This is a genomic window from Jeotgalibacillus terrae, assembly GCF_016908195.1.
GTDB lineage: Bacteria > Bacillota > Bacilli > Bacillales > Jeotgalibacillaceae > Jeotgalibacillus > Jeotgalibacillus terrae.
The window spans coordinates 112478-163166 of sequence record NZ_JAFBDK010000009.1 but is presented as its reverse complement, the minus strand read 5'-3'; the positions used below and the strand labels follow the sequence as shown (position 1 = coordinate 163166).

55 protein-coding genes, 1 pseudogene and 1 riboswitch (1 of these 57 only partly in view) are annotated in these 50689 nt (G+C 43.8%); of the genes and pseudogenes, 40 read left to right on the top strand and 16 right to left on the bottom strand.

Going from position 1 to position 50689, the window contains the following annotated elements:
• Positions 1–203 precede the first annotated feature (203 nt).
• Both JOD21_RS11285 and JOD21_RS11280 read right to left on the bottom strand, forming a co-directional pair.
• On the bottom strand, positions 204–1160 hold the full coding sequence (locus tag JOD21_RS11285; protein ID WP_204729714.1) for a D-2-hydroxyacid dehydrogenase: 957 nt from the start codon (positions 1158–1160) through the stop codon (positions 204–206).
• A 12-nt stretch (positions 1161–1172) separates the two neighbouring features.
• Positions 1173–1679 (bottom strand): metallophosphoesterase family protein, encoded by a 507-nt coding sequence (locus tag JOD21_RS11280; RefSeq protein WP_338032900.1) that lies wholly within the window; start codon positions 1677–1679, stop codon positions 1173–1175.
• Positions 1680–1752: 73 nt separating this feature from the next.
• On the opposite strand from JOD21_RS11280, the gene JOD21_RS11275 reads away from it, so the two are divergent.
• Positions 1753–2472: a GNAT family N-acetyltransferase gene (locus JOD21_RS11275; protein ID WP_204729712.1), complete on the top strand. Its 720-nt coding sequence runs from the start codon at positions 1753–1755 to the stop codon at positions 2470–2472.
• A gap of 67 nt (positions 2473–2539) precedes the next feature.
• Positions 2540–3103 carry a YtxH domain-containing protein gene (locus tag JOD21_RS11270; RefSeq protein ID WP_204729711.1) on the top strand — a complete coding sequence of 188 codons (564 nt, stop codon included), beginning with the start codon at positions 2540–2542 and terminating at the stop codon, positions 3101–3103.
• Positions 3104–3218: 115 nt separating this feature from the next.
• Here JOD21_RS11270 and chrA read toward each other — a convergent pair whose 3' ends face one another.
• The 3 genes from chrA to JOD21_RS11255 form a co-directional block, all read right to left on the bottom strand.
• A complete protein-coding gene (gene chrA, locus JOD21_RS11265; protein ID WP_204729710.1) occupies positions 3219–4388 on the bottom strand; it encodes a chromate efflux transporter in 1170 nt (389 codons plus the stop codon).
• Between the two features lie 13 nt (positions 4389–4401).
• On the bottom strand, positions 4402–4710 hold the full coding sequence (locus JOD21_RS11260; RefSeq protein ID WP_204729709.1) for a PadR family transcriptional regulator: 309 nt from the start codon (positions 4708–4710) through the stop codon (positions 4402–4404).
• A gap of 169 nt (positions 4711–4879) precedes the next feature.
• Positions 4880–5188, bottom strand: coding sequence for a DUF3243 domain-containing protein (locus tag JOD21_RS11255; protein WP_041121418.1), 309 nt, complete (start codon positions 5186–5188; stop codon positions 4880–4882).
• A gap of 173 nt (positions 5189–5361) precedes the next feature.
• Between JOD21_RS11255 and JOD21_RS11250 the strand changes: the two genes are divergently transcribed.
• Positions 5362–6384, top strand: coding sequence for a MoeB/ThiF family adenylyltransferase (locus JOD21_RS11250; protein ID WP_204729708.1), 1023 nt, complete (start codon positions 5362–5364; stop codon positions 6382–6384).
• 277 nt (positions 6385–6661) lie between these two features.
• On the top strand, positions 6662–7789 hold the full coding sequence (locus JOD21_RS11245) for an MFS transporter (RefSeq protein WP_204729707.1): 1128 nt from the start codon (positions 6662–6664) through the stop codon (positions 7787–7789).
• Here the strand turns inward: JOD21_RS11245 and moaC are convergent.
• Positions 7786–8286, bottom strand: a complete 501-nt coding sequence (gene moaC, locus JOD21_RS11240; protein WP_204729706.1) for a cyclic pyranopterin monophosphate synthase MoaC — start codon at positions 8284–8286, stop codon at positions 7786–7788. The genes JOD21_RS11245 and moaC overlap by 4 nt on opposite strands.
• Positions 8287–8346: 60 nt before the next feature.
• Between moaC and JOD21_RS11235 the strand changes: the two genes are divergently transcribed.
• The 11 genes and pseudogenes from JOD21_RS11235 (at position 8347) to fdhD (ending at position 19276) form a co-directional block, all read left to right on the top strand.
• The gene (locus JOD21_RS11235; protein ID WP_204729705.1) at positions 8347–9603 is read left to right on the top strand and encodes a molybdopterin molybdotransferase MoeA; all 1257 of its coding nucleotides are present in this window, start codon (positions 8347–8349) and stop codon (positions 9601–9603) included.
• The gene (mobB, locus tag JOD21_RS11230; RefSeq protein WP_204729704.1) at positions 9597–10100 is read left to right on the top strand and encodes a molybdopterin-guanine dinucleotide biosynthesis protein B; all 504 of its coding nucleotides are present in this window, start codon (positions 9597–9599) and stop codon (positions 10098–10100) included. Before JOD21_RS11235 ends, mobB begins: the two co-directional genes overlap by 7 nt.
• 3 nt (positions 10101–10103) lie before the next feature.
• On the top strand, positions 10104–10553 hold the full coding sequence (locus tag JOD21_RS11225; protein ID WP_204729703.1) for a molybdenum cofactor biosynthesis protein MoaE: 450 nt from the start codon (positions 10104–10106) through the stop codon (positions 10551–10553).
• Entirely contained in the window at positions 10550–10780 is a 231-nt protein-coding gene (locus JOD21_RS11220) for a MoaD/ThiS family protein (RefSeq protein ID WP_204729702.1), read from the top strand. The genes JOD21_RS11225 and JOD21_RS11220 overlap by 4 nt, the downstream gene beginning before the upstream one ends.
• Entirely contained in the window at positions 10777–11388 is a 612-nt protein-coding gene (gene mobA, locus JOD21_RS11215; RefSeq protein ID WP_204729701.1) for an NTP transferase domain-containing protein, read from the top strand. The genes JOD21_RS11220 and mobA overlap by 4 nt, the downstream gene beginning before the upstream one ends.
• The gene (gene moaA, locus JOD21_RS11210) at positions 11375–12382 is read left to right on the top strand and encodes a GTP 3',8-cyclase MoaA (RefSeq protein ID WP_204729700.1); all 1008 of its coding nucleotides are present in this window, start codon (positions 11375–11377) and stop codon (positions 12380–12382) included. The genes mobA and moaA overlap by 14 nt, the downstream gene beginning before the upstream one ends.
• A gap of 15 nt (positions 12383–12397) precedes the next feature.
• Positions 12398–12904, top strand: a complete 507-nt coding sequence (locus tag JOD21_RS11205) for a MogA/MoaB family molybdenum cofactor biosynthesis protein (protein WP_204729699.1) — start codon at positions 12398–12400, stop codon at positions 12902–12904.
• A 288-nt stretch (positions 12905–13192) separates the two neighbouring features.
• Complete coding sequence (fdhF, locus tag JOD21_RS11200) at positions 13193–16180, top strand: formate dehydrogenase subunit alpha (protein WP_380268985.1); 2988 nt, start codon at positions 13193–13195, stop codon at positions 16178–16180.
• Positions 16173–16715 (top strand): annotated as a pseudogene (locus JOD21_RS11195) (helical membrane plugin domain-containing protein); the annotation flags it as partial. The gene fdhF and the pseudogene JOD21_RS11195, both read left to right, overlap by 8 nt.
• 415 nt (positions 16716–17130) lie before the next feature.
• Positions 17131–18405: an L-lactate MFS transporter gene (locus tag JOD21_RS11190; protein ID WP_204729697.1), complete on the top strand. Its 1275-nt coding sequence runs from the start codon at positions 17131–17133 to the stop codon at positions 18403–18405.
• Between the two features lie 58 nt (positions 18406–18463).
• Positions 18464–19276 carry a formate dehydrogenase accessory sulfurtransferase FdhD gene (gene fdhD, locus JOD21_RS11185; protein ID WP_204729696.1) on the top strand — a complete coding sequence of 271 codons (813 nt, stop codon included), beginning with the start codon at positions 18464–18466 and terminating at the stop codon, positions 19274–19276.
• Between the two features lie 42 nt (positions 19277–19318).
• Here fdhD and JOD21_RS11180 read toward each other — a convergent pair whose 3' ends face one another.
• Together JOD21_RS11180 and JOD21_RS11175 are read right to left on the bottom strand one after the other, a co-directional pair.
• Positions 19319–19708: a sporulation protein gene (locus JOD21_RS11180; protein WP_204729695.1), complete on the bottom strand. Its 390-nt coding sequence runs from the start codon at positions 19706–19708 to the stop codon at positions 19319–19321.
• A gap of 47 nt (positions 19709–19755) precedes the next feature.
• Positions 19756–20973, bottom strand: coding sequence for an MFS transporter (locus JOD21_RS11175; RefSeq protein ID WP_204729694.1), 1218 nt, complete (start codon positions 20971–20973; stop codon positions 19756–19758).
• A 147-nt stretch (positions 20974–21120) separates the two neighbouring features.
• On the opposite strand from JOD21_RS11175, the gene JOD21_RS11170 reads away from it, so the two are divergent.
• The 4 genes from JOD21_RS11170 (at position 21121) to JOD21_RS11155 (ending at position 23958) form a co-directional block, all read left to right on the top strand.
• Complete coding sequence (locus JOD21_RS11170; RefSeq protein WP_204729693.1) at positions 21121–21933, top strand: STAS domain-containing protein; 813 nt, start codon at positions 21121–21123, stop codon at positions 21931–21933.
• A 414-nt stretch (positions 21934–22347) separates the two neighbouring features.
• Positions 22348–22611 carry a metal-sensitive transcriptional regulator gene (locus JOD21_RS11165; RefSeq protein WP_041121393.1) on the top strand — a complete coding sequence of 88 codons (264 nt, stop codon included), beginning with the start codon at positions 22348–22350 and terminating at the stop codon, positions 22609–22611.
• A gap of 57 nt (positions 22612–22668) precedes the next feature.
• Positions 22669–23145, top strand: a complete 477-nt coding sequence (locus JOD21_RS11160; protein WP_041121392.1) for a DsrE/DsrF/DrsH-like family protein — start codon at positions 22669–22671, stop codon at positions 23143–23145.
• A gap of 33 nt (positions 23146–23178) precedes the next feature.
• Positions 23179–23958, top strand: a complete 780-nt coding sequence (locus tag JOD21_RS11155) for a sulfite exporter TauE/SafE family protein (RefSeq protein ID WP_204729692.1) — start codon at positions 23179–23181, stop codon at positions 23956–23958.
• On the opposite strand, the gene JOD21_RS11150 is transcribed toward JOD21_RS11155, so the two are convergent.
• Positions 23930–24340, bottom strand: a complete 411-nt coding sequence (locus JOD21_RS11150) for a hypothetical protein (RefSeq protein ID WP_204729691.1) — start codon at positions 24338–24340, stop codon at positions 23930–23932. The two genes, JOD21_RS11155 and JOD21_RS11150, sit on opposite strands and share 29 nt — an antisense overlap.
• Before the next feature lie 155 nt (positions 24341–24495).
• On the opposite strand from JOD21_RS11150, the gene abc-f reads away from it, so the two are divergent.
• From abc-f to asnB, 6 genes are read left to right on the top strand one after another with little or no spacing between them, the layout of a single operon-like run.
• Positions 24496–26061 (top strand): ribosomal protection-like ABC-F family protein, encoded by a 1566-nt coding sequence (abc-f, locus tag JOD21_RS11145; RefSeq protein ID WP_204729690.1) that lies wholly within the window; start codon positions 24496–24498, stop codon positions 26059–26061.
• A 54-nt stretch (positions 26062–26115) separates the two neighbouring features.
• Entirely contained in the window at positions 26116–26511 is a 396-nt protein-coding gene (locus tag JOD21_RS11140) for a hypothetical protein (RefSeq protein WP_204729689.1), read from the top strand.
• Between the two features lie 58 nt (positions 26512–26569).
• Complete coding sequence (locus JOD21_RS11135) at positions 26570–26953, top strand: DUF302 domain-containing protein (RefSeq protein WP_204729688.1); 384 nt, start codon at positions 26570–26572, stop codon at positions 26951–26953.
• A gap of 59 nt (positions 26954–27012) precedes the next feature.
• On the top strand, positions 27013–27852 hold the full coding sequence (locus tag JOD21_RS11130) for a GNAT family N-acetyltransferase (protein ID WP_204729687.1): 840 nt from the start codon (positions 27013–27015) through the stop codon (positions 27850–27852).
• Positions 27839–28282, top strand: coding sequence for a GNAT family N-acetyltransferase (locus tag JOD21_RS11125; protein ID WP_204729686.1), 444 nt, complete (start codon positions 27839–27841; stop codon positions 28280–28282). The genes JOD21_RS11130 and JOD21_RS11125 overlap by 14 nt, the downstream gene beginning before the upstream one ends.
• Positions 28283–28330: 48 nt before the next feature.
• Entirely contained in the window at positions 28331–30166 is a 1836-nt protein-coding gene (asnB, locus tag JOD21_RS11120) for an asparagine synthase (glutamine-hydrolyzing) (protein WP_204729685.1), read from the top strand.
• 278 nt (positions 30167–30444) lie between these two features.
• Here asnB and JOD21_RS11115 read toward each other — a convergent pair whose 3' ends face one another.
• Positions 30445–30936, bottom strand: coding sequence for a GNAT family N-acetyltransferase (locus JOD21_RS11115; protein ID WP_204729684.1), 492 nt, complete (start codon positions 30934–30936; stop codon positions 30445–30447).
• A 124-nt stretch (positions 30937–31060) separates the two neighbouring features.
• On the opposite strand from JOD21_RS11115, the gene JOD21_RS11110 reads away from it, so the two are divergent.
• The 3 genes from JOD21_RS11110 (at position 31061) to JOD21_RS11100 (ending at position 33792) form a co-directional block, all read left to right on the top strand.
• Positions 31061–31426, top strand: a complete 366-nt coding sequence (locus tag JOD21_RS11110) for a VOC family protein (RefSeq protein ID WP_204729683.1) — start codon at positions 31061–31063, stop codon at positions 31424–31426.
• A gap of 116 nt (positions 31427–31542) precedes the next feature.
• Positions 31543–33057: a UDP-N-acetylmuramoyl-L-alanyl-D-glutamate--2,6-diaminopimelate ligase gene (locus JOD21_RS11105; protein ID WP_204729682.1), complete on the top strand. Its 1515-nt coding sequence runs from the start codon at positions 31543–31545 to the stop codon at positions 33055–33057.
• A 105-nt stretch (positions 33058–33162) separates the two neighbouring features.
• Positions 33163–33792 carry an HAD family hydrolase gene (locus JOD21_RS11100; protein WP_338032899.1) on the top strand — a complete coding sequence of 210 codons (630 nt, stop codon included), beginning with the start codon at positions 33163–33165 and terminating at the stop codon, positions 33790–33792.
• A gap of 265 nt (positions 33793–34057) precedes the next feature.
• Here the strand turns inward: JOD21_RS11100 and JOD21_RS11095 are convergent, their stop codons facing one another.
• From JOD21_RS11095 to JOD21_RS11085, 3 genes are read right to left on the bottom strand one after another with little or no spacing between them, the layout of a single operon-like run.
• On the bottom strand, positions 34058–34597 hold the full coding sequence (locus JOD21_RS11095; protein WP_204729681.1) for a M15 family metallopeptidase: 540 nt from the start codon (positions 34595–34597) through the stop codon (positions 34058–34060).
• Entirely contained in the window at positions 34594–35427 is an 834-nt protein-coding gene (gene nei / locus JOD21_RS11090; RefSeq protein ID WP_204729680.1) for an endonuclease VIII, read from the bottom strand. The genes JOD21_RS11095 and nei overlap by 4 nt, the downstream gene beginning before the upstream one ends.
• Before the next feature lie 28 nt (positions 35428–35455).
• Positions 35456–35935 carry an RIP metalloprotease gene (locus tag JOD21_RS11085; protein ID WP_204729679.1) on the bottom strand — a complete coding sequence of 160 codons (480 nt, stop codon included), beginning with the start codon at positions 35933–35935 and terminating at the stop codon, positions 35456–35458.
• A gap of 150 nt (positions 35936–36085) precedes the next feature.
• On the opposite strand from JOD21_RS11085, the gene JOD21_RS11080 reads away from it, so the two are divergent.
• From JOD21_RS11080 to JOD21_RS11055, 6 genes are all read left to right on the top strand, one after another.
• Positions 36086–37012: an AEC family transporter gene (locus tag JOD21_RS11080; protein WP_204729678.1), complete on the top strand. Its 927-nt coding sequence runs from the start codon at positions 36086–36088 to the stop codon at positions 37010–37012.
• 60 nt (positions 37013–37072) lie between these two features.
• Positions 37073–38098, top strand: a complete 1026-nt coding sequence (locus JOD21_RS11075) for a lactonase family protein (RefSeq protein ID WP_204729677.1) — start codon at positions 37073–37075, stop codon at positions 38096–38098.
• 399 nt (positions 38099–38497) lie between these two features.
• Positions 38498–38878 carry a hypothetical protein gene (locus tag JOD21_RS11070; protein ID WP_204729676.1) on the top strand — a complete coding sequence of 127 codons (381 nt, stop codon included), beginning with the start codon at positions 38498–38500 and terminating at the stop codon, positions 38876–38878.
• 171 nt (positions 38879–39049) lie between these two features.
• A complete protein-coding gene (locus JOD21_RS11065; protein ID WP_204729675.1) occupies positions 39050–39985 on the top strand; it encodes a manganese-dependent inorganic pyrophosphatase in 936 nt (311 codons plus the stop codon).
• 105 nt (positions 39986–40090) lie between these two features.
• Positions 40091–40756 (top strand): uracil-DNA glycosylase, encoded by a 666-nt coding sequence (locus JOD21_RS11060; RefSeq protein WP_204729674.1) that lies wholly within the window; start codon positions 40091–40093, stop codon positions 40754–40756.
• A 219-nt stretch (positions 40757–40975) separates the two neighbouring features.
• Positions 40976–41977, top strand: coding sequence for a sodium:calcium antiporter (locus JOD21_RS11055; protein WP_204729673.1), 1002 nt, complete (start codon positions 40976–40978; stop codon positions 41975–41977).
• 38 nt (positions 41978–42015) lie between these two features.
• Here the strand turns inward: JOD21_RS11055 and JOD21_RS11050 are convergent, their stop codons facing one another.
• From JOD21_RS11050 to JOD21_RS11040, 3 genes are all read right to left on the bottom strand, one after another.
• The gene (locus tag JOD21_RS11050) at positions 42016–42693 is read right to left on the bottom strand and encodes an amino acid ABC transporter permease (RefSeq protein WP_204729672.1); all 678 of its coding nucleotides are present in this window, start codon (positions 42691–42693) and stop codon (positions 42016–42018) included.
• A 25-nt stretch (positions 42694–42718) separates the two neighbouring features.
• A complete protein-coding gene (locus JOD21_RS11045) occupies positions 42719–43558 on the bottom strand; it encodes a transporter substrate-binding domain-containing protein (protein WP_380268983.1) in 840 nt (279 codons plus the stop codon).
• A gap of 310 nt (positions 43559–43868) precedes the next feature.
• The gene (locus JOD21_RS11040; protein WP_204729670.1) at positions 43869–44849 is read right to left on the bottom strand and encodes a Gfo/Idh/MocA family protein; all 981 of its coding nucleotides are present in this window, start codon (positions 44847–44849) and stop codon (positions 43869–43871) included.
• 194 nt (positions 44850–45043) lie between these two features.
• On the opposite strand from JOD21_RS11040, the gene JOD21_RS11035 reads away from it, so the two are divergent.
• From JOD21_RS11035 to JOD21_RS11010, 6 genes are all read left to right on the top strand, one after another.
• Positions 45044–45688 (top strand): FusB/FusC family EF-G-binding protein, encoded by a 645-nt coding sequence (locus JOD21_RS11035; RefSeq protein ID WP_204729669.1) that lies wholly within the window; start codon positions 45044–45046, stop codon positions 45686–45688.
• 18 nt (positions 45689–45706) lie between these two features.
• A complete protein-coding gene (locus JOD21_RS11030; RefSeq protein ID WP_204729668.1) occupies positions 45707–46696 on the top strand; it encodes a DUF4003 family protein in 990 nt (329 codons plus the stop codon).
• 30 nt (positions 46697–46726) lie between these two features.
• Positions 46727–47431, top strand: coding sequence for a type 1 glutamine amidotransferase (locus JOD21_RS11025; protein ID WP_204729667.1), 705 nt, complete (start codon positions 46727–46729; stop codon positions 47429–47431).
• Between the two features lie 505 nt (positions 47432–47936).
• Positions 47937–48035: riboswitch (SAM riboswitch) on the top strand.
• Between the two features lie 73 nt (positions 48036–48108).
• On the top strand, positions 48109–49227 hold the full coding sequence (locus JOD21_RS11020; protein WP_204729666.1) for a methionine biosynthesis PLP-dependent protein: 1119 nt from the start codon (positions 48109–48111) through the stop codon (positions 49225–49227).
• On the top strand, positions 49224–50393 hold the full coding sequence (metC, locus tag JOD21_RS11015; protein WP_204729665.1) for a cystathionine beta-lyase: 1170 nt from the start codon (positions 49224–49226) through the stop codon (positions 50391–50393). Before JOD21_RS11020 ends, metC begins: the two co-directional genes overlap by 4 nt.
• Before the next feature lie 93 nt (positions 50394–50486).
• On the top strand, positions 50487–50689 hold the beginning of the coding sequence (locus tag JOD21_RS11010) for an SDR family NAD(P)-dependent oxidoreductase (RefSeq protein WP_204729664.1). It continues 595 nt past the right edge of the window; only the first 203 of its 798 coding nucleotides appear in the window; its start codon is at positions 50487–50489; the stop codon falls past the right edge of the window.

Below are 50689 nucleotides of genomic sequence, written 5' to 3'. Positions count from 1 at the left end.
ATGTTAAAGCCCAATGTTGTTTTAGCACAGCTGGTGATTGGAGCGGAAGGGGGACGACTCCAGCAGGAGAAGCGTGACAGGTGAGACCCCGCAGAAGCGCAGCTTCGAAGAGGTCCGATTGCATCGGAGCCAAAAAAAGCTCATGCGGAAAGCGTTCCCCCTGAAGCGGAAATCAACAGCCATCTTTAACAGTGCTATTAAATTTAATAACCCTTTTGATAATCCACTACATTCACACTCAACTTTTCATCGTCTGCAAAAGACTTCAGGTTCGGAATCAAAATATCCTTAATCACACGATCATTGTAATATTCAGTTGACCCGGCTGTATGCGGCGTGATGATGACGTTTTCCATCTCCCAAAGCGGGCTGTCTTCCGGAAGAGGCTCTGTTGCGAATACATCAAGACCGGCGCCTGCGATTTTTCCTTTTTGAAGTGCTGAGGTCATTGCCTGCTCATCAATAATTTCCCCACGGCCGATATTGACAACAAAACTGCCATTTTTCATTGCTTCAAAGGTCTGTTTCTTAAAAAGACCTTCTGTTTCACGCGTAAGTGGTAGCGTAATAACTGTATAATCACAATCCGGCAAAATGTCTTCGAGCTGATCGAGCTTATACATATGGTCAAAGTACTCTTCCTTTTCACCGCTTCTGCGGAACCCTGCAACTTCCATGCCAAATGCTTTCGCAATTTTAGCTGTTTCTTTTCCAATGGCTCCTGCTCCTAAAAGAGCCAGCTTTTTACCGTGTAGTTCTAGCTTCAGCCCTGCATGATGCCACTTCTTTTCCTGCTGCTGTCTTGTGTATGTATGAATCTTACGGGTCCAGCCTAGCAGCATGGCAAAAATCGTTTCAGCAATCGGAAATGCATGTACGCCGTTTGCGCTTGTCAGGTGAATACCGTGCTTCTCAAATTCGTCAAGCGGGTGGCTATCGATTCCTGCACTCCAGGACTGTACCCATTTAAGATTTTCAGCCTGTTCAAGGTATGGGATCATCGCGTTTTTCCAGCCTGCAACAACTGCTGCATCAGACATGTGAGGTCCCCATTGTTCTTCATCTTTCCCTGTCACCAGCGTCCATCCCGGCACTGCCTCTTTTACTTCGCTCATCAAATGTTCTTCAAGGTCATGGGCAATAATGATTTTTTTCTCCATTTTTATGTCCTCCTAAATTTTACTGTCATAATAGATAAATTCCACATTTATCTCCTTTTCAACCGTCAATCTCACAAAAGAAAACTGTTTCTGTCTCCTTTTATCAGTCGGAGAACCTGGATTCAGTAACTGAACACCGTCAATTATTTTGAAGGAGGGGATATGGGAATGACCATATATGATCATATCAATATCATTCTGCACAAACGCATCAAGCGCTCTCTTTTCAGTCGTTTTCCCTTTTCCGTGACCGTGTACAAGCCCGATCCTGAAAGTCCCCACCTGAATAATCTTTTTTGCCGGAAACCGTTTTGTCAGTTCCTGATCATCTGCATTTCCATAAACACCTTCAACTGGAGCGAAACGTTCAAGTTCCTGAAATGTATCGAGTGTGTTAAAGTCCCCTGTATGAATGATCAGGTCCGCTGACTGGCATTCAGTCGTCAGCCGGGGCGGAAGTGTCTTTGCCATCCGTGGCATATGAGTGTCTGATACAACAATGATTTTCAAATCTTTCACACCTTTGTTTTCAACGTGTTAAACTAACATTAATTATCAATCAATTCTGAAGGAACGTAAAGGAGATCAATATATGGAGTTATATCAGGGAGAAGTTGTCAGAAAGTCCGACAACGCTAAAATCCAGTATGTCATCAGGCAGATGACAGAAGATCATTTTGATGAATTTAAATCTTTTCAGCAAATCATACTATCAGGCATTGAAGATGCCTCTTCGCTCCAGCCGTTAACAGATGAAGAAATTTTATACGTATCAGGAGAAGGCGGGATTCTGCTTGGTGTCTACGCAGAGGACAAGCTGATTGCTGTGCGGGCACTTCTTTTCCCGGGAGACGATGAAGAAAACCTTGGTCGTGATCTCGGACTCTCGTATGATGAGCAAATGAGAGTTGTCCATCAGGAAATCTCTCTTGTAGATCCGGATTACCGTGGGAACGGGCTTCAGCAGATTATGGCAAAAGTGATTATGCAGGAGTTGAAATTTACCCACACTTATTTTGAACACCTCTGCTGCACCGTTTCACCATCTAATATTCCAAGTATGAGGGATAAGTTTAAGCAGGAAATGATCGTTGTGGATGTGAAGGTGAAATATGGAAATATGCCCCGGTATATTTTCTACAAACCGCTTAAACAGAAGCTTTTTATTGATAAAGATTCATATATTTTTGTCAGGACTGATAAAGCTAAAAGACAAAAAGACTTTTTGGCTGCAGGCTACGTAGGAGTAGGGATCAGCCGGACAAAACTTGGCACATGGCTTGCCATGGCAAGGTTAAAAGAATCAGTGTAAATGTTTAAATGGAAAATGGAAGGGTAGACTCCTATATATACAAAACATCAACAGGAGGCTATTAACCATGGCGCAAAATTACAATACGAAAAATGACAACAGCAGTAAATTATTGATGGGTGTACTTGTAGGAGCAGCAGTAGGCGCTGCAATTGCACTGCTTGACAGCAACACAAGAGAACAAGTGAAGACAGGAAGCAAAAACGTCGGTTCATCAACAAGCGGATTTGTCCGTAACGTAAAAGATAATCCAGGAGAGTTCAAAAATGACCTTTCAGGACGTTTTCAGTCAGCTGTCTCTACATTGAAGAATGCAATGAGTGAAGCTCAGTCATTATACGAAAAAGTAAATGAAGACGTAGTTCCTCAGGTAGAAGCAATCCGTGAGAGTGCTTCAGACATCGTTGATACAGCGAAAGAAGCTACAGAAGATGCAAAAGACATTGGCGGCCAGGTTGCCGATGCAGGATCTGAAGTAAAAGAAGGCGTTTCGTCTTCAGCTGGATCAACAGGTTCTACAGGATCTTCAAGCTCAAATGATTCAGTCGTTCAACTGAACAAAAAGAGCCAAAACACAGTAGATGCATCACCACAAGGGGATATCCCGGGTGATGTTGGCCGTAATAAATAATTGATAGTAAAAAGGAATCGCCGGTGGCGATTCCTTTTTTGGTGGTATTTGGGGGACGGAGGTGAAAGTAGCTTATCATGACACTTTTACCTCCGTTCCGGGCATTCACATTACCCTATAAAAACAACAAACCTGCAACAGCACCAGTCAATACTACAATCCACGGCGGCAGCTTCCAGAACACAAGCATGCTGAATAAGAATGCTGCCAGGACAAAGTGAATCGGCTCTAAAACAGAACTTGTCCAGATCGGGAAGTAGAAGGCTGAGATTAGAATGCCGACAACTGCTGCGTTGACACCCATGAATGCAGCTTTCATTTTAGGATTTGTTCTAAGTGCGTTCCAAAACGGCAGTGCCCCAAGAATGAGCAGAAATGCCGGCAAAAAGATTGCGGCTGTAGCCAGCAGTCCGCCCTGCCATCCGCCAATCACAGCTCCGATATAGGCAGCAAAGGTGAAGAGCGGCCCTGGAACTGCCTGTGCAGCACCGTACCCTGCAAGGAATTGTTCTTCGGTCAGCCATCCGGTTGGGACAAATTCACGCTCTAACAGTGGAAGTACAACGTGACCGCCGCCAAATACAAGTGAACCTGAACGATAGAAACTGTCGAACATTGCAATCCAGTTAGCTGAAGTTATTTCCCGGGCAATTGGCAAAATTGCAAGTAATACAAAGAACAGTGTCAGAAAAACAGCGCCAAGCTTTTTAGAAACCGGAAATTTGAATTCCGGGTTTTTATCTGTTGTATCACCTTTAAACAAAAAGAACCCTGCAATACCAGCAATAACAATGACAACAACCTGACTGACTGTTGTCTGCCAGAGCAGTGTGACAGACAGCGCAAGAAGCGCCATCGCTTTACGCTGAAGGTCGGGCGTCAGGTTTTTAGCCATACCCAGGATTGCGTGCGCAACAACTGCTACTGCGACAATCTTAAGTCCCTGAAGCCAGCCTGCATCTGATACATCAAAGTTGGATACGATCATGGCAAAAATAATTAACGCGATTACTGATGGCATCGTGAATCCGATAAATGAAACGACACCTCCAAGCAGTCCGCCGCGCATAACACCTATACCAATACCGACTTGTGAACTTGCAGGACCTGGCAGGAATTGACTGAGTGCGACAAGATCAGCATAGGTTTTATCTGTCATCCATTTACGTCTTTCGATATATTCATCTCTGAAATAGCCCAGATGAGCGATTGGTCCGCCAAACGAAGTCAGACCGAGCCTCAGTGATACGAGTAAGATTTCGAGTAATGATCCCTGTTTTTTCATATGAATCTCCCTTCTAGTCTTTGATTTCCTTAAACAGTTCATAGGCTTTACTTCTTGCTTCGGCTAATACCTCTATGCCACGCGTTGTGGCGGTATAGTATTTTCTGATATGACCGTCAACTTTCCGTTCTTCTTTCAACAGAAGACCGTCTGCTTCCATCGAATGAAGAATCGGATAAAGTGTGCCTGCACTGATTTCATATCCGTGCTCATGCAGTTCTTCTGTCATCCATGCGCCATACACAGGGTGCTCTGAAGCGTGATGAAGAATATGAATCTGAATAAAGCCGAGAAATAATTTTCGCAGTATTTTATCATCCATATGTAGTCCTCCTATGTGGAATCGATATTCGATATCGAAAGTCGATATTAGAAGTTTAACAGGGAGATGAATCGTTGAGAAGGGGTTAGTGTGCATCTTTACATTCCGTTTACATTGTAACTTTGCGTATATAAAAAACCTTCGCATTGCTGCGAAGGTTTTGGATTGATTAGTTTGTAGATTGTGCAAGACGGACGAGCAGGTGTGCCAGCTGATGGCGCTGATCCTTGTCACCAAGCTTCCATAGTTCCTGAAGGAGTTTTTCCTCGCGGTTGCGGGGCTCTTCATTTTTAGCCAGGTAATCGCCAACTCTTTCAGCACCTTTAGCAAGTGCTTCTTCACCAAGACCAAGCTTTTCACCTTTAGATACCTGATCGCCTAAATAATCCTTAAAGCGGTCAAAGCTTTGCAGAATTTCTTCTTTCTTTTCAGGCTCTGTCTGACGTGCTTCCTTCTCAACCTTGTTTTCGATATCCATGATAAAACCTCCTGTAAATATTTACTGTATGTTCTAGTAGAAGGTTTCCCGGCTCACAATCTTTCAAACATCGGAATAAATAAGAATTATATGAAATATCAAGCGATTACCTTGTCGCAGCAAGGAATAACTGCTATCTTAGTAAAAAACTATTTGTAAAGGGGGCGGATCAGTTGCATCAAGAACGATACTCACGTCAGGAGCTGTTTAAGCCGATTGGAACTGATGGTCAGCAGGAGCTCAGTGAAAAGCATGTGTTGATTATTGGTGCTGGTGCGCTCGGAACAGGGGCTTCAGAATCACTGGTCAGAGCGGGTGTAGGAAAGATCACTATCATTGACAGGGACTATGTTGAATGGAGTAACCTGCAGCGCCAGTCTTTATATAGCGAAGAGGATGCACGCAAAAAAATGCCAAAAGCGATCGCGGCGAAATACCGTCTTGAACAGGTCAACAGCTACGTGGAGATACAGGCGATTGTTGCAGATATCACGTATGAAGATCTGTTGAAATATGCTGAGAAATGCGATTTGATCATAGATGCGACTGATAATTTTGAAACGAGGTTCGTGATCAATGATGTAGCGCAAAAATTAGAACTTCCGTGGATCTACGGGGCATGCGTTGGCAGTACAGGAATGAGTTTTACCGTTATCCCGGGGGTGACGCCATGCTTTAACTGCCTGTGGGAGACAACACCGCCTACCGGCCAGACGTGTGATACGGCGGGCATTATCAGTCCTGCTGTTATGATGGTAACTGCCCATCAGACAGCTGATGCACTGAAGATTCTGTCCGGAAACACAGAGGCACTCAGCGGCAGGCTGGTTACATTTGATGTATGGCAAAATGATTACCAGTCAATTGGTGTGTCAAGAATGAAAAAAGCCGATTGCCCTTCATGCGGGGAGGACCCGACATATCCTTACCTGACGATGGAGTCAGCGATGAAGACGGCTGTATTGTGTGGACGGGATACGGTTCAGATCAGACCTGCTGAGAAAAAAATGATAGACCTTGGGGATTTACATACGATCTTTTCAACCCAGGGACTGCCTGTACAGTATAATCAGTTTCTGATCAGCATCACTTTTGATCCATACAGGATGGTCATTTTTAAAGATGGCCGTGTGCTGATTCACGGTACGAACGATAAAACAGAAGCGAAGAAAGTGTATCATAGAGTGTTTAATTGATTATGCGGGCTTTTCCTATTTAATTAGGGGGAGCCTGCTTTTATTTTTAGCTATGTTAAAGACCAATGTTGTTTCTGTACAGCTGTTGATAGGAGCGGAAGGGGCCGACTCCCGGCAGGAGAAGTGTGAAAGGTGAGACCCCTGAAGCGGAAATCAACAGTCAATTTTAACCAATCCTTATTTTTTAATAGTGTAATGCAAAGGGTTTGCGTTTTCACAAATCATATAAGGGAATGGTAAGATTAACTCATAGTATAAGCAGAAAGAAGATATGACCATGACCAAGATCATTTACTTTATCATTATCGTGACATTTATCGATACATTCATTCAGCTTCCGGTGATGACACCTTACGCGATCAGCCTCGGTGCAACAGAGACGATGGCCGGCCTGATTATTGCGGTGTATTCAGCGTTGAATGTTGTCGGGAATATAGTGGGCGGTTATGCAGTGGACCGATATGGCAGAAAGCCGGTTCTGGTAATTGGAACAGTGCTTTCTGCAGCGGTTCTTTTATTTTATCCGCTGGCGCAGGATGCGGGTCAGCTGCTTTTAGTCAGAGCGGTTCACGGGATTGTCAGCGGTTTGTTAATCCCCTGCGTGTTTGCGATTGCCGGTGACTATGCAGCGAAGAGCAGCACAAAGCCAATGGCGTATATCGGTGCCGGGATTGGGAGTGCGGCTATTTTAGGACCGGCAGCAGGCGGGATTCTTGCAGCCAATGGCTTAACGGATGCGGTCTTTTATTCAGTAGCCGTTCTTTTTGCAATCTGTATCTGGCTGACAGTGAAGTATGTATCCGAGTCTTTCAGGGAAAGAGAGAGAAGAGTGGTTACAGGGGCACCGATTATAGAGCTGTTGAAGCACAAAAAGCTTCAGCAGGCTTCTCTGGCAGCTTTTGCACTGATGGTCAGTAATGGGACGCTTGCATTCGCACTTCCTTTAAAAGCACAAGGCCTGGGCTTAACTCAGGCATCTGCAGGTATCTGGTTAAGCATATTTGGCGTAACTGCAGTCATTATTTTCGTAACAAAGCTCAATAAGATTTATGATGTATTTACATCTGAAAAACTGACAGGCACCGGACTGATTACGATCGGTCTCATACTTGGACTGATTCAGTGGATTTCGCTACCTGTGATCATTCCGGTCCTGATGTTCATGTACGGGATCGGGTTTGCGCTTATCTTCCCATCAATGAATCAGATGGTGACAGATATGTCTAACAAAGCAACGAGAGGGAAGGCGTTTGATATCTTTTATTCCTTCTTTTCAGCGGGTGTGGTTGCCGGGTCAAGCTTAGCGGGGTTTGTCAGTGAAAAAGCAGGCCTGCCATTTACCGGCGGCGCTGCTTTGATTCTGACAGTCAGTCTCGTATTTATCGTGATTGGAAAGTTGCGTTAAAGCTTCATCTCTGGGCTTCTGTCACGCTGGTAATCACCATTTTTTCCGCCTGTTTTTTCAGCGAGAAATGTTGGTCCGATGACCATTCCTTTGTCAGAAGCCTTGCACATATCATAGATCGTCAAGGCACATACTGATGCAGCTGTGAGTGCTTCCATCTCCACTCCTGTACTGCCTTTTGTCTTCACGGAAGCTGAGATTTTCAGTTCGTAACGAGAAGTCACATCCCATTCGAAAGACAAATCGATCCCGCTTAAAGACAGCGGATGGCACATGGGGATGATCACAGAAGTCTGCTTGGCAGCCATAATACCTGCCACCTGAGCAACAGCCAGCACATCACCTTTTTTAGATGTCCCTTTTTGAATGTGTTGATAAATTTCTTCATTCACTACAATACTTGAATGTGCGACAGCCACTCTGACAGACTCCTGTTTGTCAGAAATATCAACCATTCTGGCACGGCCCTGCTCATTAAAATGCGTTAAATCAGACACACTTATCACCTCATTTGATTAATACATACATTGTAGCACGACTAGAAAGGAGTGTAAGACATGCTTGAACAACGAAAACCAATTCCTGTCGCTGAAGCCGTTCAGCGCGTCATGTCAAAAAAAATCACGTCAAAAACTGAACACATACATATAGAGGACGCACTTGGCAGAACACTTGCAGAAGATCTGGTTGCTACTCATCCCGTCCCGCCATTTGACCGCTCACCCTATGACGGCTTTGCAGTCCGGTCACAAGATACTGCACAGGCTTCAAGAGAGAATCCGCTCGACCTTCACGTAACAGAAACAATTGGCGCCGGCTCAGTTCAGACTGTCCCCGTCCGTGAAAACGAGGCTGCACGGATTATGACTGGGGCTATGATGCCCGCTGAGTGCGATGCGGTCGTTATGCTTGAGCTGACTTCTGAACCTGAACCCGGCGTCATGAGGATTAAGCGTTCATTTCATAAAGGAGACAATATCTCTTTTAAGGGTGAGGACGCGGAAGAAGGGACAGTTCTCGTTGAAAAAGGGTCTGTGATTAATCCGGGGACTGTGGCGCTACTTGCAACGTTTGGCTATGAAACTGTTACAGTAGCGTCAAAGCCGCTTGTCGGTGTGCTTGCCACTGGCTCTGAATTACTCGAAGTCAATGAACCGCTCGAACCTGGAAAAATCAGAAACAGCAATGCACTGATGGCTGCAGCGCAGGTGAAAAGAGCTGGCGCAGAAGTGAAAATGCTCGGCAAACTGTCTGATGACCTTGAAGCATGCTATCAATCTGTTAAAGAGGCGCTTAATGAAGTAGATATTCTGATCACAACAGGCGGCGTGTCTGTTGGAGACTTCGACTTTCTTCCGGAAGTATATAAACGACTCGGTGCTGAAGTGCTGTTCAACAAAGTTGCCATGCGCCCTGGAAGTGTTACGACTGTGGCACATTTGAACGGACAGTTTCTATTCGGACTTTCAGGTAATCCCTCTGCATGTTATGTCGGATTTGAACTGTTTACAAGACCGGTGATTCAGCAGATGCTTGGTAACAAAAAGCCTCATCTGCCAGTGGAGGATGCAGTACTTGGTGCAGACTTTACAAAGCCGAATCCTTTTACGCGATTTGTCAGAGGGACGGTATCCATTAAACATGGCAGGCTTGAAGCGAGTCCATCCGGTTTTAACAAATCAAGCGCTGTCAGTTCACTGGCAGCAACGAATTGCCTGATTGTGCTGCCTGGCGGAACGAGAGGGTTTACTGCAGGAGATCAGGTGAAAGTTGCGCTGCTTGAGACAGCTGAAAGTAGCGGGATGCCGTGGTAGCAAAGATCCTGCAGGTAGTCGGCTATCAAAACAGTGGCAAAACGACAGTAATGAATCAACTGGTGAAAGCTGTCTCAGCGCATGACCTGAAAGCCGGAACGATTAAACATCACGGGCACGGAGGATCACCTGACTATACTGATTCTTCAAAAGACAGCCGCCGCCATTTTCAGGCTGGCGCTGCAATCAGTGCAGTTGAAGGCGAAGGCGCCATCATCATAGAATCAGAAGCAGGATTGGCAGATTTAGAGAAACTGCTCACTTTTTACAGGACCCTCCCTCTTCATGTTATCCTTGTAGAAGGATATAAAAAAGAATGGTTCAGCAAGATTGTAATGATAAAAGACGAGCAGGATAAAAAGCTTTTAAGAGAGTGTAAAAATATTCAGGCAGTCATTACCGATCTGCCTCTTTCTGACTTAAATATACCGGTATTCCGCCGGGATGATCATACAGGTTATACAGAATGGCTAATCAAATGGCTGAAGGAGGGGTAAAGCATGTTTTCTGTAACATCAGAACCACTGTCAATTGAAGAAATATCAAATAAAGTTGTGCGTCCTGAAGCAGGTGCAGTTGTTACATTTACAGGCACTGTAAGAGAGTTCACTAAAGGAAAACGCACGCTTTACTTAACATATGAAGCATATGCCACTATGGCTGAAAAACAGTTAAAGAGAATCGGAGACGAGATCAAAGAGCGCTGGCCGGATGCAGTGACAGCGATTTCCCACAGAACAGGGACACTGGGTATCTCAGACATTGCTGTAGTGATTGCCGTATCGACGCCTCACAGAAAAGATGCGTATGAGGCAAATGAATATGCGATTGAGCGGATTAAGCAAATCGTGCCAATCTGGAAAAAAGAAAAGTGGGAGGACGGCGAAGAGTGGATCGGGGATCAGCTTGAAAAGAGCGCCGGTATTCCTGAGAAGGAGGAAATCAGATGATTAAAGTGAACTGTTTTGCCCATTTAAAAGAACTTGCAGGAGGCAATCATATTCATATTGATAAGAAAGAGATGTCAGTAAAAGAATTGCTTGAAGAAGTTCAGCGTCAATACCATATTCAGACGGACTCTGTGTTAGTTGCAATTAATGAGGAATACGCATTTCCTGATGACCAGGTTACTGAGTACGACACAGTCGCACTCATCCCGCCGGTGAGTGGCGGGTGATTGGTGCAGTTATGGCTGGCGGTGAATCGCGGCGTTTCGGACACCCGAAAGCTTTCGCTGACTGGGCAGGCAAGCCGTTTTATGAAAGAGCGGTTGACGCTTTAACCCCGATATGTGATGAAGTTGTGCTGTCAGTCAGAAAAGATCAGCTTGAGGATTTTAGTGAGTTCAAAGGTAAACTCATCACTGACCTCGCGCCATATGAATCGTGCGGGCCGCTCGGAGGTCTGTATGCACTGATGACGCAGACAGATGGAGATGCAGTGATGACACTGCCATGTGATATGCCGCTTTTTACTGCACGCGATGCAGAGAAGCTGAAGGCTTTTTTTGAAAAAAGCAACTTGCAGGCACTCATTCCTTCAGTAAACGGACGACTGCAGCCGCTTTCAGCTATTTATTCAACAAGCTGTCTGCCGGTTATGACAGAACAGCTTGAAGGCGGAAATTTCCGTATGAAAAGCTTTTTTGATCAGGTGAAGTGGCAGGAAATTCCCCATACGGAGCTTGGCATCACAGAAGAAGCTTTCAGTAATATTAACGATCAGCAAACTTATGAGCACTTAAAAAGTACCGCACAGAGGAGGAAAACGGATGGAACCGATTAAAGACTTTTATCAGCGGCCGCTGCACGATATTCGCATTTCCGTTACCGACCAATGTAACTTCCGGTGCGGATACTGTATGCCGGCAGAAATATTCGGCCCTGATTTTGCATTTATGCCAAAAGAACAGTACCTCACTTTTGATGAGATCGAAAAGCTTGTTACTGCGATGAGTGAACTCGGAGTGGAAAAAGTCCGGCTGACTGGCGGAGAACCGCTGCTCAGAAAAGATCTGCACGAACTGATTGCCAAATTATCGCGTATTCCGGGTATTAAGGATATCGCGCTCACGACGAATGCAATGATGCTGCCAAAGCTTGCGGTGAAATTGAAAGAAGCAGGGCTTCAGCGTGTCAATATCAGTATGGATGCGATTGAAGAAGACGTCTTTAAGAAAATGAATGGTCGCAATGTCAGCACAAAACCTGTAATTAAAGGAATAGATGCTGCGATTGAAGCGGGACTTGAAGTGAAAATCAATATGGTCGTGCAAAAAGGCGTCAATGACGATCAGATCCTTCCGATGGCACGCTTTTTTAAAGAGCGGGGTGTGATGCTGAGGTTCATTGAGTTCATGGACGTTGGCAGCACGAACGGCTGGAAAATGTCTTCTGTTGTATCGAAAAAAGATATCATTACAATGCTGAATGAAGAATTTGAAGTGGAGCCGGCTGATCCTCATTATTATGGTGAAGTGGCTGACCGCTATATTTATAAAGGCACAGATACTGAAGTCGGCGTGATTTCTTCTGTATCAGATTCATTCTGTTCAACCTGTACCCGTGCAAGACTGTCAGCAGACGGGAAGATGTATACGTGTCTCTTTGCAACAGAAGGCTTCGATCTGAAAGAAGCAGTTCAGACGAAAGATCACGATGAACTCATAGAGGCTGTAGCATCAATCTGGCGGGTAAGAAAAGACCGTTATTCTGATGAAAGAACAGAAGAAACGGCAAAGAACCGTCCGAAAATTGAAATGTCTTATATCGGCGGGTAAAGGAGCTGAGGGCAATTGCATGAAGAACATAAAAAAGAGGCGCCTGATTCAGTTGCCTGCAAAGTCATTACAGTAAGTGATACAAGAAATGAAGAAACGGATAAAAGCGGCAGGTGGATGATTGATATGCTCGAAACGTCAGGTCATCATGTGGCAGCTTACGAAATTGTCACTGACGAAGTCATTTTAATCCAGCGGGCAGTCAAAGACGGGCTGATGGATGACACGATCCAGGCCGTTCTGATCAATGGAGGCACAGGATTTGCGCCGCGTGACGTCACCATTGAAGCCGTTACACCGCTTTTTGAGAAAGAGATTCCCGGTTTTGGTGAGCTTTTCCGTTACTTAAGTTATGCAGAAGATATTGGATCAGCAGCTATGATGTCCCGTGCTGCAGCAGGGATCGCTGAAAAGACTGCAGTCTTTTCTACACCAGGTTCAACCGGTGCGGTAAAGCTTGCAATGGAGAAGCTGATTTTACCGGAGCTAGGTCATATCGTGCGTGAGATGAATAAAGAGTAGTTGAGTAAAACCGCGGCCGGAGCCGCGGTTTTTTTGATTCAGAAAAGGTGATTGTGGTTGCGGGAACAGGATGTAGTAATCTACACAAGGGTGGTAGCTATCCGTACCAGGAAGCGTTCCAGCGGTTATGATGTCCAGTCCGTTTTATCTCCTGCTGCCAATGCATTCAAAATTTTTGTCGAAAATATGTCTTTTTTCAGAGAATCTAGTTTTACGAAACATTCTTTAGGGTATTTATGACCAGGTGCGAAAACTGAATATTTATAAAAATGCTGACAACTCAGCGAAATTTATTACGGGGGAGAGATCGATGTGTCAGGTCAAATTAATGTAACAATTAACGGCAAACCGGCTGTGATTAGTGAACACTTGTCTGCAATGCAGGCACTTGAAGATCACCAGACTGAAGTGCCATCCGTTTGTTATCACCCGAGTCTCGGAGCAATTGAGACATGTGATACGTGTATTGTAAAGGTGAATGGAGAGTTTGTCCGTTCATGTTCAACTCAGTTGAAAGAAGGAGACGCGATTGATGGCGTATCTGCAGATGTAAAGGAAGCTCAGGTCGTCGGGATGGACCGGATCTTAAGAAATCATGAGCTGTATTGTACAGTATGTGATTACAACAATGGCACGTGCGAAATACATAACACCGTCAAGGACATGAAAGTGAACCATCAGAGCATGCCATTTGAAGATAAACCATATGAAGTGGATGATTCCAACCCGTTTTATCGCTATGATCCGGATCAGTGTATTTTATGCGGACGCTGTGTGGAAGCATGTCAGGATGTGCAGGTAACTGAAACCCTGACAATAGACTGGACATTGAAAAAACCACGTGTCATCTGGGATAAGAATTCTAAAATCAACGAATCATCGTGTGTATCATGTGGACACTGTTCAACTGTCTGCCCATGTAATGCCATGATGGAAAAAGGGATGGAAGGGGAGGCCGGCTTCCTGACAGGCCTTGCGAAAAATACGCTTCGTCCGATGATTGAAATTACAAAGAATGTTGAAACCGGCTATGGTTCAATTCTTGCCATTTCAGATGCAGAATCTGCCATGCGTGAAGACCGCATCAAGAAGACAAAGACTGTCTGCACATACTGTGGTGTCGGCTGCAGCTTTGATATCTGGACGAAGGACCGCAAAATCCTCAAAGTCGAACCTTCAGTGGACGCACCTGCAAACGGCATTTCCACTTGTGTGAAAGGGAAATTCGGATGGGACTTTGTCAACAGTGATGCAAGAATCACAAAGCCTCTGATCCGTGAAGGAGATGCTTTCAGAGAAGCTGAATGGGATGAAGCACTGAACCTTGTCGCTTCAAAAATGAAAGAACATAAAGAAAAGAGCGGTGCCGATTCAATGGCATTTATCAGTTCTTCTAAGTGTACAAACGAAGAATCATATGTCATGCAGAAACTGGCACGTGGTGTCATCGGAACAAACAATGTGGATAACTGCTCACGTTACTGTCAGACGCCTGCAACGATGGGTCTTTTCAGAACGGTAGGTCATGGCGGTGACTCCGGTTCCATTACTGATATTGCACAGGCAGGACTTGTGCTGATTGTTGGCTCCAATACTTCCGAGTCTCATCCGGTACTGGCAACACGCGTTAAACGTGCGCATAAGCTGCATGGCCAGCGCCTGCTTGTTTCAGATATCAGAAAACACGAAATGGCAGAAAGAGCGGATCTGTTCTTCCAGCCAAAACCGGGATCTGATCTGGTCTGGCTGTCAGCTGTGACGAAATACATCATTGATCAGGGCTGGGCAGATGAAGAATTCCTGAATAACCGCGTGAACGGTCTGCAGGAATATGTAGCCAACCTTGAAAAATTCACATTGGATTATGCTGTTGAAGCAACAGGTCTTTCAAAAGAAACGCTGATTCAGATTGCTGAAGAAGTCCATAATGCAAAAACAACTTCAGTTCTGTGGGCAATGGGCGTTACGCAGCACTCAGGAGGCAGTGATACAAGTACAGCAATCTCAAACCTTCTGCTGATCACCGGTAACTATGGTAAGCCTGGTGCAGGAAGCTATCCACTGCGCGGTCACAACAACGTACAGGGTGCAAGTGACTTTGGCAGTATGCCTGACCGTTTCCCTGGTTATGAAAAAGTGGCTGATGATGAGGTAAGAACGAAATATGAAAAGGCGTGGAATACAAAGATTCCTGCTGAACCTGGCTTGAACAATCACGAAATGATTGATGCAATCCATGACGGCAACCTGAAGATGATGTATCTGAAGGGTGAGGACATGGGGATCGTTGATTCAAATATCAACTATGTGCATGAAGCATTTGAAAAGCTGGATTTCTTTGTTGTTCAGGATATCTTCCTTTCAAAGACTGCTGAATTTGCAGATGTTGTGCTTCCTGCAAGTCCGAGTCTTGAGAAAGATGGTACATTCACAAACACTGAAAGACGTGTGCAGCGTCTGTATCAGGCACTTGAGCCGCTTGGTGATTCAAGACCTGACTGGGAAATTATCCAGGATCTTGCAAAACGCATCGGTGCCGATTGGAACTACACGCATCCAAGTGAAATCATGGAAGAAGCAGCTTCCCTTGCACCGCTTTATGCAGGTGTTACGTATGAAAGACTGGAAGGCTACAAGAGTCTTCAGTGGCCTGTAGCAGCGGATGGAACTGACTCACCGCTTCTATTCCTGGAAGATTTCCCATTCCCGGACGGCAAAGCGCGTCTGTTCCCGGTCGACTGGACAAAACCGCTTGAGTTTGACGAGGAATACGATATTCACGTCAATAATGGCCGTCTGCTTGAGCATTTCCATGAAGGAAACATGACATATAAATCTAAAGGCATCTCGTCGAAAACACCTAATGTATTCCTTGAAGTATCGGAAGAGCTCGCTAAAGAAAGAGGGCTTGAAGACGGCACATTAGTCAGACTGTCCTCTCCATATGGTGCAGTAAAAGTAGAGTGTCTGATCACTGACCGTGTAAAAGGAAAAGAAGTATATCTGCCAATGAACGATAACAGTGAAGGTGCAATCAACTTCCTGACGAGTTCTCAGGCTGATAAAGATACCGATACGCCAGCATACAAAGAAATCAGTGCAAAAATGGAAGTGCTGAAGCCAAAAGGTGAGAGACCGATTCCAAGAACCAATCACAGAAACGGAAACCCTCAGCCGCAGCTTGGCGTCAGAGTGGATAAAAAGTGGGCACGTAAAGATTATGTGTTCCCTGGTGATCTTGTGAAACTCAGAAAGGAGGCGTCTAAGCGTGGCTAAAGCGACAAAAGTGATTCACCGTATGGAAATCAGTGAAGAGGAGATTCGTCAGCGTGATCTTGAAGAGCTGAAAACCAGACTGCTTGATAATAAAGAAGCGATTCATGAGATTTTTGACATGATCGAGCACATGCAAAAACGCGGTGTGCTTGATATGGGTACTTCACTCTTCGCTGAAGGTGATAAAGTACTTGATGTCATTGTCAAAACACTGGATTCAAAAGAAACAACAAACAGTATTAAAAACCTCCTGCTGATGGTCGGCACACTCGGCACACTGAACGTTCAGCAGCTGGAGCCGTTGATCTTGAAAGTGAATAAAGGAATTGCACGTGTCGCAGAACTGGATGAAAAGAACGAGCAGGGAGGGTACTTTACCCTTCTGCGTTCTTTAAATGACCCTGAAGTAAAGCGTGCCATGGCAGTAGGCGCAGCTTTCCTGAAGGGGCTTGGGTTCAAACAGGATGAGCATGAAAGAACGACGCAAAAACCGGAAAGCCAGAAAATAAGAGACGATGAAAATGAAGAAAAAGAAGAATCAAACTGGAACGGTGATATCTTCACAACTGAATACCATGAGCTGAATAACCACTCGGCTCCTGTTAAAAGCGATTCAGGTTCCTCTACAAAAAACAGCTGGCTCCTGCCAGCCGGACTTGCACTGGCGGCAATACCGTTATCGTATTGGCTGAAGAAAAAATAATATTAGAGTCAGATTGGGCAGAAGCTGAGAGTTTAATAACCATATTTTTTATTAAGCAATACTTGAGGTGAGCGGAGCGGAAGGCGGCGACTCCAGCAGGATGAGACGGACAGCTGAGACCCCACAGGCGCCCCGCGCCGAGGAGGCTCAGCGCCGTCCCTGCGGAAAGCGCCGCCTGCAGCGAAGTGAACCGGTTAGAAAACCGAAACGTTTTTGTCCCAGTCTCAAATACTAAGGGGGAACAACAATGGCTGAAAAAAAGCTTAAAAACCGCTGGCTGATAGCAGCAGCAGCGGTAGGAATACACATATCAATCGGATCAGTATACTCATGGAGCGTATTTTCAAACCCTCTAAATGAGAAACACGGATGGGCAGCAAGTGACATTGCATTAATCTTTAGTATCGCAATCTTATTTTTAGGTCTTTCAGCTGCTTTCATGGGGCACTTTGTCGAAAAGCACGGTCCAAGAAAGTCCGGTATGATCGCAGCAGTCAGTTTTGGTATCGGTATGATTGGATCTGGTTTTGCTGATGGTATCGGAAACTTGTACTTATTGTATTTCTTTTATGGTGTATTAGGTGGGATCGGACTTGGAATCGGTTATATTACACCGGTTTCCACTCTTGTAAAATGGTTCCCTGACCGACGTGGACTTGCTACAGGGCTTGCGATCATGGGATTTGGATTCGCTTCAATGATTGCCAGTCCCGTAATGGAAGCGCTCATTAATAGTATTGGGATTTCAGGCACATTCTATTTACTCGGAGCGATCTATTTTGTGTTAATGTTCAGCTCTTCCCTGTATCTTGAGAAGCCGCCTGCTGATTATGTACCTAAAGGCATGACGCAGGAGGAAAAGAAAGAGAAACAGGAAAACAAAGATACCGGAGACCTTGCCCAGCTGACAGCAAATGAAGCGGTTAAAACAGTTCGGTTCTGGGCGCTTTGGGCGATGCTCTTTATCAATGTCACGTGTGGAATTGCGATTATTTCTGTTGCTTCACCGATGGCACAGTCAGTAGCCGGCATGTCTGCAGGAGCTGCTGCAGTGATGGTCGGTATTATGGGTGTATTTAACGGAGCAGGGCGTCTCGGATGGGCATCTGTTTCTGATTATATTGGCCGCCCGAACACGTATACAACGTTCTTTGTTATACAAATCGCAGCATTTGTCCTTCTGCCAAATGTGACGAATGCACTGATTTTCCAGATTTTAATTTTCGTTATCCTTTCATGTTATGGCGGTGGTTTTGCTTCTATTCCGGCATTCATTGGAGACTTGTTTGGAACAAAACAGCTTGGTGCGATTCATGGCTATATCCTGACAGCATGGGCAGCAGCAGGACTTGTAGGACCAAGCGTTGTAACGCGTATCGAAGAAGCAACAAACAGTTACGCGCTGACGATGTACATTTTCACCGGTGCCTTCGTCGTTGCGCTGATCGTTTCACTATTAATCCGTGTTAATATTAAGAAAATCCGTGAAGAAAATCGTGTACCGGCAGAAGCGACGAGCTGATGCCTGAGAGTCCGGGCGAATATGCCTGGGCTTTTTTACACAAAAAGGAGGACAGCAAATGAGCGCAGAATCTATTAAAAGAAGAAGCATACTGAAAATACGTGATGGAGAGGCAGAGTGGACTGAAGATACAGTCGTGACTGAAGAGGTTTTGACAATCAAGCTGAACGGCGAAGAGTTTGTGACCGTCGTGTGTTCTCCTGAACATATGGAGGATCTGGCTGTTGGCTACCTCGCTTCAGAAGGTGTTATCAGGAAGCCCGATGCGATTACCTCTATCCGTCTGGACCAGAAAAATGGCTTCATTCATGTAACAGCTGATCCCGTTAACCCGCTTTATGATGCCTTACAGAATAAACGGTATATTACGTCCTGCTGCGGGGGAAGCCGTCAGGGATTTGTTTTTGCAAATGATGCGATGACTGCTAAAAAAATGACAGGGCAGCACGTGAAGCTGAAGCCTGAACAGTGCTTTCATTTGATGGAGCAGCTTCAGAAGTCTGCTGATACTTTCAGACAAACCGGCGGTGTACACAACGCTGCACTATGCACTGAAGACGGTATCGTTCTGTCCCGGATGGATATCGGCAGACATAATGCGCTTGATAAGATTTACGGATATTGTCTGCGTAATCAGGTATCTGTAAAAGGGAAAGTCATTGTATTCAGCGGGAGATTATCCTCAGAAATTCTATTGAAGGTGGCGAAGATCGGCTGCGAAGTAGTGATATCAAAGTCAGCACCAACAGAACGTGCGCTCGAACTAGCTGAGGAATTACAAATGACCACAGTCGGTTTTGTAAGAGGGAATTCCTTGAACGTCTATACCTGTCCTGAACGGATTCAGCTGAAGGAAGCGCCAGTATACTAAAAAGACCGGGAACAGCCTATGCCGTTTCCCGGTCTACATACGTTATGAACCAGCTTTCAATTCATCGTGATCAATATATTGGATCTGATCTTCAAATATTAATTTCGTTCTAAAACGGTATCTGCACTGATCGCTTTTATCTTTTAGGTGCTCAGGTATTGTATAAGAGAAAGGGATTTCTCTTGAGAACGTAGCATCAATTTCTTTAGACATATAAATGGTTGTCGCAATTTCAACTGGTTTTTCATTCAGATGCTTTGGATCAAATGCCATCAGGTCACATTCCAGCCGGGAAACCTTTTTCTTTTTCTTCGGACCCTGCAGATAAAAAGTGCCCGTAATTTGAGATCCAGGTATTAAAACGTTTTGGTCTAAAACCAGATCAACCTTTCCTTTTCCGGTTGAAAAAATATTTGTCAGTTTATTAAACATGTCATCCCGTCCTTTAGTCACTATACGAAAGAAACGCCCGATTGGTTTCACTTAATCATACCGCCGGGTGTTGAAGCAAGTTTTTCGCTGTTCTGAAGCCGTAAAAACCTCATATAAAATACCCCTGTCATCAGAAGAGAAAACACACCGAAAATAATCACCATATAGACAAGTCCAATCAGATCAAGAAACAGACCTGTCATTAATAGGACAATTTGAAACACAATCCGGTCGAGCATGTTTCTGAACGAAAAGAACCTTCCATGAAACTCTTTCGGTATTCTCGTCTGAAAAATGGTAGCAGCTGTCGGGAAAAAGCAGCCGACGGCAAAGCCGAAAATAATAAATGATAATATTGATAGAAACGGAATAGCAGCGAAATATAAAATCAACTGTGAAAATCCAATAACAAAAGAAAATGTAAATAAAATCGTATAAGGTGAAAATGCTTCCCCAAGCCTTTTAATTACAAACGCCCCAACCATAAATGCAATACCTTCCGCTGTATAAATCCAGCCCTTTATGGCTGAGCTGTCCTGAATTTCACTGATATTAATGACAACAAGGTTGAATCCGCCAATAAACAGAAGCGGTACAAGTGTCAGGATCAGTGTCATCATGACAATTGGCAGGCCTTTGATGATAGGGAAAACTTCTTTAAAACCTGCAGACCGTTTGCCCTCAGAAGGCAAGGGTTCCGGTTTATGCTCCTCAAATGAAAGCAGCCAGGTTAGTCCGAATAATACGAGATACGATACAAGTGACAGAATGTATACCAGAGAAAGCGGCAGCTGCACGACCAAGACCCCGGCAATAGCAGTTCCAAGCACCCGTGATAAGGTAGCCACGTTCATATGTATCCCATTTAACTGCAGCAGATCTTTTTCAGCTACAACAAGCGGCAATGCGGCCTGTAGTGCAGGGAAGTAGAAGGCTGCTGAAACCTGAATGAAAATCAGGAAAACAATCATCCATATAATTGAATCCTGTTGAATAGCGATTAACATAAAAATAACGCTGGCTGCTCTGACGAAGCCTGAGCCCAGCATCACCGTTTTTTTATGCAGCTGATCTGTCAGTCTGCCTGCAAGCGGTCCAATCAATATACTTGCGAGAAGCCCTGCCCCAAGAATCAGTGACTTTACAAAGTCTGAAGGGACCTTTTCCTGCATAAATTCCAGGTTACCAATAATCCCAAGCCATAAACCTACTCCGGCAATAAACTCCCCGCAAAGCAGTATCCATACATTACGATTGTGCAGCATTTAATGAACCTTCTTTCTTTCATGTTTCTACTGAAAAAGTATGCGGTAAACTATTTCGTTTGTCTACATGATATTTAACATTTACTTTTTTCAAGAAATAGGAGAACATATTAGTAAAGATTCGACAACATTAGGGGGGATTTGTGAATGAAAGCTTATGAACAATTGGGTGCATACATAATTGAAAAGAGAAATGAACTGGCTTTGGAGCTCGATGGTGGCAGCCCTGACTTAATGCTGTCGAAGAATGACGAAAAAAAACTGACTGATTTGCAAAGTGACCTGATCTATTATATAGGAACTGCGATCAAAGAAAATAACCCGTTAATAGTAGAAGAACAGGTCATAGAATGGGCTCATAAAACAGGAGAATCGGCTGTCCAGAGAGGAATTGAACTCGACGATGGACTCAGCCTTCTTTCCCAGCTGAGAATGATGATCTGGAATCTGATCCTTGTTAAGCAGGAAGAACTGAATTTTACCGCACAGGAAGTCACTGAGATTAACTTTAATATCGAACCGATTATTAATAAAGCAGGTCGCAAATTCACTATGACCTATGTTGAAGATTACCGCCGTTATTTGAAAAAAGCACAAAGCAGTGTCATGGAATATTCAGTTCCGGTAGTGGGATTGAATGATGATGTAGCGATTCTGCCATTAATCGGCGAGCTTGATGACGACCGGGCAAAGATTTTAAAAGAAGTTGCGCTGCATAAATGTATTGAGTTGCGCAATTCAACCCTGATCCTTGACCTTTCAGGTGTACCGACAGTCGATACAATGGTGGCGAATGAGCTGTCCCAGGTCATTGATTCACTGAAACTGATCGGCGTGAAAACAATATTGACCGGTCTTCGTCCTGAAATTGCACAGGCTGTTGTGGAAATCGGTATTAAATTCGAAGGCATGACGATTCGTAAAAACTTAAAAACAGCGATAGAAGGATTATCGATATAATTAGAAGGCTGCTGATGCGGCCTTTTTTTATTTTGGCTCTGTTAAATCTGGCTGTTGATTTCCGCTGCAGGGGGAACGCTTTCCGCATGAGCCGTCTTGTGGCTCCGATTCAATTGGACCTCCTCAGCGCGGGGCGCTTGCGGGGTCTCACCTGTCACGCTACTCCTGCTGGAGTCGTCCCCCTTCCGCTGCAATCACCAGCTATGCTAAAACAACATTGGTCTTTAACAAAGCCTTTATTTTTGAAATGACTGATTTTAATTCAGTGGAGCTGCTACTGCAACCGGATTGGCGGTCACTACCATCTCATTGTCGGATAGGAAGATAAATAGAATAAACACCTTGACAATATACCGTATGGGGTATATTATAAATCGTGTAAGAAACATTGAACAAGCAAGGGAGGTTCACTTCATGGATTATTCAAAGCAGTCTATTCATCGTCTGAAGCGGGTGGAAGGTCAGCTGCGCGGTGTACTTGCAATGATGGAAGAAGAAAAGGATTGTAAAGATGTTGTGACTCAACTGTCAGCCATCCGTACTGCGATCGACCGTACAATTGGATTAGTCGTGAGTGAAAATCTGGTCTCATGCGTCAGAGAAGCAAATGAAGACGAAAATCTTGAGCCGGACGATGTCATTAAAGAAGCGGTGAACCTGCTTGTGAAAAGCAGGTAATTTTTTTGAAAAACAATATACCCTATGGGGTAATTAAATTTAGGAGGATTTACATTTATGCAAAAGAAACGAACAACGATTGTATTATTCAGCGGTGACTACGACAAGGCGATGGCTGCCTATATTATTGCAAACGGTGCAGCAGCCTACGATCATGAAGTAACAATCTTTCATACGTTCTGGGGGTTGAACGCACTTCGTAAAGATGGAGATGTGGAAGTTCAAAAGAGCGGCATGGAAAAGATGTTTGGAAAAATGATGCCTAAAGGTGCAGATAAAATGGGACTCTCAAAAATGAACTTCGGCGGTCTTGGTCAAAAAATGATTAAAGGCGTTATGAAAAAGCATAATGCAATGGAACTTCCGAATCTGATTGAAATGGCTCAGGAGCAGGATGTAAAGCTTGTTGCATGTACAATGACAATGGATCTTCTGGGACTTCATAAAGAAGAGCTGCTTGAAGAAATTGAATACGCAGGCGTTGCAGCATACCTGGCAGATGCAGAAGACGGGAATGTGAATCTGTTTATCTAAGTCAAAAAGAGAATGCCAGGAGGTGGCTGAGTTTTGAGTATTGAATTATTTATTGTCTTATTTTTAATTGGATTTGTGGGATCTTATATTTCCGGCATGCTTGGGATCGGCGGCTCGATTATCAAATACCCGATGCTGCTTTATATCCCGCCGTTATTCGGCCTCGCAGCATTCTCAGCTCATGAAGTTGCAGGAATTTCAGCAGTGCAGGTATTCTTTGCAACGATTGGCGGCGTGTGGGCGTATCGGAAGGGCGGCTATCTGAATAAAACACTGATTGTCTATATGGGAGTCAGTGTGCTGATCGGAAGTCTGATTGGCGGTGTAGGCTCACAGGCGATGTCTGAAGCGACAATCAATACAGTGTATGGCGTACTGGCACTCATTGCAGCTGTCATGATGTTTGTACCTAAAAAGGGTCGCGAGGATATTCCTTTTGATCAGATTACATTTAATAAATGGCTTGCAGCAATTTTAGCGTTCATTGTAGGAATTAGCGCCGGTATTGTCGGAGCAGCGGGTGCATTTTTACTCGTACCGATTATGCTAGTCGTCCTGAAGATTCCAACAAGGGTAACGATTGCTTCTTCACTTGCGATTACATTCATTGCTTCAATTGGAACAACAATTGGTAAAGTCACAACAGGGCAGGTCGAATATATGCCTGCACTCGTGATGGTGGTTGCCAGCTTAATCGCTGCGCCGCTTGGTGCTAAGCTGGGTAAAAAAATGAATACAAAAATTCTTCAGATCTTACTGGCATTTATTATTCTGGCAACTGCCATTAAAATCTGGCTGGATATTCTAATGTAAACTGTCTGGTGAACCCGGGGATGTATTTTTCCGGGGAAGCCGGGCTTTTTTTGTGGGAAATGTGATGGGAGTTGTGCAGGTCAAATTGCATAATTTCATGAAACGTCCTGTTGATCTCTTGGACCACCGTTGAAATTTCCTGAACACTAGCGTTAATCTTCTGAACCACCAATGACATTTCATGAACCCACCCTGTAATGTCCTGAACCTCCACCAGTTCGCCCCACTTCCTCAAAACTTCTTGACAGAAAATAACTGTTTGCCATAAGATGATGATAACAAACAACGAAAGGGTGACCCGGGAGAATGTGGAACTAATCCTATTTTTGAAAACAAAGATGAATGAAGTGCTGAATGACACATGCAACCAGTCTGTCTTCACACGCATCATCCGTTTTCCAGATAGGATTGATCCACTCCGGGTTTGCGCTCACGGCAGCTGCCGTGGTTTATTTGCGTACACCTAAAGTGCCTCCTGTCTGTGATAACGGACGGGGGGCTTTTTTGTCCCTATAAAGATAAATAGGGGATGAGAATATGACTGTCATTTGTTCAATAAAGAATATTCATTATGCAGTGAGAGAACGGGTACTATTTGATATTGAAGATCTTGAAATCAGAAAAGAAGACCGGATTGGGCTGGTTGGTAAAAATGGTTCAGGGAAGTCGACGCTTCTCCACCTGATCAGCGGACAGCTTCAACAGGAGGAAGGTGAGATTTTCAGGAATGGCCGGATTACCCTTTTGCCACAGCTGAAAAACACAGATACAGTACAAAGCGGAGGCGAAGTGACGCAGGCATATATTAATCAGGCATTTGCAGAGAGTCCTGACCTGCTGCTTGCTGATGAACCGACCACAAATCTGGATGTAGAGCGGGTAAAAACACTGGAGCAGCATCTGACAAGATTTCAGGGCTCAATGATTCTTGTCTCACATGACCGGACATTTCTGGATCTGCTTTGTACAAAAATATGGGAGATTGAAGATGGCCGGCTGAAAGAGTACAAGGGCAATTATCAGGACTATGCTGACCACAAACAGCTTGAATTCCGTCAGCAGGAAGCAGCTCATGAACAATTTTTGCGGAAGAAAAAGCAGCTGGAATCAGCCATTGAAGAAAAAGAAAAGCGGGCAAAACGCGCAACCGTAAAGCCGACAGATGGGACCGCCTCATCAGCCAAAAATGCCAAACCTTACTTTGCAAAGAAACAAAAGAAGCTGCGCCAGACAGCAAAAGCACTTGAAACAAGACTGGATCAGATGGAAAAGATTGAGCGTCCGAAAGAGGCTGCACCAATTAAAATGACGCTGCCGAATGAATCAGATATGAAAGGCAGGCCGATTATCAGATTTGAAGAACAGGTCGTGAGTGCAGGGGATAAAGAGTTGTTTGCACTTAAGCCTTTTTATCTGAAAGGCGGGCAGAAAACAGCTTTAATTGGTGGGAATGGCACTGGTAAAACGACGCTGATCAAGTCAATACTTGCCACTCATGAAGGAATAACAGTGTCCCCGTCAGTCAGGTTTGGTTACTTCAGTCAGAACCTTGATATTTTGAAGCTGGATAAGACTATTCTTGAAAACGTAATGGAAGATGCGATTCAGACGGAAGATATTGTGAGAACGATTTTAGCGCGTCTGCATTTTTACCGTGATGATGTATTCAAACCGGTTCATGTCCTGTCAGGCGGAGAGAGGGTAAAGGTGGCATTTGCCAAAATCTTTGTAAGCAACCTGAACGTGCTGATTATGGATGAACCCACCAACTTTCTTGATATTCAGGCAGTGGAGGCGCTTGAAGGATTACTGAAAGAGTACAGGGGAACAGTGCTTTTTATCACACATGACCGGAAAATGGTGACTAAAATCGCTGACAGAGTGCTTGAGATTAAGAATGGAAAGCTGACAGTTTTCGATGGAGATTTTAAGTCTTATCGTGAACACAAGCCTAAAGAGCACGATGAAACAGCGGATGAACTATTAAAGGTAGAGACGAAAATAACAGAAGTGTTAAGCCGTCTCAGCATAACACCGAGTGAGGAGCTGGACCAGGAATTTCAGATGCTCCTGCAGAAAAAGCAGCGCCTTCTTGCTAAATAAAGGAATCATCATGCGCCCAGGCGAAATATATACATTGCGAGGGGAGTTGTTATATTGGAAAAAACGATAGAAGCATTTATTGAGGCCTGGAAAGATTCTTCTATTACGAGACTGACTGATTTGATTCATCCACAATATCAAGCGAGAGAAATCAGAAATGGTCAGGCGGAGGACTTTGGATATGAAGAGTCAGTTAAAGGCTGGTCAGATGCTTTTCAATCTATTTCATCCGGTATGAACGAGTGGGTCATTGAAGAGCGGGCAAGATTTCAATTAAATCATAATGAAATGACAGTGGTTATATGGGTGACTGTGAAATCAGATGACGATCAGCAGTCTAATGGCAGCCTGTTCTTTGAAACGTTTCGTGAAGAAGAAGGTCAAACAATGCTGGTCAGAAGTTATATTGAAACTGGTGTTTTAAGGGAATATGGTCATTTTTCAGATTAAGAGAATACTCATAAGGGTATTGTAATGATGTAACTCTCATTCAGAAAGGGGCATCATCATGTTTCATTACACAGTGGAAACAAAACAGTCAGTTGAAGAGGCAATGACAACACTCGAGAACAATCTGAAGGAAGAACAATTCGGCGTTCTGTGGCAATTCGATATCAAAAATAAGCTGCAGGAAAAAGGGCTGGACTTTGATCAGACCTTTCATGTGCTTGAAGTATGTAACCCTAAAGAAGCAAAAAATGTCCTGGAGAAAAACCTGTTAGCAGGTTATTTCCTGCCTTGTAAGATGGTTGTGTACGATGAAAATGGAACGACAAAAATAGGTATGCCTAAACCGACGTCGCTCATCCAGATGGTAGAGGATGAAGAGATTAAAACGCTTGCTGCTGACATTGAGCAGCGTCTGATTGGGTGTATGGATAAAAGTGTATAGCAAACAAAGGAACGGCAGCGCTCTTTTGCGCTGCCTCTTTTTTTATGGGGGAATCAGGTATGCAAAGTGAAATAAAACTAATTAAAGCAGAAAGTTCAATGATCAAGGAGCTCACAGCTTTATCAGCGGCCGTTTTCAGTCAAGAAGCAGCTGTCTGGCTTGCTAAAGGGGAGAAGGACGCTAATATTCAGCCGCCCGGTTATGATTCTGAGGATATGATGTCTTATATGATCATGCATCTTCATACTTACGGGATCTACAAATGTGACACGTTAATTGGCGGAGTCATTTTAACAATACCTGCCTCTCACTACGCAAGGATTGACCGGATATTTATCGATCAAAAACAGCAGGGAAAAGGCTATGGAAAAAAGGCTATTCAATTAATTGAAAAAATCTATCCCGAAGTAACACGCTGGCAGCTTGAAACATCAGCAAAGCAGATAAACAACCGCTATTTTTATGAGTCAGCCGGTTATACGTGTGCATGGGAAACAGAGGAGTTAATGTTTGAAAAGAAGCTTCCCGGTCATGAGGGTTCAAAGGGAGATTTTATTCAAAGACAGGATCAGGAATACTCTCAGGCGGAATTGATTTCTGTCAACGCACAGTCAGTGAAAGTAACAGATGCAAATATAAGATCATTACATATTTCAAATGCAGCTATGCAACAGGCCAGATTTCAAAACGTAAATTTATCTGAAAGCCTTATCGCGGATTCCACAGTTCAACACACAACGTTCTGGTTCACTGATTTGAGTGAATCTGTTTTCAGGACAGCTGACATGTCCGGGGTAGCGCTTGAAAATTGCAACATTTCAGGAATGACAATAGACGGCATTCCGGTTACAGACCTGATCAAAGCATATAAAAAGGAGAATAAACATGGTCCATCTTAAACAAATCAATAAAGACAACTGGCTAAAAGCCATCAGCCTGAAAGTACGGGAGGGTCAGGAATACTTTGTAGCCTCCAATGCTGTTTCACTGGCCCAGCTGAATTTCCTGCCTGGTTTTGTTGCTCAGGGAATTTATGCTGACGATGAAATGGTGGGCTTTACGTTATATGGGATAGATGAAGATGACGGGGAATACTGGATGTACAGAATGATGATTGATGAAAAATATCAGGGAAAAGGGTATGGGAAGGCTGCAATTGAATGTGTAATAGAGGATATCAGACAGCGTAAAGAAGATCGCCATACAACGATCACGCTGTCTTATGAACCGGAGAATACGTTTGCCAGAGACTTATATGTCAGGATGGGATTCAAAGAGCAGGAAGGTTTAATCATTCACGGTGAGCAGGTCGCCCGCTATACGTTCTAACCAACTTATTTCACACATATAATGCCTGATGAAAGGCGGTGGCAGAGTATGTGTGGAATAACTGGCTGGATCAGCTGGAAACGCCCGCTGACTAGCGAATGGCAAACCATAGAGAAGATGGTCAGTACACTTGGTAAAAGAGGGCCTGACGCTTTTGGTATCAAAGCAATGCATCATGCGCTGTTTGGGCATACACGTCTGACAGTCATAGATCCTGCCGGCGGTGCGCAGCCAATGAATATCAAAACAGCGGCTGGCGAATATACGCTGATCTATAATGGTGAATTATATAATACAGATGAAATCAGAAACGAATTGAAACAAAGAGGGCATTCATTTATCTCCAGATCCGATACAGAGGTCTTACTAAGGGCTTATATCGAATGGAGAGAGGAATGTCCTGTCCATTTTAATGGCATATTTGCATTTGCGGTTTGGGATCACAAGCGGGAAGAGTGCTTCGGTGCACGTGACAGACTTGGGGTGAAGCCGTTTTTTTATGCAGAAAAAGAGGGTGAACTGATCTTTGGCTCTGAGTTAAAAGCGATTCTTGCACATCCTGATCAACAGGCGAGGATCACGCGGGAAGGTCTGCAGGAATTACTGAGCATCGGACCAGCAAGAAAACCGGGCAGCGGTGTCTTTAAAGGGATTGACGAATTGAGACCGGCACACGCTTTTAAATATACCAGGACCGGTTTGAAAAAGTGGCGTTACTGGAACGTGAAAAGTGAGCATCATACCCACAGTGAAGAGGAAACAGCAGTGTACCTGAGGGAGCTGTTTGAGGATACTGTCAGCAGACAGCTTATATCTGATAAGCCGATCTGCACTTTTTTATCAGGGGGTGTGGATTCGAGTGCAATCAGTGCTGTAGCAGCGGCTCACCTGAATGAAAAGCTTCATACGTGCTCGATCAGCTATGAAGAAAACGATCTGCATTATAAGCCGGACCAATTTAAACCGAGTGACGATAGCCCCTGGATCAGTAAAATGTCAGAACATCTCTCAACTATCCATCACGATAAAGTGATATCCCAGTCAGAACTGGCACAGCGGCTGAAAGATGCCGTGCGTGCACGTGATCTTCCTGGTATGGCTGATATTGATTCGTCTCTGCTGTGGTTTTGCGAGCAGGTGAAAAAAGACTTCACAGTGGCACTGAGCGGGGAGTGTGCGGATGAGATTTTTGGTGGGTATCCATGGTTTCAGCGTGAAGAACTCCTGATGCAGGAGGGGTTTCCATGGATTACGTCAGTACAGGAAAGAGAAGCATTTCTGCTGCCGGAGTGGAGAGGAAAACTTCAGCTGACAGACTGCATGCTCGAGCAAAGCCGGGCCATCAGAGCGGAAACACCTGTGTTTGATGGAGAAGATACGCTGACACATAAGCGCCGTGAAATGGCTTATTTAAATATGACCAGCTTTATGACAACACTGCTCGACCGGAAAGACCGGATGAGTATGGCTGCAGGACTGGAGGTGCGTGTGCCATTTGCCGATCACAGGATTGTTGAATACGCCTGGAATATTCCGTGGGAGATGAAACAGCTCGGCGGCAGGGAAAAGGGAATCCTTCGCAAGTCACTTGAAGGCCTGCTTCCTGACGAAGTACTGTATCGTAAAAAGAGTCCCTACCCTAAAACGTATCACCCGGCATATACAGCAGCAGTCAAGCGCATGCTCAGTGAAGTATTATCAAAAAGCCAATCAGTATTACCTGAACTGTTCGAACGTTCAAAACTTGAAGAATTAATACAGACTGACGGCGCTTCGTTCAAAGTGCCATGGTTCGGCCAGTTGATGAAAGGCCCCCAGCTGATCGCATACCTCGTCCAGCTCGACGCCTGGTTTGAATTGTATGGAGTGAAGTTTGACGTATAAGCGTGCAGAAAGCGGAAGCGTGGTGCTTCCGCTTTTTTCATTGGGTTGACCGCGATAGAATTATGGTTAAAGGTGATGGAATTATTTCGATTGGTGATAGAATCATGCAGTTTGGTAACACAATTACCTGAAGCCGCCAGGGCGTAGTGCGAATTCGGCTAAAAGGTGTCAGAATCATCACCCGACCTGATAGATAAAATTCAAAAGGTGATGGAATTAACCCGCCGCCAGATAATCTCAGCCGCAACACCAAAACGTCCTGCTGCCACCAAGTAACCTTACTTTAAAATCAGCTGATAAAAATGAACGTCCTGCCATTCTCCAAACTTGTGCCCAACTTCTTTAAAATTTCCGACAAACTCAAACCCGAAGCGCTCATGAAGTCTGACACTGACTTCATTCCCACCTGTGATTCCGCTGATAATTGTATGAAATCCCCGTTTCTTTGCATCCTCAATTAATACATTCATCATGTTCTTCCCTAATCCATTTCCCTGAAAACGCGGTGATAAATAGATAGAAAGCTCCACTGTATCTTTGTAGGCCTCTTTATCGCGAAACGGACTCAGGCTGCCATAGCCGGCAACCTCACCATCAATCTCAGCTGTAAAAAGCGGATAGCGGTCCTGATAGCGGCTGAACCAGTCTGTGCGCTGTTCAAGCGTATGAGGATTCAGATCAAATGTCGCTACGGTTTCAAGAACCGCCTGGTTGTAAATATCATTCATAGCCGGAATATCGGCTTCATTGGCTTTTCTGATAACAGTCATAATACCCTCCGGATAAACTCTTTTTCATCTATCTTAAAACACTTTGTTCAAATTGAACAGATAGGCAGGAAAATCTGAAACCTGTAAGGAAATGGTTCTCTATGAACTTTGAGGAGGTATGTATATGGAAAATCCTATTCAGCCGAAGATCGGTGCAACCTTTATTGCAGTGAAAGACGTGGAAGCTGCCAGGGACTGGTATTGCGGCCTGCTAAGTATTGAACCAACTGATGAAATTATTAACGGCCATTTATATGTGCTGAGACTTCGTGATGGTCATAATCTTGTACTGGATCAGAAAATTTATAAGAAATCGAAAAAGCATCGTGCACCATTATTCCATTTTAATACGACAGACATTCATAAGAGTTACGCGTACATTCAGGATTTTGAGGCTGATCATATCAGTGAAATCGAGTTTGAGGAGTTTTTTACGTTCGAAGATCCTGATGGAAATGTCTTAATGGTATGCGAGTGTGATAATGGATAATCCGTTATGATTTTACCGTAAGCACATCGCTTGAACTAAATATAAGCAAGTGTGCATTTTCTGTCGAATTTAAGGGAAAGGAATAGGTATCAGGAAAAAGAGACAGGGGATGACACATGTTTATTTATTTAAATCAATTATCGTTTATCACTGCATATTATAATACACCGATGAAGCAGGTCAGTCATATGACATACGATTCGAGACAGGCCGGAGACCATTGTGTATTTTTTTGCCTGAAGGGAGAAAACTCAGACGGGCACAATCATATGCATGAAGCGATTGAAAATGGTGCGGTGATGATCATTGGAACTGATCAGAAACTGATTGAAAAAGTTTCAGCACAGTATCCTGACCGCGCATTCGGTGTAGTAAAGGATGGACGTGAAGCTTTCGCCGAATTTGCCATTCTCTTTTATGAACAGGCTGACCGGAACATTAAAACGATTGGCGTCACAGGGACCAATGGCAAAACAACCGTTGCTGCCTTCGTAAAATCTCTGTTAACTCAGTGTGGCTTGAAGACCGGTTCAATCGGCACAAACGGTATTTTCGCTTCTCAGGAAGAGATTATCTATAAAAAAAGTACTCCAACCACACCGGAGGCTTCAGACCTGCATGCCATCTTTCGGGATCTGTCCGCAAGACAGGATGATGCAGTCGTGATGGAAGTCTCATCTATCGCCATCGACCAGAAAAGAGTACATGGCATTCAATTCGATACAGCTATTCACACAAATATTTCGGCTGAACACCTTGAATACCACAAAACATTTGCCAACTATAAAGAAGCAAAGATGAAGCTTTTTGATCAGGCGTATACGGCAGTTGTCAATATAGATGATGAAATGGGCAGAGAACTCTCAGAACGCTTTAAGGGAGATCTGATTACCTATAGCCTGGACAGGCATTCAGGAGCAGATTTGATTGCTGATAATTGCCATGTATCTGAGAGTGGAACGATGTTTGAACTGCTCGTCAATGGTCAGTCTTATCTGGTGAATTCATCTGTATATGGGAATTATAATGTGCACAACCTGCTCAGTGCCATTGGTACTGCACTTCATCACGGTTTTGACATCGATCTGATCATTCCTTTGCTAAAAAACATTGAGAATCCGAAAGGCCGTTTTCAAGTCATTGAAGAATATGGTAGCCGCAAGATTATCATTGATTACGCACACACGCCGGTTGCATTAAATAGCTTATTGGCTGAAGCGAAAAAGCTGCCTCATCAGAAAATGATTGCGATGATCGCCGGAATCGGTATTCGTGATTTTAATAAAATGCCGCGTATGGCTGAAACTGCAGAGGGACAGGCAGATGAAATCGTGGTCACTGTTGACCATCCCGGTCATCATGACCCTGGTAAAGTTGTCGATCAGGTAATGACAGGCTTTAAAAATCCTTATGACCCTTCGATTACTACTTCTTTAACAAGAAAAGAAGGTGTATTAAAAGCGCTGGCCCAGTCAAATGAAGGAGATTTAATTTTACTGACGAGCGGTTGCATTAACGGTGCGCAGATTATTAAAGGGGAATATATCCCTCATTCAGACGAAGAAATCATTAAAGACTATTTTGCAAGACTGAAAAAAGCACAAGTAAAGGGAATCGAGCGTTGTAAATAACATCATGATGTGAATCGGAAAGTATTGTGAACATTCACTCATTTTTTTCCTTCCTGGCGAAAGTATGCCATAATAATAAAAAAGACAAAACAGGAGGATAAGAATGTGGCACTGATTTTATTCGATCTTGATGGAACGATTATTGATTCCACTGACTACTTACTTCAGGCTTTACACTTGGCAGTAGAAGATATGCCCCATATTCAGGAGCCGTCAAAAGAAACGCTTCAGTCAGCTTACGGGTTAACAGGAAATGCGTTCTGGGCAAAGGTTGTTCCGGATGCTACTCCTCAGGAAATTACGATCATAAGAAGGCGCAGAAGTGAATTTCTTGATCAGCTGGTAAAGGGGAAGGATATTTTGTTCCCGGGTGTCAAAGAAACACTTCAGCAATTAAAAAATAATGGACACACGCTGACAACTGCTTCTAATTGCGGCACTCATTATCTTGATATGATATTGGATTCTCAGGACATCAGACATTATTTCAGAGATCCAATCTGTCTTGGTACCATCCATGGAGAAAAAAAGGGTGATATTTTAATGGCGCACTTTGATAAGTTCGGGAAATCTGAAGCATTTATGGTCGGAGATCGTTATTCTGATATAGAAGCTGCTAAAGAACATAACATTCCGGTCATTTTCTGTACATACGGGTTTGGCTCTGAAGAAGAAGCATCGCAGGCGGATTATCGGATTAGCAGGATTGAAGAAGTTTGTTCGATTGTGAGTTGAGAAAAAGCGGTCATTCCAATTTGTGGAATGACCGCTTTTTACATAGATGAATAGAGGATCGTTGGTTATTTCTATCAGCTTTGGTGTTTTATCTATGACTTATTGGTTTAATTGCATCATCTTTCTATTTAATTAAAATTTTTTCCTTATAGGCCGGATATATCTATGATCTTCTTACTTTTATCTATTACCTTCCATGTGATTTCTATCACCTTTTTACTTATTCAAGTGCCCGACTATATCTCGCTCTAATTTCGCTTTTCCTTCAATAAATAACAGGACCTTCAGCCGGACGTTCTCCACGCTTTAACTCACTGATCGACAAGCCAAACCGCATCTCAAAATGAGGATAATCTTTAAACCCTCTGAAATCCCCGCCCCAGGTAAACCCAAGGTCTTTCGAAATATCCACAACTTCCATCCAATCAGATTCCCCGTTACCGTTTCCATCATACTCCAGATCCCAAATGACATCATTATCCGTCTGGAGGGCAAAGTCTATCGCAAGCCCATAGTTATGATAAGATTCTCCACCTTCAGCATAAGACACAATATTTCCATCACGTGTACGACCCTGCGCGAAGATCTCATCCTGCTCTTCAAATGATCTGAAGCCATCAGTAATGACGATATTAATCCCTTCCTCAGAGGATTTTTGTACGAGCTCATCCTGTTTTTCTTCTACAATTGGATGAAGGCCGGTTGGCAGAGGGCGATTGCGTAATTCTTCACGATGCTGAAGTTCTTTCCAGATCAGCCAGCCCGCACCGGTTAACAAAACTGCGATAAAAATAAATTTTTTCACTTCAGTTCCTCAATCTGCTGACAGGTTGGACAAAAATAAAGTCTTCTTGAAGCGGCTGTTATCTTCTCGATCGGTGTACCATCAATTCTGCATGACTGCCCCGCTCGGTTGAACACCCAGTGTCTGTATTGCGACCGCTTTTTACCTTCAGCCTTCAATTTGTTTGCGAGGTCAAGATCGTTTGTAATACCCCCTGTTTCATAGGACTGAACCGTCAATTGAATGATTGCTTCAGCCGCTGCTTTGATTTGCTCCGCGCTGCAGTCTTTGGGTCTGAGAGAGGGGTGAATACCTGCTTTGAATAAGATCTCACTTCTCAGGTAATTTCCATTCCCTGCTACAAACCCCTGATCAAGCAGAAGTGCCGTCCATCTTCTGCCGCTGAACTTCTTACTGTTGATCCGTTCGATCAGCTCATTAACTGTTACCTGATCATTTAATACATCAGGACCAGCCCTTTGGATAAAAGGATGCAGGTGAACCTCCTCATCGCGCATCACTTCAATGTCTGATGAACTGTATAGCAGTGCGGACTTCTTTTCATTGTGAACGGCGAACCTGAGCTGTCTATTGGTCTTAGGATAATTATAAGCGTTTCTGACGACCCATTTACCATAAAGCTGATTGTGCGTATAGACGGTGAATCCATTTGAAAAGCGCATCAGCATCGCTTTACCGACTGTATCAATTTTCAACACTTTTGCACCTGAGAAAAAGTCTTCGTAATCCTTCAGGTGGTCAAATGCAAAGTGAACTTCCATGACTTGCCGGCCTTTCAGGGCTTTTTCAACCTGATCAGCTGCACGTCTGATTTCAGGACCTTCAGGCATTAGGCATCTTCCTTTTTGATTAAGTTGGTTAGTTCTCCAGTTGTAATTCTTCCCCGTACCTCAAAATACGGTAGGCGGCATAACCGTCACTGAATTTCCCGTTGCCAAAGTTAACTGGCAGGAGTGAAAAAGCAGCGAAGTATAATGAGAAATAGGAATATTGATAAAAGAAGATATCCGGTCCGATGATGTCCTGCATAATTGAAATGTTAATAAGGAAAATAGAACCGAAATTAAAAATAACGCCCCCCAGGTGGACAAGGGTATTTGTGACGCGATTATTATATTTTAAAGACGTATACTTACAAAATGAATCGAGAAAGTAAATGCTGTGAATACTGATTCCACCGAATTTAATCAGACATTTGCCTCTCCCTAAGGCAAAGTTGGAGGTTCCACCAAAGATTCTGGCGAAGAATGCATGTCCAAGCTGGTGAACGAGTGAAACGGTTGGAAAGACTATGAGAAAGGACCATAAGAAAGTCCAGATATCCTTAAGTTGAAACATATTAGCACCTCTAACATTATTTTTCATGTATTGTCTAGACATGTTTCCCGGTCAAACGTTCATTAAACATGAACGTGAAATAAATCGGTTGGACATATCTGGATAAGTAGCGTACGATTGAAAAAATTAAATGTTGAGGGAAGTTTCGAGATGGACATTCAAACAGTTATTTCTACCATTATTGTTATGGGTCTGATGATTGCGACAGGCTCAATATTTGCACTGCGGGTAAATGTTACAGCTGAGGTGAAATCAGTCCTTATATTACTTATCTTAAATATTGCTGTACCGGCTGTCATTTTAAATGGTGTTTTCAGTGTGGATTTGACAGGGGATGCTTTAGCGGAAGCGGGTCTGATTTTTGCCATTTCGATTATGTATCATATTGGTGCACTCATATTTGTTAAAATCCTGACTGTACTATTGAAAATACGCTCGATGTTCGGCAAGAAGATGGTGATCCTTGGCGCGCTTGGCAATACAGGCTTTCTGGGCATCCCGCTTGCCGCAACGATTTTTGGTCCGGCAGGAGGGTTTCTTGCAGCGATTTTTGATGCAGGGCTCAGCCTGGTTGTGTATACAGTAGTGATTTACATGCTGCAATCTGAAGGGAAATTTCATATTAGTCAACTCAAGGCTGTCATTAATATGCCTGTGATTGCAATTGTCATTGGGATGATCGTTGCACTCAGCGGCTTTAAACCACCCGGCATGATGATTCAGTTTGTGGAAATGCTTGCAGCCCTTGCAGCCCCAATGGCAATGCTGTATGTGGGCATGCTGCTTCCTCCACTTTTAAAAAGAGGGAAAGAAGTACTTTTCCCCATGCTCTGGTTCCCGGTTACAGTCAGACTTCTGGTGATTCCACTTTCAGTGATGGGCATCTTATCACTCTTTTCATTTACAGGATGGACAGCACAATTGATCGTCATTCAGGCAGCTATGCCATCAGCTATGATTACAGCTGTATTGTTTTCCAAGTTTACTAGTGAAGAAGAAACTGCGATCGTGACGATTTTTGCCTCTACATTGCTGAGTCTTGCAACAATTCCATTCATTGCGTGGCTCTTAATTTGATTTTTACGTTTTCCTGCATGAAAATAAGGAAAGATAGTAAAGATGAGAGGAGCGATTATGATGACAAAATATAAAGGTTTTATTGGTACATATACCAAGAAGTCCAGCAAAGGTGTATATGAGATTGAACTTGATACTGAAAAAGAAAATCTGACGGTGAAAGGGGTGGCGGCAGAAGGTAAGAGCCCTGCCTATGTCAATATGGATGCAGAACAGGAGTACCTGTATACAGTTGCACCAGGTGGCATAGCGTCATATAAAATTGGGGATTCTTTATCCGCTATTGCTCACGTTAATGAAAGGGATGGCTCACCTTGTCACGTTAGCGTCAGCCCGGACGGTGAGTTTGCGGCATCAGCTACTTACCTTGACGGCACGATTGCGCTATTCAAACGTGATAAAGAAACTGGTAAAGTGACTGAGCAGCTTTCGTTGATCCAGCATGAAGGTGAAGGACCTCATGAGCGCCAGGATGCTGCACATGCGCATTTCAGCGGTTTTACACCGGATGGTAAATATCTTGTGGCAGTTGACCTTGGAACGGATGAAATCATTTCTTATACCTATCAGAGCGGGGAGTTAAAGCAGGCTGCTGTATTTAACGCAGAGCCGGGCGCCGGTCCAAGACACTTAACGTTCCATCCTGACAAGCCGCTTGCATACGTCATGACAGAGCTGAGTAATGAAGTACTTGTGCTTGCTTATGACAGCAGCACCGGAGCATTCAGACAGCTGCAGGCAATTCCGGCGATTCCCGGGGACTTCACAGAAAACAGCCAGGGAAGTGCGATTCATATGTCATCGGACGGCCGTTTTGTCTATGCCGGTAATAGAGGACACAATTCAATTGCTGTTTATTCAGCAGAAGAAAATGGAGAACTCACTCACATTGAGTACGCAGAGACAGAAGGTAACTGGCCGAGAGACTTTGTGTTAGATCCGTCAGAAGCTTATATTGTAGCGGCTAATCAGGAAAGCGACTCCCTTGTCCTGCTTAAGCGTGACAAAGAATCAGGCAGACTCACTAAAACAGACGTTAAAGTAGAAGTGCCGGAACCTGTATGTGTGAAGTTTTTATCTAAATAATGATTAAAAAATAACCGTGGACAGTGTTTGGCTGTCCGCGGTTTTTTCAAGGAGGCACTCCTGGGATGGAGCTTACTGGGCCCCAAAAATGAAACGCATCTATCAAATTAAAGATGTATGAAAAATAATTCTTTCTATATTATATGAACATTTTACGACAAACGTATTATAAAACAAAAATAGATTGAAAAGTTCAAAAAAAAATATATATAATTAAATCCTATCAGAGCAAGGAAAAACGACAATATTGGTTGATGTGGATAAAGTTACTAATTGACAAAACCAGTGGTCTATCCATTATACTGAAAAAGTCCTCTGTACTTTTCATTTTATTGGTAATGAATTGGGCTGGGTGGAAATTTATACATATAGAACATGAGAGAGAGGGTCTGCAAAAGAATGAGGATTACGATTGACCTTAAAGTAGTGCACGTTAAACCCCGGGTTAAGTCACATTTATCGAATGTTATACATTTCACTGACTCTGCTGAAAATCGCTTTATCTGGACAACCGCTGTTGATAAAGGGCTGGTTGAAGGAGAAAAAGTGAAAACACAAATCAGTGTGAATGAAGAACTTTACGATGAAGAAGGAAAATACGTGAGAATCAGTCACGTAGCCATTTTAGAAAAGATTGATAATCTCAGCGCAACGACTTATACAAAGAAGCCATTCAGTATCATGGACCGTCCTGTAAAAAGGGAAGAAAAAAAGAGAGTCCCTGATCAGGAACTGCTGAATAATATTGAAAAAACGCTGGAGCTGCTAAGAAAGAAATAACAGCTATTTTTTTGCTGTTGCATTTAGTAACTCGAAAGAAAGGGCGCTGCAGCGCTCTTTTTTGCGTGGGATGAAAAATATTTACTGATCAGCAATAACACTTCAATCCTCGCGCTAAAATTGGTAGAATGAAAGAGGTATTTAAAATCATCCGTATAAAGGAGTTATATCATGACGAAAGCATTGGTTTTTGGACACAAAAGTCCTGATACAGATACAATTATATCGGCAATTGCCTATTCATATTTAAAAAATGAAATCGGTATGGAAACAGAAGCTGTACGGCTTGGAGAGATCAATGGCGAAACAGCTTATGCACTTGAGCAATTCAATGCAGAAACGCCGCGACTGATCGAAAAAGCAGCGGGTGAAACAGATCGTGTCATTCTTGTCGATCATAACGAGCGCCAGCAGAGTGTAGATGATCTTGATGAAGTAAAAGTCATTGAAGTCATTGACCATCACAGAATCGCAAACTTCGAAACAAGTGACCCTGTATACTTCCGCGCAGAACCGGTTGGCTGTACAGCAACAATTCTGTTAAAGCTTTATAAAGAACATAACGTAGAGATTCCACAAAACATTGCAGGCTTAATGCTGTCTGCGATTATCTCAGATTCTCTGCTATTCAAATCGCCAACCTGCACAGAAGAAGACGTGAAAGCGGCAAAAGAACTTGAGGCGATTGCCGGAGTTAACACGGAAGAGTATGGACTTGAAATGTTAAAAGCAGGCGCAGACCTGAGCGGTAAAACAGCAGCAGAGCTGATTTCACTTGATGCAAAAGTATTTGAAATGGGTGGGCACCAGGTGAAAATTGCGCAGATTAATGCAGTAGATCCACTGGACGTCCTGAATCTGCAGGATGAGATTGAAGTGGCGGCTGAAGCTGTAATTGTAGAAGAAAAACTATCGTTATTCGCAGTCGTTGTAACAGATATTTTAAACAGCAACTCTACAATGATCGTAAAAGGTTCACACGTATCACTGGCTGAAAAAGCATTTAAAGTACCGTTTACGAATCAGACTGCCCTGCTTGAAGGTGTTGTATCCCGTAAAAAGCAGATCGTACCAGTTTTAACAGAAACATTCAACGAAGAGGCATAAATACAGAAGGAAGCAGGACTTCAAATGGAGTTCTGCTTCTGTTGTTTATAACCCTGTTTTAAATCAGGACATTCCAGGGAATGAAAAACCATGGAGGTGCTTTTAATGAGAATTCCTGAATCCCTGGCAAAACAGGGGAAAGAAAGAATAAAAGATTATCCGGTAGAAGGCTTTGTCTATGGTGAAGGACCTGAAAATCCTGTCATCATGCTTGTGGGGGAAGCACCCGGTGAAACCGAAATACATAATGGCATCCCATTCAGCGGGAGAGCCGGCAAGGAACTGATGCAGTCATTGGAATTTCTCGGCCTGACAAGAGATGATGTCTATATCACAAGTGCTGTCAGAAGCCGTCCTTATAAATGGGGGGAGAAAAAAGACCGCAGCACAGGTGAAATGATTAAACGGAAATATAATCGTGCGCCTACTGCCGGTGAGATTAAAGCGCATGCGCCAATTCTTGATTATGAAGTGAAAAATGTGAGAGCACCATTGATTGTGACTCTCGGTAATATCGGTCTGCAACGTCTGGCGGGTAAAGATAAAAAAGTCACGCAGGTCCACGGACAGTTGTTAAAACAACCGGTACAATACATTGAAAGTCCGGATGCGGGCACTTTCAGCTGGACTGAAGAAACGTACGAAATCTTCCCGACTTTTCATCCGGCCGCTATTTTTTATAATAGAAGCCTGGAAGAGAAATTGAAAGAAGACCTGATCAAATTAAAAAAATTGATTGAGGAGCGGAGATTAATAGATAATCGTGTTTAAAAATCGTTTTGTTATGGTATATTAGTAGAAACGAATAAGTCCCTAAAAAGGGGAGTAGCGACCTTCACGGGTTAATGAATCGTCATTACGGCAGACTTTCTGCTCGGTTCATTGAGCTCTGCACCGGCAGAGTACGCAAGACCTTTTTATGAGTCCTCAATTTGGTGAGCGCTCATAAAAGGGTCTTTTTTCGTTAACAGGATTTGAGGAGGAATCGGATTGGTATTTGTATGGTTTTTATTAGCTGCAGTTGTAACGGTCTATGCAGCCATTAAGTTATCGACTTATGCAGATGTGATCAGCACAAAGACAGCGATGGGCGGTATGCTTGTCGGTACACTGCTGTTGGCTGGGGCCACATCTTTACCGGAAGTGACAACGAGCTTATCAGCTGTTGTGATTGACAACCCGGATATTGCAATTGGGAATATGCTTGGTTCAAACCTATTTAATTTGTTTATTATTGCTGGGTTTGACCTGTTTTTCAGAAAGAAAAGACTCTTTTTAGATGCGAGTAACAGTCATCTGCATACAGCAGGGCTTGGTCTTCTGCTGACAGTGTTAACATTGGTGGCACTTTATCTGAGAATTGATACAACATTCCTGGGGATAGGCCTGGATGCCTTTATTATTGCAGCTGCTTATATCATTGGAATGATCATTATCAGCAAGCTCCCTGAAAATTCTGGAGGCGTGGAGCAGACAATCGCACCGGAAGAAGATAAAGAAGTGGCTGCAAGTTTTTCAATGAGTGTGAAGCATGCGGTCGTCGGCTTTATTATCGCTGCGATTGTCATTATGGGAGCAGGTACAGTACTTTCTATTATGGGTGATGAAATCGCTGTTGTAACAGGACTTGGATCAAGTTTTGTCGGCAGTTTTCTGATTGCTGCAACGACTTCTCTGCCTGAAGCAGTAGCAGTGTTTGTGGCACTCAGATTGAAGAATGTGAATCTTGCGCTAGGATCGATTCTTGGAAGTAACATCTTTAACATGCTGATCATTGCAGGTTCTGATGTTTTCTACCGTGGTGGATCCATTCTTTCAGCCGTTTCAGATTCGCACATTTTCACTGCGATCGGTGTGACTGTTCTATCTATTATCGTCATGTTCTCTGTGGTTAAAAAGAAAGCAAGTTCAACATTTACGTATATCCTTCCTTCATTGTTAATAGTCGTCGGATATTTTGTTGTATCCTATCTGATTTTCACTGGATCTTAAAAAAATGCCCGCCGGATCATCATCCGGCGGGCATTTTACTATAAATATTCCTCATATCTTTTTTCCAGATAGTTCTGGAAAACTGTCATCAGTGAACAGATTCCCCAGTAGATCAGTGCAACCACGATATACATCGTCATAAAATCAAATTCCCGTCCACCGACAATCCGTGCACGCTGAAAGATTTCAGGTACGGTGATGATCGCAGCAAGGGACGTTGCTTTAATAATATCAAGATAAACATTCGCCAGTGGCGGCGTTGCTGTTCTGATAGACTGAGGAAGAATAATGCCATACATTGTCTGCCAATAGGTAAGTCCAAGTGCTTTGGAAGATTCCCATTGACCTTTATCTACTGCAGACAAAGATGATCTGATAATCTCGGCTATATAAGCTGCACTATTCACACTGAATGCAATCAAAGCTGCATAGATGGCTGGTATCTGAACTCCAATTACAGGCATTCCGAAGTATAAAAGAAACAATATAACGAGAATTGGCACTCCACGCATAAAAGAAATATATGTACGGGCAGGCCATTGTAAAATATTGAATTTAGATGTTCTGGCAAGTGCGATAAAAAAGCCAAGAACAAGACCGGCCGCCATGCTGACAATTGAGATCAGCAGGGTGTAGCCAATCCCTGACATCACATAGGGAAGTGATTCCCAGGCAAGTTCAGGGTCAAATAATAAATCCCAGCGGATTCCATCCATAGCGGCCGCTCCTTTCAGTTAAGACTTATTGTTCAAAATCAATATCAGGCTTTTGTGTTACATCCTGACCTGCAAAGAACTCACCTGAAATTTCAGCAATTGTACCGTCTTCAAGCATCTCTTCAAGTGTCGTATTCACCTGCTCAACAAGTTCTTCATTATCCTTATTCATCACAAGACCAACCTCTGACGGGCTGTACTGCAGGTCCGGATGAATTACAATGCCAAGGTCAGGAAATGCTTCAAGTGCCAATGTCTGCAAGTAGTAATCATTAAGGATAACGTCTGTATTACCTACAGATACATCACGCAGATATTGTTCGTTCGTCGCATTATCATAGATGACTTCTTCAGCACCATATTCACGTGCAAGGTCCATATAGACAGAAGTGGCTGCACCGGCAGCACGCTTGCCTTCAAGGTCTTCAAACGTTTCAATTCCCGAAAGGTCATCTTCACGTACGATCGCAGTACCATACGAGTATTTGATTGGTGTAGAGAAAGCGAAATCTTCTTCTCTCTCTTCAGTGATTTCAATATCATTTGACGCAAGGTCAACCTGACCTGTATTAACAGCTGTCAGCATGCCGTCAAAACCGATTTCTTCCCACTCCACTTCAAGATCGAGACGGTTTGCAAGTTCTTTTACAACCTCAACCTCAAAACCTGTCAGCTCATCCGTTTCCGACTCGTGAAAAGACGTCGGATAAAGTGTTCCTGACGTAGCTACCTTCAGCACGCCTTCTTCCTGTATATCTTCCCAGGCCGTTGTTTCTTCTGAAGATGAATCATCAGAGCCGCAGCCGGCCAGAACTGCAGCAGCTAAAAGTCCTGCAGAAACCGCACGAATATTAAACTTCTTTATAGTCACTTTAAAAATCCTCCTTAAAATTAATCCTTTAAAAACATAGCATTTTAACAAATATGACACAAGGGTTAAATCTGCAGGAAACATTCGGGATAACGCTTACATACGGGGGGTATGTGTCATGAAAGTGTAACAGGAGAAATATATGATTGTCGAGGCGACGGTGATTGGTTGAGTTGTGGTGTACGCTGAAGGAATTGTGATCAAACTTGATGGGGAAGTTGGCCTGCCGCTAAGCCCCAGCCAGACCCCACCCCTTCAACAATCCAAAAAAGCCGGAGCTCCCAAGCTCCGGCTTCGCATACAACTATAGTGAATCAATCGGATACACAATCCCCTGCTGTTTTCTGATCTGCTCCATCAGTTCAACAGTCTTCAGAGAAATCTCATGTGTATTAATAGAAGACTCAATGTTGCCTTCTTTGGCTGTTTTAATGAATTCCTCTATCTCATAAGCCATCGACGGCTTATTCTGTGAAACCGAATGGTCAGTCGCGCCTTCTCTATTCATCAACGTAATTTTACCCGGTGAGCTGATGTGGTCAATGTGGATCGCCCCATTTTCTCCTGAGATTTCACTTGGCAGGAAACTGTCTGCGATTTTAGAATAGCTGGCAGTAACCGTCATTCCTTCATAAGAAAGCAAGACTGCGCCCTGGCCATCTACACCGGTATGAAGGAGTGTGCTGTCTGACTGGATGCGGTCCGGGGTTCCGAAGAGTGAAATAACCGGATAGAGCGTGTATACGCCAAGATCCATTAATGACCCGTTTGCGAGATCAGGCTTAAATGCATTCAGAATTTCTCCAGCTTTGAATTTGTCATAGCGGGAGGAATACTGACCGTACTGAAAACGTACTTGTCTGATTGTCCCGATCTCAGAAAGCAGTTCCTTCACCCTGCGGAAATTCGGCATCGCGGTTGATTTCATTGCTTCCATCAGTAAAACCTGATGCTCATTCGACGCAGCAATACATTTTTCCGCCAGCGCTTTTGTCGCGGTAAGCGGCTTTTCACAAAGGACAGGTATCCCTTTTGACAGACAGGTTAATACCTGTTCATGATGCACAGCGTTGGGTGTAGCCAGATACACAGCATCGATCTCCCCACTGTCACACATGTCCTCGAGTGAAGTATACGTATAGGGTAATTGGTGCTTCTCTGCATAAGTCCGCGCTGTTTCTTCTTTTCTTGAACAAACAGCTGTTACTTCAGCATGATCTGCTGCAAGTGCCGCTTCTATAAATGTATCCGTGATCCAGTTCGTACCTGTAACGCCAAATCTCATTTTCAATCAATCCTTTGCAAGTCATTTTAAGACAAGTGTACAGATAATAGAAAGAATACGCCAGTTGCTTTCTTATGCGTCAAAAGGATTAAAACTGGGTATATGCATAGAGAGGCTGTTAATTTGTGAAACTATTCAGCAGGATATTCAGTATATAAAGTGACAAGTTCAAATGAAGTAAAGGGGCTTTTTCAATGGAGCAATTTATCTCTAACGAACAATTTAATGTAATCAAATCCCAGATTAACGGGATGCAGCGACAGGCCGGAGTAACGTCTGATGAAGGCGTCAAAACAGCCGTGAAGGAAGCGGCAGAAGCAAAAGTCCATGATGTATTTGATGAGCTGAGTGAGGAGCAGAGGAATCTGATCTCAGGCGTATCTGCACTTGAAACGGAAGAGCAGCGGGTGAAGTTTTTAATGGATCTTACGCCTTACAGAAAGTCGTTTCCGGAAGTAACACCAGCTGATCTGAGAGGACTTTTTCCAAAGGTTAAAAAGTTACTGATTCCGGATTTAGCTGACATTGATTTTCGTGCATTGACTTACCTGGGATGGAAAGACCTTGGACAAAGCAAACAGTATTTTGTATACGAAAAGGATGGAGAACTAAAGGGAATCCAGGGCAGGTACGTGATTTCTGCAAGAAAAGGCATCTGCAGTATCTGTAACCGTTATGGTGACGTTGCAATGACAAGCATTCAAAACAGACCGCGCGAATCAGAGGGATTAAAATCTTACGGGCAGTATATATGTTATGACAGTAAAGAATGTAATCAATCAATACAGGATACAGCGCAGCTTGAGCGCTTTCTCGGACAAGTGTTTGAACGTAAATAAGGCAAAAGGGTGATTTAAATGGAGACAACAGCTCAAATAGAACGTTATGTAGCAATCTATGAACAGCTGAGAAAGAAATATCGCTGGCGGATAAATAATACCTCATTGATGATGCTCGCCGGACAGCTTGTGACAGCTGATACTCCGCTTGAGATGAATAAGCTGATTGCGCTTAATGACACAATTAAAAAAGAATCGAGTCAGTTTGCCTACATTCAGTCAGCTGATCTCCGTCTGCTGATCTCAGGCATGCTGATATCAAAATTCAATAACCCTGAACAAGCGTTTGAAGAAATGATGACCGTCTACGAAAAGCTGATTGAAGCGGGATACTCAAGGAGTCCACATGCCTATATCGCAGCTTATGCATTGTATGCATCACTTGAAGAGTACACAGATGAGGAAATGGATAGACATGTGGCACGGGCAAAAAACATGTATGCCGGAATGAAAAAACAGCACTTCTTTTTAACATCACATGAAGATTATCCTTTATCCGTTCTGCTTGCTGAAGAAGAAGGTGAAGAGGAAGAACTGCTTGATGATATGGCTTACTATTACGATCAGCTTCATATCGTCCTTGCTAAGGGAAATAACCGTCAATTCCTGTCCCAGATCCTTACATACGGCCGGCAGGATAACAGACAGCTGCTTGTGCAGAATACTGTCACCTGGCTCGATGACTTAAAAACCCGCAAAATAAAATTGCGTGGTAATCATCTGCCGATCGTTGGCGTTTTGGCACTTGCCGGGACTCCATCGGCGCTGATTGGCGAAGTTAAACAGGTCTATGATGAGCTGATCAGTATAAAAAGCTTTAAGTGGCATAAAGATATTTGTTTTATGACAGCAGTCCGATTTGTTCTCCAGACGAAGGTTGAGGAAAACAATGTGCTGGATGTAGGTCTTGCATCTACAATCGAATCAATTCTACAGGCACAGCAGGCAGCGGTCCTTGCCGCAGTATCAGCAGGCGCAGCTGCATCTGCGAGTTCTTCAAATAACTAATGATGGCGTTAGAGGAAAGAGGAATGCAGGATGAAGTTTATTTGTTTGCAGCATGTATGGTATGACAATGCGGGGTACCTTGAAGAATGGTCAAAAGCGTGGGGCTGTGAACTGCACTATATAGATGCGAAAAAACCGGATGATTATCCACCATTATCAGGTGATGATGTGCTGGTTGTGTTAGGCGGTCCTATGAGTGTGCTGGATCTTCCTGAAACAGACTGGATGCAAAAAGAGGCAGATTACATTGAAAAAGCAATGAATGAGAAACGAAAAGTGATCGGAATATGTCTCGGCTCGCAACTGATTGCACACATTCTTGGCACAGAAGTCTCCTCACTGCCAAAATATGAAATGGGATGGGCGGAACTGCATTGGCATTCTGATTTCCTTGAAGACTTTGAAATAGGGGAACTGACGATTCCAATGTTTCACTGGCACAGTAATCTTTATGATCTGCCAAAAGGCACCAAACCGGTAGGCAGTACTGAATTAACGCCAGTACAGGGTTTTTATACAGATCATATCCTTGGCTTTCAATTCCATCCTGAAATGACGGTTGAAGGGATCCAGAACCTGATTGACCATGACGATCAGGAAATTGATAAACGGGACAGAACGGTTGATATGGAAGGACCGAGAGCGGACCCGGGATACGTGGAACAGAGTCATAACCGTTTTCAGCCGATCCTCGAGAAATTTTTAAATGTTCACGGCGAAAAAAAGATTGATTAAACACTGGACAACGATCTGAATTGTGTATACAATAATAATGAGATTCATTCTCAATTAAAAGATAAAACGTCGCACTTACTATATATGCCCATAAACAGTCGTTTCGCACCGGCTTTTTATGTCCAGGGCTCGAAGAAAGCGACGCCCCCTCCCTTAACCGGATGCTGCCTGACACCAGCATCCGGTTTTTATGTGGTTTTTGTAGTGGTGAGGGAGAGGTAGGTTTTTTTACCGGTCACATCGGCTGTTTTACAGGTCAGAACTGAATATTTGCCGGTCAGATTCAATCAGTTAGCGGTCATAAAAATCAAACTATCGTTATTATGGGTCAGGTCACGACTTTTACAGGTCAGAACCGGAGTTTTACAGGTCACATCCACAAATTTACCGGACACATACTGAGCTCGCCCCACAAGCCCACTCCAAAAAAATTCATGAAAAATCTTGCACAATCTCTCAATATGATGTAGGCTATACAACAACTATTATTTTCTGACAATTTCATAACTTATCAAGAGAGGTGGAGGGACTGGCCCTTTGAAACCTCAGCAACCGGCAGTGCACGGTGCTAATTCCAGCAGGCAAATCAGCCTGAAGATAAGAAGAACGTATTCAAAGACCTTCTCTTATCAGAAGGTCTTTTCCTGTATATACAGACGCTAAAGGAGCTGCTTTTCATGACAACATCAATCGAAACCATCCTGGCTCAGCTTGGCAATAAAAGCGAAAGCGCAACAGGGACAGTAAACCCGCCGATTTATTTATCAACGGCTTACAGACACGACGGCATCGGACAATCAACCGGCTATGACTACACAAGAACGAAGAATCCAACGAGAGCGATTTTAGAAGAAGGAATTGCAGCACTTGAGGGTGCAGATCAGGGATTTGCTACAAGTTCTGGTATGGCAGCTGTCCAGCTCGTACTTTCTTTATATAAGCCTGGAGATGTGATTCTTGCTTCTGATGATCTGTATGGAGGGACTTACCGGCTTTTTGATCATTACAGCAGCCACTACGGAATCACATTCGTGTATGTAGATACGAATGACGCAGATGCACTACTTGCAGCCTGTACGGAGCGGGTGAAGGCTGTTTTTGTTGAAACGCCTACCAACCCGCTGATGAAAACGACTGATATTAAAAGAGCAGCAAATTTTACAAAAGAAAAAGGTATACACCTGATTGTGGATAATACATTTTTAACACCATACTTGCAGCGGCCGATTGAGCTTGGTGCAGACATTGTGATTCATAGTGCAACCAAGTACCTCGGGGGTCACAATGATGTGCTCGCCGGACTCGTTGCTGCTAAAGGTGAAGAGATATGTGAGAAGCTGTTTGCGATGCACAACGGGGCAGGAGCAGTATTATCGCCGATGGACTCATGGTTACTGATCAGAGGAATGAAGACGCTCGCGCTCAGAATGGACCGCCATCAGGATAATGCCGCAAAGACAGCTTCATTTCTTGAAACGCAAAGTCAGGTCACAGATGTCATTTATCCGGGAATCGGCGGAATGGTATCTTTCAGACTGAAAGAGGCTGACTGGATAGATCCATTCTTAAGATCAATTGACATTATTTCATTCGCTGAAAGCCTGGGAGGCGTTGAGAGTTTTATTACGTACCCTGCAACACAGACACATGCTGATATTCCTGAAGCAGAACGTGAAGCGAAAGGAATCTGCAGCAGACTGCTCAGATTTTCTGTTGGTATTGAACAGCCTGAGGACTTAATCAATGATTTGAAACAGGCGCTTGAAGCGGCTGAACGGGGAGGAGATCGATTATGACGCATCATTTTGATACAAAGTTACTTCACCAGCCATCCTATATCGATAAGCAGACAGGTGCGGTTAATGTGCCGCTTCACTATTCATCCACTTATCATCAGCAATCCATTGATGAATTCGGCCCGTATGATTATAGCCGCTCAGGCAACCCGACACGTGAATCGCTCGAAGCAACAATTGCAGACCTTGAAAACGCACATGCAGGCTTTGCTTTTGCTTCAGGCATGGCTGCGATCTCTTCCGCATTCATGCTTCTGTCAGCAGGGGACCATGTGCTTGTCTCCAAGGATGTCTACGGCGGGACATATAGAATGATTACAGAAGTGTTGACCCGTTTTGACATTGACCATTCATTTATTGATATGACAGACCTTGATGAAACGGCCCGTAATGTACAGCCGAATACAAAAGTCATTTACGTCGAGACGCCATCCAATCCGACACTGAACATTACGGATATAGAAGGTGTGGCTAAAGTAGCGAAGGCACACGGATGCTTGACGTTCGTTGATAACACGTTTATGACGCCGCTTTATCAAAAACCGCTTGACCTTGGTGCTGACGTCGTTTTGCATAGTGCAACAAAATTCCTGTCAGGTCACAGTGATGTGGTGGCAGGGCTTGCCGCTGTAAAAGATCCGGAAGTGGCAGACCGCTTAAAGTTTATACAGAACTCATTCGGCTCTATATTAGGTGTACAGGACAGCTGGCTTTTGCTGCGCGGATTAAAGACGCTCAGCGTACGGCTGAAGCAGTCATCCGAATCTGCAAGTCAGATCGCCCAGTTCCTGCATCATCATCCGCTTATAGATGAAGTCTATTACCCTGGATTTTCATTTCACGCAGGGTATCACATCCATCAACGCCAATCGACCGGCGCAGGGGCGGTTCTCTCTTTCAGGCTGCCTGACAAAAAGAGTGCAGGCGTGCTCGTTGAAGCGATGAACATTCCTGTGTTTGCTGTCAGCCTGGGGGCAGTGGAATCTATCCTGTCTTATCCCGCTACGATGAGTCACGCAGCAATGCCGCCTGCTGAGCGTGAATCACGCGGGATCACGTCAGGCCTTCTCCGCCTGTCGGTTGGACTCGAGGACGCTGACGACCTGCTTCAAGACCTGCGCCAGGCTCTTGATAAAGTAGCGGCTTACCAGACATTAACGATCTAAGCCGAAATGCTGTACCTGTAAAAAGGTGCAGCTTTTGTTTTGTCTTGTGTAAGAGTGGTAAAGACTTCTAAATGCACTTTAGGAGGAAATCAGATGATATTTGCACAGGACGGTTTGGAACATCAACATATTTTAGTGACAGGCGCAACAGGAGGAATCGGCTGGCACACGGTAAAAGAATTGTTAAAAACAGGTGCTTCTGTCACCGCTGCAGGACGTAACAAAGATAAGCTGGATGAGTTGAAATCCGCGTGTGAGCAGGAAGGGATCGCTGATAAACTGCTGACCGTCGCTGC

What these genes read in the sequence shown, in the direction of transcription:
- JOD21_RS11285 (WP_204729714.1), bottom strand. Translation starts at nt 1,160, where the DNA reads ATGGAGAAAAAAATCATTATTGCCCATGACCTTGAAGAACATTTGATG.
- JOD21_RS11275 (WP_204729712.1), top strand. Translation starts at nt 1,753, where the DNA reads ATGGAGTTATATCAGGGAGAAGTTGTCAGAAAGTCCGACAACGCTAAA.
- JOD21_RS11270 (WP_204729711.1), top strand. Translation starts at nt 2,540, where the DNA reads ATGGCGCAAAATTACAATACGAAAAATGACAACAGCAGTAAATTATTG.
- chrA (WP_204729710.1), bottom strand. Translation starts at nt 4,388, where the DNA reads ATGAAAAAACAGGGATCATTACTCGAAATCTTACTCGTATCACTGAGG.
- JOD21_RS11260 (WP_204729709.1), bottom strand. Translation starts at nt 4,710, where the DNA reads ATGGATGATAAAATACTGCGAAAATTATTTCTCGGCTTTATTCAGATT.
- JOD21_RS11255 (WP_041121418.1), bottom strand. Translation starts at nt 5,188, where the DNA reads ATGGATATCGAAAACAAGGTTGAGAAGGAAGCACGTCAGACAGAGCCT.
- JOD21_RS11245 (WP_204729707.1), top strand. Translation starts at nt 6,662, where the DNA reads ATGACCAAGATCATTTACTTTATCATTATCGTGACATTTATCGATACA.
- JOD21_RS11235 (WP_204729705.1), top strand. Translation starts at nt 8,347, where the DNA reads ATGCTTGAACAACGAAAACCAATTCCTGTCGCTGAAGCCGTTCAGCGC.
- JOD21_RS11225 (WP_204729703.1), top strand. Translation starts at nt 10,104, where the DNA reads ATGTTTTCTGTAACATCAGAACCACTGTCAATTGAAGAAATATCAAAT.
- JOD21_RS11220 (WP_204729702.1), top strand. Translation starts at nt 10,550, where the DNA reads ATGATTAAAGTGAACTGTTTTGCCCATTTAAAAGAACTTGCAGGAGGC.
- moaA (WP_204729700.1), top strand. Translation starts at nt 11,375, where the DNA reads ATGGAACCGATTAAAGACTTTTATCAGCGGCCGCTGCACGATATTCGC.
- JOD21_RS11190 (WP_204729697.1), top strand. Translation starts at nt 17,131, where the DNA reads ATGGCTGAAAAAAAGCTTAAAAACCGCTGGCTGATAGCAGCAGCAGCG.
- fdhD (WP_204729696.1), top strand. Translation starts at nt 18,464, where the DNA reads ATGAGCGCAGAATCTATTAAAAGAAGAAGCATACTGAAAATACGTGAT.
- JOD21_RS11180 (WP_204729695.1), bottom strand. Translation starts at nt 19,708, where the DNA reads ATGTTTAATAAACTGACAAATATTTTTTCAACCGGAAAAGGAAAGGTT.
- JOD21_RS11175 (WP_204729694.1), bottom strand. Translation starts at nt 20,973, where the DNA reads ATGCTGCACAATCGTAATGTATGGATACTGCTTTGCGGGGAGTTTATT.
- JOD21_RS11170 (WP_204729693.1), top strand. Translation starts at nt 21,121, where the DNA reads ATGAAAGCTTATGAACAATTGGGTGCATACATAATTGAAAAGAGAAAT.
- JOD21_RS11165 (WP_041121393.1), top strand. Translation starts at nt 22,348, where the DNA reads ATGGATTATTCAAAGCAGTCTATTCATCGTCTGAAGCGGGTGGAAGGT.
- JOD21_RS11160 (WP_041121392.1), top strand. Translation starts at nt 22,669, where the DNA reads ATGCAAAAGAAACGAACAACGATTGTATTATTCAGCGGTGACTACGAC.
- abc-f (WP_204729690.1), top strand. Translation starts at nt 24,496, where the DNA reads ATGACTGTCATTTGTTCAATAAAGAATATTCATTATGCAGTGAGAGAA.
- JOD21_RS11135 (WP_204729688.1), top strand. Translation starts at nt 26,570, where the DNA reads ATGTTTCATTACACAGTGGAAACAAAACAGTCAGTTGAAGAGGCAATG.
- JOD21_RS11130 (WP_204729687.1), top strand. Translation starts at nt 27,013, where the DNA reads ATGCAAAGTGAAATAAAACTAATTAAAGCAGAAAGTTCAATGATCAAG.
- JOD21_RS11125 (WP_204729686.1), top strand. Translation starts at nt 27,839, where the DNA reads ATGGTCCATCTTAAACAAATCAATAAAGACAACTGGCTAAAAGCCATC.
- asnB (WP_204729685.1), top strand. Translation starts at nt 28,331, where the DNA reads ATGTGTGGAATAACTGGCTGGATCAGCTGGAAACGCCCGCTGACTAGC.
- JOD21_RS11115 (WP_204729684.1), bottom strand. Translation starts at nt 30,936, where the DNA reads ATGACTGTTATCAGAAAAGCCAATGAAGCCGATATTCCGGCTATGAAT.
- JOD21_RS11110 (WP_204729683.1), top strand. Translation starts at nt 31,061, where the DNA reads ATGGAAAATCCTATTCAGCCGAAGATCGGTGCAACCTTTATTGCAGTG.
- JOD21_RS11105 (WP_204729682.1), top strand. Translation starts at nt 31,543, where the DNA reads ATGTTTATTTATTTAAATCAATTATCGTTTATCACTGCATATTATAAT.
- nei (WP_204729680.1), bottom strand. Translation starts at nt 35,427, where the DNA reads ATGCCTGAAGGTCCTGAAATCAGACGTGCAGCTGATCAGGTTGAAAAA.
- JOD21_RS11085 (WP_204729679.1), bottom strand. Translation starts at nt 35,935, where the DNA reads ATGTTTCAACTTAAGGATATCTGGACTTTCTTATGGTCCTTTCTCATA.
- JOD21_RS11080 (WP_204729678.1), top strand. Translation starts at nt 36,086, where the DNA reads ATGGACATTCAAACAGTTATTTCTACCATTATTGTTATGGGTCTGATG.
- JOD21_RS11075 (WP_204729677.1), top strand. Translation starts at nt 37,073, where the DNA reads ATGACAAAATATAAAGGTTTTATTGGTACATATACCAAGAAGTCCAGC.
- JOD21_RS11070 (WP_204729676.1), top strand. Translation starts at nt 38,498, where the DNA reads ATGAGGATTACGATTGACCTTAAAGTAGTGCACGTTAAACCCCGGGTT.
- JOD21_RS11065 (WP_204729675.1), top strand. Translation starts at nt 39,050, where the DNA reads ATGACGAAAGCATTGGTTTTTGGACACAAAAGTCCTGATACAGATACA.
- JOD21_RS11060 (WP_204729674.1), top strand. Translation starts at nt 40,091, where the DNA reads ATGAGAATTCCTGAATCCCTGGCAAAACAGGGGAAAGAAAGAATAAAA.
- JOD21_RS11050 (WP_204729672.1), bottom strand. Translation starts at nt 42,693, where the DNA reads ATGGATGGAATCCGCTGGGATTTATTATTTGACCCTGAACTTGCCTGG.
- JOD21_RS11040 (WP_204729670.1), bottom strand. Translation starts at nt 44,849, where the DNA reads ATGAGATTTGGCGTTACAGGTACGAACTGGATCACGGATACATTTATA.
- JOD21_RS11035 (WP_204729669.1), top strand. Translation starts at nt 45,044, where the DNA reads ATGGAGCAATTTATCTCTAACGAACAATTTAATGTAATCAAATCCCAG.
- JOD21_RS11030 (WP_204729668.1), top strand. Translation starts at nt 45,707, where the DNA reads ATGGAGACAACAGCTCAAATAGAACGTTATGTAGCAATCTATGAACAG.
- JOD21_RS11025 (WP_204729667.1), top strand. Translation starts at nt 46,727, where the DNA reads ATGAAGTTTATTTGTTTGCAGCATGTATGGTATGACAATGCGGGGTAC.
- JOD21_RS11020 (WP_204729666.1), top strand. Translation starts at nt 48,109, where the DNA reads ATGACAACATCAATCGAAACCATCCTGGCTCAGCTTGGCAATAAAAGC.
- metC (WP_204729665.1), top strand. Translation starts at nt 49,224, where the DNA reads ATGACGCATCATTTTGATACAAAGTTACTTCACCAGCCATCCTATATC.